49 protein-coding genes and 1 pseudogene (2 of these 50 only partly in view) are annotated in these 57,671 nt (G+C 54.2%); 24 read left to right on the top strand and 26 right to left on the bottom strand.

The window, feature by feature from the left end; all coding sequences use genetic code 11:
• The 3 genes from JMJ16_RS40615 to JMJ16_RS40605 all read left to right on the top strand — a co-directional run.
• On the top strand, window positions 1-147 hold the final stretch of the coding sequence (locus tag JMJ16_RS40615; protein ID WP_201390765.1) for an SCO family protein. 498 nt of this gene lie to the left of the window's left edge; only the last 147 of its 645 coding nucleotides appear in the window; the start codon falls outside the window, past its left edge; its stop codon occupies window positions 145-147.
• 167 nt (window positions 148-314) lie between these two features.
• The gene (locus JMJ16_RS40610) at window positions 315-1,328 is read left to right on the top strand and encodes a GAF domain-containing protein (RefSeq protein WP_201390763.1); all 1,014 of its coding nucleotides are present in this window, start codon (window positions 315-317) and stop codon (window positions 1,326-1,328) included.
• A gap of 164 nt (window positions 1,329-1,492) precedes the next feature.
• Window positions 1,493-2,290, top strand: a complete 798-nt coding sequence (locus JMJ16_RS40605) for a hypothetical protein (RefSeq protein ID WP_201390761.1) — start codon at window positions 1,493-1,495, stop codon at window positions 2,288-2,290.
• Window positions 2,291-2,377: 87 nt separating this feature from the next.
• On the opposite strand, the gene ftsZ is transcribed toward JMJ16_RS40605, so the two are convergent.
• From ftsZ to mraZ, 12 genes are all read right to left on the bottom strand, one after another.
• The gene (ftsZ, locus tag JMJ16_RS40600; protein WP_201390759.1) at window positions 2,378-3,850 is read right to left on the bottom strand and encodes a cell division protein FtsZ; all 1,473 of its coding nucleotides are present in this window, start codon (window positions 3,848-3,850) and stop codon (window positions 2,378-2,380) included.
• Window positions 3,851-4,011: 161 nt separating this feature from the next.
• Window positions 4,012-5,256 carry a cell division protein FtsA gene (gene ftsA, locus JMJ16_RS40595; RefSeq protein ID WP_201369818.1) on the bottom strand — a complete coding sequence of 415 codons (1,245 nt, stop codon included), beginning with the start codon at window positions 5,254-5,256 and terminating at the stop codon, window positions 4,012-4,014.
• A 167-nt stretch (window positions 5,257-5,423) separates the two neighbouring features.
• Entirely contained in the window at window positions 5,424-6,644 is a 1,221-nt protein-coding gene (locus JMJ16_RS40590; protein ID WP_201390758.1) for a cell division protein FtsQ/DivIB, read from the bottom strand.
• Window positions 6,641-7,663, bottom strand: coding sequence for a UDP-N-acetylmuramate dehydrogenase (murB, locus tag JMJ16_RS40585; protein ID WP_201390757.1), 1,023 nt, complete (start codon window positions 7,661-7,663; stop codon window positions 6,641-6,643). The genes JMJ16_RS40590 and murB overlap by 4 nt, the downstream gene beginning before the upstream one ends.
• 28 nt (window positions 7,664-7,691) lie before the next feature.
• Window positions 7,692-9,194 carry a UDP-N-acetylmuramate--L-alanine ligase gene (gene murC / locus JMJ16_RS40580; RefSeq protein ID WP_201390756.1) on the bottom strand — a complete coding sequence of 501 codons (1,503 nt, stop codon included), beginning with the start codon at window positions 9,192-9,194 and terminating at the stop codon, window positions 7,692-7,694.
• A complete protein-coding gene (gene murG / locus JMJ16_RS40575; protein WP_201390755.1) occupies window positions 9,191-10,351 on the bottom strand; it encodes an undecaprenyldiphospho-muramoylpentapeptide beta-N-acetylglucosaminyltransferase in 1,161 nt (386 codons plus the stop codon). The genes murC and murG overlap by 4 nt, the downstream gene beginning before the upstream one ends.
• A 58-nt stretch (window positions 10,352-10,409) precedes the next feature.
• On the bottom strand, window positions 10,410-12,086 hold the full coding sequence (ftsW, locus tag JMJ16_RS40570) for a putative lipid II flippase FtsW (protein WP_201390754.1): 1,677 nt from the start codon (window positions 12,084-12,086) through the stop codon (window positions 10,410-10,412).
• A gap of 193 nt (window positions 12,087-12,279) precedes the next feature.
• Window positions 12,280-12,633, bottom strand: a complete 354-nt coding sequence (locus JMJ16_RS40565) for a hypothetical protein (RefSeq protein ID WP_201390753.1) — start codon at window positions 12,631-12,633, stop codon at window positions 12,280-12,282.
• Window positions 12,634-12,685: 52 nt separating this feature from the next.
• Window positions 12,686-14,431 carry a penicillin-binding protein 2 gene (locus JMJ16_RS40560; RefSeq protein ID WP_201390752.1) on the bottom strand — a complete coding sequence of 582 codons (1,746 nt, stop codon included), beginning with the start codon at window positions 14,429-14,431 and terminating at the stop codon, window positions 12,686-12,688.
• 206 nt (window positions 14,432-14,637) lie between these two features.
• Window positions 14,638-15,030 (bottom strand): hypothetical protein, encoded by a 393-nt coding sequence (locus JMJ16_RS40555; protein ID WP_201390750.1) that lies wholly within the window; start codon window positions 15,028-15,030, stop codon window positions 14,638-14,640.
• Window positions 15,031-15,112: 82 nt separating this feature from the next.
• Window positions 15,113-16,075: a 16S rRNA (cytosine(1402)-N(4))-methyltransferase RsmH gene (rsmH, locus tag JMJ16_RS40550; RefSeq protein ID WP_201390748.1), complete on the bottom strand. Its 963-nt coding sequence runs from the start codon at window positions 16,073-16,075 to the stop codon at window positions 15,113-15,115.
• A gap of 280 nt (window positions 16,076-16,355) precedes the next feature.
• Window positions 16,356-16,763, bottom strand: a complete 408-nt coding sequence (gene mraZ, locus JMJ16_RS40545; RefSeq protein ID WP_201382385.1) for a division/cell wall cluster transcriptional repressor MraZ — start codon at window positions 16,761-16,763, stop codon at window positions 16,356-16,358.
• Between the two features lie 315 nt (window positions 16,764-17,078).
• On the opposite strand from mraZ, the gene JMJ16_RS40540 reads away from it, so the two are divergent.
• From JMJ16_RS40540 to JMJ16_RS40520, 5 genes are all read left to right on the top strand, one after another.
• The gene (locus JMJ16_RS40540; RefSeq protein WP_201390746.1) at window positions 17,079-18,113 is read left to right on the top strand and encodes an MBL fold metallo-hydrolase; all 1,035 of its coding nucleotides are present in this window, start codon (window positions 17,079-17,081) and stop codon (window positions 18,111-18,113) included.
• Window positions 18,114-18,304: 191 nt separating this feature from the next.
• Window positions 18,305-18,733 (top strand): HU family DNA-binding protein, encoded by a 429-nt coding sequence (locus JMJ16_RS56515; RefSeq protein WP_374229152.1) that lies wholly within the window; start codon window positions 18,305-18,307, stop codon window positions 18,731-18,733.
• A 340-nt stretch (window positions 18,734-19,073) separates the two neighbouring features.
• Window positions 19,074-19,616, top strand: coding sequence for an O-acetyl-ADP-ribose deacetylase (locus JMJ16_RS40530; RefSeq protein ID WP_201390744.1), 543 nt, complete (start codon window positions 19,074-19,076; stop codon window positions 19,614-19,616).
• A 327-nt stretch (window positions 19,617-19,943) separates the two neighbouring features.
• A complete protein-coding gene (gene map / locus JMJ16_RS40525; protein WP_201390742.1) occupies window positions 19,944-20,741 on the top strand; it encodes a type I methionyl aminopeptidase in 798 nt (265 codons plus the stop codon).
• A gap of 87 nt (window positions 20,742-20,828) precedes the next feature.
• A complete protein-coding gene (locus JMJ16_RS40520; protein WP_201390740.1) occupies window positions 20,829-22,130 on the top strand; it encodes an aminopeptidase P N-terminal domain-containing protein in 1,302 nt (433 codons plus the stop codon).
• A gap of 79 nt (window positions 22,131-22,209) precedes the next feature.
• On the opposite strand, the gene JMJ16_RS40515 is transcribed toward JMJ16_RS40520, so the two are convergent.
• The 3 genes from JMJ16_RS40515 to JMJ16_RS55015 form a co-directional block, all read right to left on the bottom strand.
• Window positions 22,210-22,548, bottom strand: coding sequence for a J domain-containing protein (locus JMJ16_RS40515; RefSeq protein ID WP_201369833.1), 339 nt, complete (start codon window positions 22,546-22,548; stop codon window positions 22,210-22,212).
• Window positions 22,549-22,645: 97 nt separating this feature from the next.
• Window positions 22,646-23,098: a dUTP diphosphatase gene (gene dut / locus JMJ16_RS40510; protein WP_201382373.1), complete on the bottom strand. Its 453-nt coding sequence runs from the start codon at window positions 23,096-23,098 to the stop codon at window positions 22,646-22,648.
• 10 nt (window positions 23,099-23,108) lie between these two features.
• A complete protein-coding gene (locus tag JMJ16_RS55015) occupies window positions 23,109-23,264 on the bottom strand; it encodes a hypothetical protein (RefSeq protein WP_236601908.1) in 156 nt (51 codons plus the stop codon).
• A gap of 276 nt (window positions 23,265-23,540) precedes the next feature.
• Here JMJ16_RS55015 and JMJ16_RS40505 point away from each other — a divergent pair, with 276 nt between their 5' ends.
• The 3 genes and pseudogenes from JMJ16_RS40505 to JMJ16_RS57540 all read left to right on the top strand — a co-directional run bounded on the left by JMJ16_RS40505 (window position 23,541) and on the right by JMJ16_RS57540 (window position 25,809).
• The gene (locus JMJ16_RS40505; RefSeq protein ID WP_201390738.1) at window positions 23,541-24,347 is read left to right on the top strand and encodes a DedA family protein; all 807 of its coding nucleotides are present in this window, start codon (window positions 23,541-23,543) and stop codon (window positions 24,345-24,347) included.
• Between the two features lie 209 nt (window positions 24,348-24,556).
• Window positions 24,557-25,567 (top strand): annotated as a pseudogene (locus JMJ16_RS40500) (sigma-70 family RNA polymerase sigma factor); the annotation flags it as partial.
• Entirely contained in the window at window positions 25,558-25,809 is a 252-nt protein-coding gene (locus JMJ16_RS57540; RefSeq protein ID WP_374229158.1) for a sigma factor-like helix-turn-helix DNA-binding protein, read from the top strand. The pseudogene JMJ16_RS40500 and the gene JMJ16_RS57540, both read left to right, overlap by 10 nt.
• A gap of 406 nt (window positions 25,810-26,215) precedes the next feature.
• Here JMJ16_RS57540 and JMJ16_RS40495 read toward each other — a convergent pair whose 3' ends face one another.
• The 3 genes from JMJ16_RS40495 to JMJ16_RS40485 form a co-directional block, all read right to left on the bottom strand.
• The gene (locus JMJ16_RS40495) at window positions 26,216-28,657 is read right to left on the bottom strand and encodes a bifunctional (p)ppGpp synthetase/guanosine-3',5'-bis(diphosphate) 3'-pyrophosphohydrolase (protein WP_201390734.1); all 2,442 of its coding nucleotides are present in this window, start codon (window positions 28,655-28,657) and stop codon (window positions 26,216-26,218) included.
• 580 nt (window positions 28,658-29,237) lie between these two features.
• Window positions 29,238-31,640 carry a bifunctional (p)ppGpp synthetase/guanosine-3',5'-bis(diphosphate) 3'-pyrophosphohydrolase gene (locus JMJ16_RS40490; protein ID WP_201390732.1) on the bottom strand — a complete coding sequence of 801 codons (2,403 nt, stop codon included), beginning with the start codon at window positions 31,638-31,640 and terminating at the stop codon, window positions 29,238-29,240.
• A gap of 822 nt (window positions 31,641-32,462) precedes the next feature.
• Window positions 32,463-32,771, bottom strand: coding sequence for a zinc-ribbon domain containing protein (locus JMJ16_RS40485; RefSeq protein ID WP_201369838.1), 309 nt, complete (start codon window positions 32,769-32,771; stop codon window positions 32,463-32,465).
• 659 nt (window positions 32,772-33,430) lie between these two features.
• Between JMJ16_RS40485 and tgt the strand changes: the two genes are divergently transcribed.
• The 8 genes from tgt to JMJ16_RS40445 all read left to right on the top strand — a co-directional run bounded on the left by tgt (window position 33,431) and on the right by JMJ16_RS40445 (window position 42,683).
• Entirely contained in the window at window positions 33,431-34,612 is a 1,182-nt protein-coding gene (gene tgt, locus JMJ16_RS40480; RefSeq protein WP_201390731.1) for a tRNA guanosine(34) transglycosylase Tgt, read from the top strand.
• A gap of 32 nt (window positions 34,613-34,644) precedes the next feature.
• Window positions 34,645-35,475 carry a biotin/lipoate A/B protein ligase family protein gene (locus tag JMJ16_RS40475; protein WP_201390729.1) on the top strand — a complete coding sequence of 277 codons (831 nt, stop codon included), beginning with the start codon at window positions 34,645-34,647 and terminating at the stop codon, window positions 35,473-35,475.
• A 544-nt stretch (window positions 35,476-36,019) separates the two neighbouring features.
• Complete coding sequence (locus JMJ16_RS40470; protein ID WP_201390727.1) at window positions 36,020-36,820, top strand: heme-binding protein; 801 nt, start codon at window positions 36,020-36,022, stop codon at window positions 36,818-36,820.
• Window positions 36,817-37,593, top strand: a complete 777-nt coding sequence (locus tag JMJ16_RS40465; RefSeq protein ID WP_201390725.1) for a hypothetical protein — start codon at window positions 36,817-36,819, stop codon at window positions 37,591-37,593. The genes JMJ16_RS40470 and JMJ16_RS40465 overlap by 4 nt, the downstream gene beginning before the upstream one ends.
• A gap of 403 nt (window positions 37,594-37,996) precedes the next feature.
• Window positions 37,997-39,067, top strand: coding sequence for a 3-deoxy-7-phosphoheptulonate synthase (gene aroF / locus JMJ16_RS40460; RefSeq protein WP_201390723.1), 1,071 nt, complete (start codon window positions 37,997-37,999; stop codon window positions 39,065-39,067).
• Between the two features lie 131 nt (window positions 39,068-39,198).
• A complete protein-coding gene (locus tag JMJ16_RS40455; RefSeq protein WP_201369844.1) occupies window positions 39,199-39,771 on the top strand; it encodes an ANTAR domain-containing response regulator in 573 nt (190 codons plus the stop codon).
• A gap of 218 nt (window positions 39,772-39,989) precedes the next feature.
• Complete coding sequence (locus JMJ16_RS40450) at window positions 39,990-41,024, top strand: stage 0 sporulation family protein (protein ID WP_201390721.1); 1,035 nt, start codon at window positions 39,990-39,992, stop codon at window positions 41,022-41,024.
• Between the two features lie 81 nt (window positions 41,025-41,105).
• Window positions 41,106-42,683: an SPFH domain-containing protein gene (locus JMJ16_RS40445; protein WP_201390719.1), complete on the top strand. Its 1,578-nt coding sequence runs from the start codon at window positions 41,106-41,108 to the stop codon at window positions 42,681-42,683.
• Between the two features lie 141 nt (window positions 42,684-42,824).
• Here the strand turns inward: JMJ16_RS40445 and JMJ16_RS40440 are convergent, their stop codons facing one another.
• Window positions 42,825-43,343: a DUF2975 domain-containing protein gene (locus tag JMJ16_RS40440; protein WP_201382348.1), complete on the bottom strand. Its 519-nt coding sequence runs from the start codon at window positions 43,341-43,343 to the stop codon at window positions 42,825-42,827.
• 473 nt (window positions 43,344-43,816) lie between these two features.
• Between JMJ16_RS40440 and mazG the strand changes: the two genes are divergently transcribed.
• Complete coding sequence (gene mazG / locus JMJ16_RS40435) at window positions 43,817-45,343, top strand: nucleoside triphosphate pyrophosphohydrolase (RefSeq protein WP_201390716.1); 1,527 nt, start codon at window positions 43,817-43,819, stop codon at window positions 45,341-45,343.
• A gap of 73 nt (window positions 45,344-45,416) precedes the next feature.
• Here mazG and JMJ16_RS40430 read toward each other — a convergent pair whose 3' ends face one another.
• Complete coding sequence (locus JMJ16_RS40430; RefSeq protein WP_201390714.1) at window positions 45,417-45,593, bottom strand: hypothetical protein; 177 nt, start codon at window positions 45,591-45,593, stop codon at window positions 45,417-45,419.
• A 226-nt stretch (window positions 45,594-45,819) separates the two neighbouring features.
• On the opposite strand from JMJ16_RS40430, the gene JMJ16_RS40425 reads away from it, so the two are divergent.
• Together JMJ16_RS40425 and lysS are read left to right on the top strand one after the other, a co-directional pair.
• On the top strand, window positions 45,820-46,980 hold the full coding sequence (locus JMJ16_RS40425) for an acyl-CoA dehydrogenase family protein (protein WP_201390712.1): 1,161 nt from the start codon (window positions 45,820-45,822) through the stop codon (window positions 46,978-46,980).
• 809 nt (window positions 46,981-47,789) lie between these two features.
• The gene (gene lysS / locus JMJ16_RS40420) at window positions 47,790-49,451 is read left to right on the top strand and encodes a lysine--tRNA ligase (RefSeq protein WP_201390710.1); all 1,662 of its coding nucleotides are present in this window, start codon (window positions 47,790-47,792) and stop codon (window positions 49,449-49,451) included.
• Window positions 49,452-49,501: 50 nt separating this feature from the next.
• On the opposite strand, the gene lysA is transcribed toward lysS, so the two are convergent.
• Window positions 49,502-50,752 (bottom strand): diaminopimelate decarboxylase, encoded by a 1,251-nt coding sequence (lysA, locus tag JMJ16_RS40415; RefSeq protein ID WP_201390708.1) that lies wholly within the window; start codon window positions 50,750-50,752, stop codon window positions 49,502-49,504.
• 62 nt (window positions 50,753-50,814) lie between these two features.
• Window positions 50,815-52,977: a WD40 repeat domain-containing serine/threonine protein kinase gene (locus JMJ16_RS40410; protein WP_201390706.1), complete on the bottom strand. Its 2,163-nt coding sequence runs from the start codon at window positions 52,975-52,977 to the stop codon at window positions 50,815-50,817.
• Between the two features lie 342 nt (window positions 52,978-53,319).
• On the opposite strand from JMJ16_RS40410, the gene JMJ16_RS40405 reads away from it, so the two are divergent.
• A complete protein-coding gene (locus JMJ16_RS40405; protein WP_201369856.1) occupies window positions 53,320-53,706 on the top strand; it encodes a response regulator transcription factor in 387 nt (128 codons plus the stop codon).
• 23 nt (window positions 53,707-53,729) lie between these two features.
• Window positions 53,730-54,755 (top strand): phosphate acyltransferase PlsX, encoded by a 1,026-nt coding sequence (gene plsX / locus JMJ16_RS40400; protein WP_374229157.1) that lies wholly within the window; start codon window positions 53,730-53,732, stop codon window positions 54,753-54,755.
• A 61-nt stretch (window positions 54,756-54,816) separates the two neighbouring features.
• Here plsX and JMJ16_RS40395 read toward each other — a convergent pair whose 3' ends face one another.
• The 4 genes from JMJ16_RS40395 to JMJ16_RS40380 form a co-directional block, all read right to left on the bottom strand.
• On the bottom strand, window positions 54,817-55,179 hold the full coding sequence (locus JMJ16_RS40395; RefSeq protein ID WP_201390702.1) for a hypothetical protein: 363 nt from the start codon (window positions 55,177-55,179) through the stop codon (window positions 54,817-54,819).
• Between the two features lie 102 nt (window positions 55,180-55,281).
• Window positions 55,282-56,310 carry an RRXRR domain-containing protein gene (locus JMJ16_RS40390; RefSeq protein ID WP_201390700.1) on the bottom strand — a complete coding sequence of 343 codons (1,029 nt, stop codon included), beginning with the start codon at window positions 56,308-56,310 and terminating at the stop codon, window positions 55,282-55,284.
• 600 nt (window positions 56,311-56,910) lie between these two features.
• A complete protein-coding gene (locus tag JMJ16_RS40385; protein ID WP_201390698.1) occupies window positions 56,911-57,345 on the bottom strand; it encodes a flavodoxin family protein in 435 nt (144 codons plus the stop codon).
• Window positions 57,346-57,619: 274 nt separating this feature from the next.
• On the bottom strand, window positions 57,620-57,671 hold the end of the coding sequence (locus JMJ16_RS40380; RefSeq protein ID WP_201390696.1) for a LysR family transcriptional regulator. Its footprint extends 836 nt past the window's final position; only the last 52 of its 888 coding nucleotides appear in the window; its start codon lies beyond the right edge, outside the window; the stop codon is at window positions 57,620-57,622.

Raw genomic sequence — 57,671 nt, 5'->3', positions numbered from 1 at the left:
GTCTATGCGAACAGCAATGGGAACACCGCCGATCACAGCCTTGGCATCTATGTCCTCGACAAGCAGGGCCACGAGCGCGTCTTCCAGGACACCAGCTTTACCCCCGATCAGCTAGCCAGCAACCTGAAAAAACTCCTCAGCGAATAAAGTAGAGAGTGTGAAAAGCGGCGGCCCCTCGACTGAGGGGCCGCCGCTTTTCACACTCTCTACTTATTGACGTGTATCAATCAATACGGTATGCTTTTACATGGCAAATCCATGGAGAAGAAAGAAGAAGGCGTAAGATACGCAGACGCGCAAGGGATAACAAAGTTATGACGCAAGAGACATCTACCTGGCGAGGCCTGCTAGGACAAATCATCAGCGATGCGCAGGAACGCCAGCGCATCGCCGACCTGTTGCGAGTAAATCCGATTACTCTCACGCGCTGGGCTAAAGCCAGGTCGAAACCACGCGCAGAAAGCTTGCGCCAGCTGATTGATGTGCTTCCCACGCAGCGCCAGCAACTGATTGAGCTAATTACCAGCGAATATCCTCACCTCTTCGCCGAGGAGGAGGCATGGCAAGAAGATATTGCGCCCCTTATTCCTTCGAACTTCTATACACGTGTGCTTAACATTCATACCACTAGCTCCTTATTCCTACGTTCATCGGCCATCTGTATCGCCATCCTGCAGCAAATTCTGGCCCATCTCGATCCCACACAAAATGGAATGGAGGTCTGTATCGCGCAATGTGTTCCCTCGCAATCACCAGTTATCCTATCTGATGTTCAGCAGCCTCGGATACACAGCCTGCGTACTACCTTTGGACGTGGCACACCTCCCTGGAATAATCATGAGAACCAGACCGTCTTTTTCGGTGCGGAATCGCTTATCGGACAGGCGGCGCTTCGTGGCCATTATATCGCGATCCAGACGCGCGACGAGAGACAGCGCCTCTTTCCAGCCCACGCTACCGCGCTGGAGGAGAGTATTATTGGCCTGCCTATCGTCCGAGCTGATCGCGTAGCGGGTGTACTCTCAATCGCCAGTACCCAACCTCATTTTTTCGCCTCGACCTGCCTGGACCTGGCCATTCACTACGCCGAACTCCTGACCCTGGCCTTTGAATCTCATGAGTTCTACCGGATTCAGGATCTCGACCTGGGCCTACTGCCTCCTATCCAGAGACAGCAAAGCTCTATCGCGAACTTCCAGCTCCAGGTAACACAGACTATGATTCAGGCTCAGCAGCAGGGCGAGCCACTTACACGCCCGGTGGCGGAGTTGCGTACCTGGCAGGAGATAGAGAGTCGCCTACTCCACCAGGCCTGGGAAGAGGCCTGATAGCTCACACCTTACACTCTCCTTACAAAGCGAGCTCCCAGGCCGTGCAATCCCCCATCTGCTTGCGCGAAATCGGCAGATTTGGTATGCTTACTTCTAGGACAATGATGGAAAATTATGTCCTCATGGTTCTTATTACTCTTGGAGGAAAGCGAGAAAAGCCTATGGATACTTCTCTTCAAGGCACCAAGCTTATCATCGATAACGAACAAGACCTTGGGGTGTCGCAAGAGGCAGAAGTGACCGAGGCCGAAAAGCATATCCATCTGCCAAGTCCCAGCCTGTGGCCGCTTGTCCTGAGCGCCGCTATCCTGGTGACCGTCGCGGGATTGCTCGGCCTACCGGATAGCCCCTTGCTTGCAATTATTGGCGCACCTTTCATCATCGTTGGCATTATGGGCTGGGCATTAGAAGACCCCATGGCGGGACATTCCCACCATGAAACGTCCACAACTCCCATGCAAATTACCAGCGAGGGCGCGCGGGACATTCTGACACGTGCACGTGAAATCGCAGAGCGCTCGGTAACAGTCAGCAGCACCGCCTATAGCACTCACCTGGCGAAGGTGGAGCTAGAGGGCGAGAATAGCGAGGGCGTGACCCTGGCACTCTATGGTAAGGTGGAAATGGAGTCTCAGCGCGATGAGCTCGTCAATGAGCTACGCCAAATTCCTGGTGTGCTGGAAGTGAAAAACTTCATGATCGCTGAAGACTCGATCCTGCGTACAGCCTATCAGCGCCTCGACGCCATGCGCGCCAAGGGCAAGCTTGAGGGTGCGCAAAACATCTCGATTCTGGTTGAGAACTACATCCTGCACCTTTACGGTGATGTACCTCAGAAAGAGATGAAATACGCTCTGGAGCGCGAGATGGTCGGCATTACCGGCGTCAAGGTTGTGGTCAATCACATTGGCCTGAACAAAGAGATTCCCGGTAACCTCGGAAAGACACGCAACGCTTAGTTCTATAAGAAGAAATAAAAATGAGATGTCCCTGGCAGCCTGTGGCTGCCAGGGACATCTCATTTTTATTTCTTCTATGTGACTGTCTTATGTACGGCGCTGGCGGAGGAAGGCGGGAATATCGATTACATCCCCAGAAGGGGCATTGCGACTTCCCCGATTTAGCTCCGGGTTGAGCCCGCGCACCTTGCGCTGAATCACCCTGGGCTGCACTGGCTGATCCTCCGGCTGAGGCACAGGCAATCGCCCCTGAGTGGGATTGACTGGCTCTTCATCGTAAGGATAGTCCTCTTCGTCCTCCTCATCCTCGGGCAACACGCCCGCTGGCTCACGCGTGGCAGGAACCACAGGTGGCAACGAGTTATACGCTGGACTCTCATTGCGCCTCACACTACGCTCGCCAGCCATAGGCCCGGCCACCTGGTTGGGCAGGTTTACCGAGATGGGCGGCGTTACAGGTGGCATATCGACCTCAGCGAAGCGCGAGGATTTCTCCTCCTTGTTCGCGGCCGACATGCCCGAGTTCGTGTAGTGTGGACGCGGCTCGTTGCGCACAGGCGGCTGCGCGACGGGGTAGCTGGTTGAAGCCCCACGCACCACTGTATTGCTATCGAAACCAGTAGCGATGACGGTGATCTTCATTTTGCCATCGAAGTGCTGATCCTGCACCGCGCCAAAGATAATATTCGCGTCAGGATGCGCAGCCTGGCTGATAATCTCAGCCGCCTCGTGGACCTCGAAGAGCGTCATATCCAGGCCGCCTGTGATGTTAAAGAGCACACCACGCGCACCGCTGATATCGATATCCAGTAAGGGGCTGGCAATCGCCATCTGCGCCGCCTCGACCGCGCGCGCGTCTCCCCCGGCCTCACCAATGGCCATGAGTGCCGAGCCAGCGGAAGACATAATCGTCTTGACGTCGGCGAAGTCCAGGTTGATCAAACCTGGAACGGTAATCAGGTCGCTGATACCTTGAATACCTTGACGCAGAACGTCGTCCGCAAGCTTAAATGCCTCGGAGAGCGGGGTGCGCTTATCCGCGATATGTAACAGGCGATCATTGGGCACGGTAATCAGGGTATCGACATGCTGCTTCAGGCTAGCGATGCCCTCCTCAGCCGAGAGTTGACGCTTCTTCCCCTCAAAGGAGAAGGGACGCGTCACCACGCCGACTGTGAGCGCGCCAAGTTCGCGCGCGATCTGTGCCACAACCGGACTGGCGCCCGTTCCGGTTCCACCACCCATTCCAGCCGTGATAAACACCATGTCGGAGCCTTTGAGTACCTCGTAGATCTCTTCCGCATTCTCTTCTGCGGCCTTGCACCCGACACCAGGGTTTCCACCAGCTCCGAGGCCACGCGTCAGTTTTTGACCAATGTGGATCTGCATGGGCGCATCCGTGCGTAGTAGTGCCTGAGCATCAGTATTAATAGCAATAAATTCGATGCCGGTCATGTTGGCTTGTATCATGCGATTGACCGCGTTACTGCCGCCTCCACCCACTCCAATAACGCGAATCTGAGCAAAGCCTTCGAGTTGTTCATTGTCCATAGGTAACATACGTTTCGTGGCCCCCTTTCGAGTCTCTACTAGGTAGAACGGACGAGAAACACTTTTCTCTTACACCATTCTCAAAGATCTTATTCCGAAACCCAACGTCACTGGCGTGCCTAGCGCTTCGCGCTCAGGGTTTTCGAATAAGAAGTATGTAAAAACTCAGTCTAAGGAAAAAATGCACGCACCAGGCGCCCAAGAAAACTAAAGCGCGACTTAATATCGGCTGATCCATCTCCATACCCATCATCCTCATCAATCATGAGTGAGGTATGACGTAACCCCCACAATAACAGGCCAACCGCCGTTGAATATGCCGGTCGGCTAATGGAATCAGCCAGTCCGTGCATCCCCAAAGGAGTCCCTATACGCGCTGGAATATCCAGTGTACGTGCCGCAACATCTAGAATACCGGGTAGTTCCGCGCACCCACCCGTAATGACAATGCCAGCCGTCAGCAAGCCATCATAACCCGATTTCTTGATCTCTTCATGCACCATGCCAAATAGCTCTTCAACACGTGCCTGAATGATCTGCGCCAGCAACTTCCGCGGGACCAGGTCGTTGCAATCGGGCATAAACTGTGACAGGTCGATCATGTCGTCTTCATCGATGCTATCAGGATCACAATGCCCATATGTAATCTTCAACTCTTCAGCAACCGCGGGCGGCAAACGCAGCCCAATCGCGATATCACTGGTAATGTGATTCCCGCCGACCCCCAGGACAACCGTCTGCCAGATAGCTCCATCCGCAAAGATAGCAATATCCGTGGTGCCGCCACCAATATCGACCAGGGCCACACCCAGGTCGGTCTCGCCTTCGGCAAGCACAGCCTCGCTTGAGGCCAGCGGCTCCAGAACCAGGTCTTCAATATCTACATGCGCGCGATGCACACATTTAATCAAATTATGGATCGAAGAGACGGCACCCGTGATAATATGGGTCTCAACTTCCAGGCGGAAACCTGACATACCAATCGGGTTCTTAATGCCCTCCTGGCCATCCACGACATAGCCCCTGGGTATCACATGGATTACTTCACGGTTGGCGGGGATCGCTATCGCTTGCGCGATCTCAATAGCCCGGCTGATGTCATCCTGCACAATATCACGATGATTTGGCGAGATGGCGACAAACCCCTTGCTGTTCTGTGAATCAATGTGGCTACCCGCTATACCAACATAGGCGGCGGAGATCTTCTTCCCCGACAAGCGCTCCGCACGGTCTAACGATGCCGCGATAGAGGTAACAGTCTCTTCTATGTTTACCACCACTCCGCGGCGCAAGCCCTGCGAAGGGCAGGTGCCAACGCCAACAATGTTCAGCTTCCCGTCACGATCAAGCTCGCCAACCAGGACACAGACTTTTGTTGTTCCAACGTCAATTCCGACGATCACCCGCTCTTGCACGATTTTACGCTCCTATTGGGCGGTACAACTGTGAGACGCACTACAACGATGATTTTCGCTCTGGCAGTAAACCACCACTTTCACTGCCACATGCACCACGCTCCGTTGCTTCCTCATAGCCTCGCTCTCAATCCATTTCAATTTACTGCCACGCGACTGGCTGGCATTTACTTAAGAGTATACACTGGACGCAGCCCATAACGAAGGTCAATACTGGCCAGTGACAGTTGTTGCTCCCTGGCCATATCCAAAATGGCCTTCAATGTCAAAAGCCGATTCTCCAACGAGTTGGTGTCATCCGCATCTCCTAGATAAGCCTTCCAACCATCCTGGCTCTCTACTACATACGAGCCTTTACTGCGTCCCTGCGTTCCCCGCCCATCAATAGTATTAGCATACATTGTACCATCGTAACGTAATTGAAAAGCATTGATACCAGTTATCTTTGGTAAACGCTCAAACACGTCTTTTGCAAAATGAATCTCATTGGCATTCACTCGCATGCCCACCTGTATTCCCTCACCACCCGTTACCTTGCCAGACTTCACATTCCCCTGAGCAATGACTGTCAGTGGCGCCGTGACAGTTGGGAGCGCATCGCTGCTGGGTGTATCACTGGCCCGAGCCATCAAGACACCGTCACTGTCGATGCTATAGGTCTCCCGACCCGTCCGCCACAGCAAGAGCGGAGTACGCTCTTGCACTGTGACGGTCAACTGGTTCGGCCATTGCTTATTGACCTGCGCTGAACGTACCAGAGGCAAGTTCTCGACCTGTGCCTCAAAGGCCGGGGTATTCAACAGAAAGATATTCTGCCCCTGTACCCCTTGCCTCTGAATGGCCTGAACCAGTGCGACATTATGCGTTCCTACGACCTGCACCTGTTCAACACGAAACGCGCTACTCGTGAATGTGAAGCTCAAAGCTATAATAAGGATAAGAAGACCCGCAATAATACTGACTAATCTCCAGAGAAAACCGCGCCGGCCACTACGGCGCCCGCTTCGTACGGGCACCGACCTGGATAGAGGGTCCGGGACGCGCCTTTGCATACTCTTCATGCGCCCACCTGTAGCCCAGGACCCCGTCTTGGCAAAGGTCCGGGGAGCAACCCGCTGTTGTACGCTCGACGACTGAGGCTGCTTTGCTCTCGTCCTTCTCAGCCGCTCCTGCCTCCTTGCAAAGGCATTCCATGCCGCCGAAGGATCGGACTCCGGTATTGTGACAACGCGCTGCAACACGACCGGCCTCTCTACAGGCTGTTCCGCGTTGCGTGCGCTTCTACCATCGCGTTCATACCTACCATAACTCCCTTCCATCCGTTTGACGGCTGCTCGCTTATAGATGTGTGTAGCCATCTGCTCTGGTAGTTGTCGTTTGTGTGTCATGATGTTGAAACCTTCCACTCACCACGCAGTTCGACCTCCATTTCCAGGTCGACGCCGAACTGCTCTAGCACGCGCTTATGAGCTTCTCGTATGAGCGCCGCTACATCCTCTGCCTTCGCTCCACCAAGATTGACAATAAAGTTGGCGTGGCGCTCTGATAGTTGCGCCTTGCCTATCGTGAAGCCTTTTAAGCCAGCTGCCTCAATCAGACGACCCGAGTGGTCTCCTTCTGGGTTCTTGAAGACCGAGCCCGCGCTCTGCTGAGGGGGCTGCGTCTGCTTGCGATGCTGCTTGTAGCTGTTGATCGTTTCACGCAGGGCCGCCGGGTCAGCACGGTGCAGACGCACACCCAGCTGCATGATGATCTCAGCAGGCTCAATAAAGCGCCGGTCGGCCGCCAGGGGCTGACCCTGCTCGTCGAACTGCACCCGGCGCTGAGCGCGGAAACGACTATGACGATAGCGCAGGTCCAACTCTGCGTGTTGGTAGCGCTCGATAGTGGCAGTAACAGACTGCTCCTCGCAGGCACGTGCGTCCAACACCTCAACCCATTCCAAAACCTCGCCAATATTGCTGTGATGCGCGCCCGCGTTACTAATGACGCCACCTCCCAGCGTTCCCGGGATACCCGGCCCAAACTCCAGTCCACCCCAGCCCAGGGTCGCCAGTTCATTGAGCAATTTCGGCCAGCTCACGCCAGCCCCCGCGGTCAATAGCGCCGTTCCGTCGCCACGCTCTTCAATGCGATAGTTATTTAAAGCGATACGCGCTACAATTCCACGCACTCCAGCATCGGCATACAAAACATTGGTGCCATTTCCCTGACAGAGAAGCGGCCAGCGCCTCTGCGCACACTCGTTTACCAGGTCGACCAGGTCTTCTTTTGTCTCCAGTGTGATCCAGATGTCCGCCGGTCCACCCACGCCAAAGGTGCAGTGACGCGATAGTAGTTCGTCGCGTCGCACACTCGCAAATCGCTCTTGCAACACACTGTAAGCTATCTCTTTATCGAACGCCATAGGTTTGGATTCCCTTTGTGATTACTTTTTATTTATGACCTGGTTGGTTGGTCTGTTTTAACATTTCGCTGACGGTGTAGATGTCGCCTGCGCCCATGATGAGCACAATATCGCCGGGGTGCAGGTTGTCCTGGATGCGCTGCGTCGTCTCTCGTACGCTTCCTCCATAGAGGATTTGTGCCCCTTCCTGGCTAAAACGTGGACGTTTGGCGATCTCTGCGACCAGTTGCCGCGTATGCACTAGGCCAGTATCCACCTCACGCGCGGGGAATATGTCGCTGATGATAGCGATATCCGCGGCGTCAAATGCCTGGAGAAACTGCTCAAAGAAGGTCTTTGTGCGGCTATACATATGCGGCTGATAGACAGCGATCAGGCGACGGCCTGGATAGCGCTTGCGTGCAGCCTCAAGCGTCAGGGCGATGGCCGTTGGATGGTGCGCGTAGTCATCCACCAGAATAACGTCGTCGCATGTGCGCTCGCCCACAACCAGCGCGCCCTGGTGGCGAATTTCAAAACGCCTTCTCGCTCCTGTAAAGCCCTCTAGCGTATGCGCAATTGACTCCAGCGGTGCACCAACTGTGTAGGCTGCCGCCAAGGCCGCCAGGGCATTCTGTACATAGTGAATACCGGGCAGTTGGAGTCGGTAGAGGACATCTGGCAACTTCACTCCCGCAGGAGCATTGTGCAACCTGACGCGGAAACTGGTCTCTCCCTCCAGCTTGACGTCATACGCCTCGAAGGTCAGGCGGTCACCAATATGCTCAGGGGTATCTCTGCTCAGATCTTGTATACTATAGTTCACGATTGAACCAGCCCAGCCGTTGAGATGGGCGCAGAGATCTCGGCATCCCGGGCTATCGATGTTGACGATGATAGTTGGTGGAAGCGGCCAGTTACTCTCCATATCCATGCCACGCACGAAATGCTCGAACGCGTACAGGAATTCCTCGTAGTTGTGAAAGAACTCGGGATGCTCGAACTCAATCGCGTTCACCACCGCCAGGCGGGGATGATAGTGCCAGAAATTGTGATTGAACTCATCGGCCTCGTTGACAAAATACTCACTCTGTCCCAGGCGATAATTTGCGCCAAAGCGCGGCACAACCGCACCAATCTCGCAGGTAGGGTCCATACCGGCATCAACCAGCATCAGCGAGAGCATGGAGGTCGTAGAGCTCTTACCATGCACGCCGCACACCGAGAGCAGGCACTTTCCTTCAGTGAGTGTCCCCAGCAACTCCTGCCAGGTCTTCACCGGGATGCCCCTGCGCTGTGCTTCAAGCAGTTCAGGATTCTGTGGATCGAGTGCGGGCACCGCCGGACTGATGATCAATGCATCCGCGCCCTGGAGATGTTCCGCGCTATGGCCAATCTGAATGGGTATCCCTACCTGCGTCAGTGCGCGTGTATTTGCCGATTCCTGCCGGTCACAACCAGTCACGATCTCACCCTGGTTATGCGCGATCTGCGCCACCGATGAGATACCATGACCGCCTATGCCCATGAAATGTAAGTGCGATTTCTTCAAATGTTTACCACCTCGCGCTTTGCTATTTTTCCACCCTTGGCGGTCGCCATCTCTACGATGGTCTCCGCGATGGCTTGCGTAGCCTCTGGGCGACCCAGAGCGCTGATATTTTTCGTCATTGTCTCTACATAGGTCGGTGTAGTTAGCGCATGCACCACGCGCTCGCTTAACTGCTCTGGCGTGAGGGCATCGTTGGCGATTACCTCCGCTGCCTGCAAGCGACCAAACATGGCCGCGTTAGCCTCCTGAGGTGAAGCCCCGATAGCCGGCGGCAGCGGCACCAGGATACCTGGCTTTCCTAGCAAGGCCAACTCGCTCAAGGTCGATGCACCGGAGCGGCAAACGACCATTTGCGCGGCCTGCATAGCCAGCGGCATCTCTTCCGACATATAGGCGACGAGCTTGTAACGTCGTTTTGTCTCCTCGTCAGCCTGGGCCAGGATACTCTCAGAGAGGTCGCGCGTCTCATCATAGAGTTTCTTGCCGCTAATTTGCAAGACCTGGCAATGCTGGAGCAGCGCCGGTAGGGCCTTGCAGACGACCTGATTGAGATGCCTGGCGCCCTGACTTCCGCCAGTTACCAACAGCAGGGGGAGGTTCGGCTGCATACCAAGCTGCTCTCGTGCCTGCTCTGGCGTCACTGTGCGAATGTCGAGCATCTCCTGGCGCGGCGGATTCCCCAGTTGCAACGTCTTCTCAGCAGGAAAATACTGCACAGAATCGGCGAAGGCCACCGAGATGCGCGAGGCCAGGGGCGCAATCAGCTTATTCGAGAGATTGGGCGGCACATCTTGCTGATGCATCAAGAGCGGAACGCCATTGATTTTCGCCGCCAGGCCCGTGGGCACAGCCACATAGCCACCGCTAGTAAAGGCCGCCTGAGGATGAAACTCACGCACAATAGAGATGGCCTGAACCATCCCCAGGGGGACGCGCGCCACCCCTTTGACCGTCTTCCAGGAAACAAAACGCTGAAGTTTGCCAGCCTTCACCGTAGCAAGCTTGAGGCCAGCCGCCGGAACGACCTCCGTCTCCAGACCGTCATCGCTCCCTAGAAAGAGAATTTCCGCGTCATATCTATCTCGTAAATGCGTCGCCACCGCCAGGGCAGGATAAATATGCCCCCCAGTGCCTCCGCCTGATACTAAAATTCGCATGATGCCCTTTCCTGGAGATGTCTACGTTCCCGGCACGGCCAGGCGTGCAGAACAACTCCTAGACTTTTCGTTTAAAGGTCCTTGTGATTGTTTGCCGCGAGAGCGCGGGATCTTCTGGCTGACGAATGTAGCGTGAAATGTTGAGCAAGATACCCACCGCCGCCAGCGAGATCACCAGCGAGGTACCGCCAAAGCTGATAAACGGCAATGGGACGCCGGTATATGGGATAAAGGCCGAGGTAGCGCCAATATTGACCGCCGCCTGCAAGATCAGCCAGGTTGTAATCCCCGTTGCCAGCAAGGCGCCATACATATCCTGTGTACGACGCGCCAGGCGAAAACCTCGAAAGGCCAGGCAGAGAAACAGGATAATAATCAAGGCCGCTCCCACAAAACCCAGTTCCTCACCGACAATGGCAAAGATAGAGTCAATGTGCGGGAAGGGTAGATACCCCGTCTTCTGGCGGCTCTCGCCCAACCCCAGGCCCAGGAAGCCTCCCGACCCAAGAGCCAGCAGCGATTGGTAGAGTTGCAGGTTAATACTGGTCACATTCTGAAATGGGTTGAGAAAGCCCAGCAAGCGATATAAGCGATATCCCTTAAAAGCCTGGGTCATAAAGATCAGAATGCCACCCACCATCGCCAGCAAGAACTGGATAATATTCGCGCCAGCTGTAAAGAACATAACCGTTGCCAGTCCAGCAATGACGATAGCGGTTCCCATATCGTTTTCCAGCAAGACCAGGCCTAGAATTAAGCCTACCAGAATCACAAAGGGGGTCAGGCCATAGAGAAATGAACTGACCTGGTTGCCTTTACGTGCCAACCAATCTGCAATATACAGCGCCAGGGCTAGTTTTGTCAGCTCACTTGGCTGAAAAGAGAAAGAATTACCAATGCGAAACCAGCGTGAGGCTCCATAGGCATTGGTGCCAAAGAATAATACCAGCACCAGTAGTGGTAGCGCGACCGCCAGGGCAACTAAGGAGAAACGACGCCAGTAGCGATAATCGATGCGCGCAGTGACAAGCATCGCAATGATGCCAAAGAAGCCTGAGATCACCTGGCGTTGAAAGTAGGTTGAAGGATCTCCTGTAGCCGATTCATGTGCTGAGATAAACGAGCTTGCGCTATAGACCATGATCAGGCCAATACATACCAGTCCGAGTACGACCACCAGCAGCACCGAATCGACCTTACCAGGCGTACGTGAGAGGCTCATCTCAAGCTCGCGCAGCTTTTGCTGTTCTTCCTTGCTCATGACCTGCACTGGCTCAAAGTCAGGCTCTTGCACCCGCTGTCGTCCGCGCTGGCGCTCTACCTGTAAGCGCTCGGCAATATTCTCGGCAAAGGACGGCCCATTCTTACGCCAACTCCTGGCACCACCACCGCGGGATACAGGTTCACGCGCAGGCGTCGCCTCGACTCCTCGCTTGAGCGGAGGGAGTTTACGGCGCACAGGGATCTGAGGCGCAACTTTCCCTTCGACGGCATAGCTGACCTTTTCATTACGCTCCCGGCGCTTCTTTGACTCTGCTGGCTCTGCGAGAAGCTCTTGCCAGAAGCTCCTTTTTACAGGTGGTTCAGGCGGCTTTTTCTGGCGCCGCTCGGCGGATTGCAGCGCAGGCGAGCGTACAGTGAGCGGAGAGTGCTTCCCTTTATGCTCCTGGCCTCTGCCGCTCTTCGCCGACCGTGCCGCCGCATAACGTCCCTGCTTATATGTATCCCGTTCCATAAAGCTGCTCGTCTTTCTCTAGCGAGATCCTAGATAAATGGCTACACTTATCAGATTGCTTTCTTCAGTTCCTCCGCCGCCTGTTTCCTCTTCTCCGTATTTCTACACACTCTTTGGGATCTCATTTGCTATACTTCCACACCAGTTCGCCACCAAAACCCTTGACATAGAACGTATTTTCTAGTATCCTATTTCAGGAGGAAGATTCTTCTCCCTCTTCCAAATCGGATACTTGCGCATCCGCAGAAGGGAATGCGCCTTTCTGCGCTTTCTTGCCATCCTCCTGCATCAATTGCAGGGCGCGCTCGAGATCCTGCGCACTCATATCCAGGTGTATTTGCTGTAAGTCGAGCTCTTCGTTCCCTCTAGTTTGTAACAGTTCACTCCAGGGATCGCTTGAAAGCACAGGAACCTCAAAGGGTTCTTTGCCCTGCTCTCCATCTGTACCATCGCCCCTCTTCCCCAATAATTCCTGCCATGTTGCACTCAGCTCGCCACCTGGCTCCTGTTGCCCCTCATACAGTGGTTCATCCTTGTGCTCCTGCATAGTTCTCCTCTCTCGCTATCACACAATACTGCTGATCGTTTTCCAATGCTTCCTACTTTACTGGTCGGTCAGAGGGCACATGATAGTGCCACATGACTTGTTCCGCGATTTTGTTCCATAATGGGGCCGCGGCGGTTCCGCCGTAGATGGTGCTACGGGGATGATCCAACGTTACCAGGATGGCGTAACGCGGATTTGACGCTGGTAAGAAGCCCGCGATAGAGGCTTCCGTCAGGTCATCTGAGACCCCCTGAGTCGTTGCCGTACCGCTCTTGGCCGCGACGCTATAGCCCGGCACCACAACCTGCTTATTATAGTCAGCCGCTGAAGTAAGCATCTGGATCAATTGCTGTGCAGCCTTCTGACTAATGACCTGGCGTAGCACCTGGGGCGACGTTTTGGTCACCTTGCCGTTATTATCGACCTGCTGCACCAGGTAGGGGCGCATCATCGTTCCCTGATTGGCAATAGAGGCATAGGCCAGCACGACCTGTAGGGGAGTCGCGGTAATGCTCTGGCCAAAGGCCTGGCGCGTCAGGTCGCTAGGCGTCCACCCTTGCGAGGTAGGGGTACGATACCCACCAGAGGCCTCGATTCCACCTACATTTGTGCGTTGCCCAAAGCCAAAGCGCTCAAGGTAGGGATAATACCGCTTGGCCGTCAGAAAATCGTGCGCGACTTTGGCGGCGCCTACATTAGCCGAGTAATCCAGGATTTGCGTCATACTCTCGGTACCATGAGCCTGGTACTCCCAATTGGCGACCGCAACAGCATCCGGAAACGAGATGACCCCCGGATCATCAATGGTCGTATTCGGCGTCACCACGCCCTGGTCAAGAGCCGCCGCCAGGGTGATGCCCTTCATGGTTGAGCCAGGCTCATATGTACACATGAGCACCGGGTTAAAGTACACACTCAAGGAATCCAGGCAACCCCGCTTATCATAGTATTTGCTATAGACGTTGGGATCAAAGGATGGAGCACCTACCATGGCAACGATGGCACCCGTGCGCACATCTATGACTGTCGCGGTTCCTCCCAAGGCCTCCGTCTGCTGTACCCGCTCCTCAAGCGCCTGCTGTGCAAGATACTGAATAGTACTGTCAATAGAAAGGGTCACATTTGCGCCATCGATTACTGGTTGTGTAGAGCTGGCACCCACTGTGAGTGGATTACCATTGAGATCGGTCTCCGCGGTAAAACTTCCGGCTGTCCCTGCCAGCAACTTATCGTAGGAACCCTCGATACCATAGAGTCCACCTTTATCCGGTTGAACATATCCCAGGATCTGGGCAGCTAGGGTACCACTGGGATACACGCGTATCGTTCGAGGCTCCAGGAAGGTATACGGGATGCGCGATGCACGCAACTGCTGGCTCTGCTCAGGCGAGATCAACGATGCGATACGCACAGTGGCACGGCCTGACGAGAAGAATTTTGTTAACTGCTCCGCTGTCAGGTCAGGCAGGGCTTTATGTAATTTCGTGACGATATTTTGTAGCTCCACCGACGCCTTTTCGGCATCGGTGTAATCACTGGTAAACTGGATCGGCTCTACATAGACATCATCGCGCACAACGTTGGTGGCGAGCACAACTCCCAGGCTATCATAGATCACGCCTCGCGGCGCATCGACCACCTGATTCTGGATGTGCTCATCATTGGCCCATTTTGCCAGTTGCGGGCCACGCATAACCTGCCAGTAATAGAGCCGACCTAACAGCGCAAACATCAGGACGCAGATCAGCAGGAAGATGATCATCTGCCGACTGCGCGCACGCTGTAGCTCTGGACTCATGATTTTTATTCCTCCTGGTAGGCTTTGCCCTGCTTCTCTTCTCCTCAAAAATTGAGAAAGGTAAGGAGACACCCCTTATACCCTGGGGCTCGCGCCCACCTGGCAAGATTTTTTTGCTGCTCTACTTTTCTTCATACGCATTTCAGCGGAAAAAGCGGAAACGAGTTCGGGTATTGTGCTATAAGTCATTGGTACAAACCTGTTTCTCAGGGTTGGGCAGGGACCGTTTCCAGGCCACGCACGGTAATAACCTGGATGGTGCCTGGATCAGCAGGTTGCAGGCCACGCTTGCGCGCCTCACTATCAATATAGGCTGGAGAACGCTCGTGAGCTAATTGCTCTAAGAGATCCTGGTTCTGGCGCGTGAGCTGGCTTTGCGTTGTGCGAATCTCCTGCAACTGGTTGTTTGTCTCTACGGCCTGGCCTAACTGACTCAGGTAGAGCACCGACATCAAGCTGATCAATAGAACGCTGGTAATACACAGCGCGACCGGTCCCATACGAAAGAGAAAGGGGCGCAATTGCCTGCGAAGCCTCACCACGTCCACTTGCGACGCAGCCTCTTCCGCCTTCGCGGTTCTCACTCTCTGGTTCGACATACGCCTTCTCCCTTTCCTGCATCGAGCACAGGCACGGTCTCGCGCCATGAGGGGGCGGCTCGCCACCTCGTGGACTTACACATCACGCTTTTGGCAGGACTTCAGCGGCCCGTACACGCGCACTTCGCGCGCGTGGGTTGGCTGCTACTTCTTGCTCGCCTGGTACGATTGGCTTATTCGTCAAGATACGCAGGCTGGCCTTGTGGCCACAAATACACATTGGTATGCGCGGGGGACAGAGACAATCCCTCGCCTCGCGCCGTAGAAATTCCTTGACGATGCGATCTTCCAACGAATGGAAAGCGATAATGACCATTCTTCCCTGTTTGCCACCAGCCTGTAGCAAGGAGAGCATCTGGGGCAATGCCGTCTCCAGGCTCTCTAGCTCCTGGTTGACCGCGATCCGCAAAGCCTGGAACACGCGTGTCGCCGGGTGAATCGCCCCGTATTTGTAGGGCACACCCGCCGCGGCGATCTCGGCCAGCTGGCTCGTACGGGTTATGGCTCGCTTCTGGCGCTCGCGCCCTATGCGACGCGCGATCTGGCGCGAGCGTCGCTCCTCGCCATACCGCCAGAAGATATCGGCCAGTTCTTCCTCGCCTGTGTTATTGACAAGATCTGCCGCCGTCAGCGAGAGATCCTGGCTCAGGCGCATATCCAACGGTCCATCCGCGCTGAAGGAGAAGCCTCGCTGCGGATCATCCATCTGATCCGAGGAGAATCCCAGGTCCAGCAAGACGCCATCAACGCTGGTAAACTGTGCCTCTTGCGCCAGGCGCTCCATGTCAGAAAAGTTGCCGTGGCTTAAAATTAAACGGCCCTCGGCAACCTCCTTGCTCAGCCTTGCTTGCACCCGTGCCTGGGCCTTACTATCTGTATCGATACCAAGCACCTTGCCATCTGGAGCCGAACGCTCCAGCAGCACGCTTGTATGTCCACCACCTCCCAATGTCCCATCAATATAGTGTCCTCCCGGTTGGGGTCGCAGATACTCCATTACCTCTTCCAACATCACGGACACATGTCGTGTTTGCTCGTTCTCCATGCCACACACATCATTCTTTTAACTTTTTGCTATTTTTTCTTCTTTTCTGCCGCCTGCGGCGGCAAGAAGAAAAAGAATGTGGGGACACCCCAAACCCCGCCAGGGGCGCTGCCCCTGGACCCCGTTCCCGCAAGGCGGCAAAGGGGTAAATAGTTGGGAATGTCCAAGCTCAGCTCTGGACCCCGTTCCCAAGGCTTGCGTACAGGGACTAGTTGCCAACCCGTCAGGGGCGCTGCCCCTGGACCCCGTTCTCCAAAAACTACTGCATAGGGGCTAGCTGTCAAAAGGGAATACCACTGCCTTCGGCGTCGAGGCGCTCTTGGTAGGCCTGCCAGGTGCCACGGTCCCAGATCTCGATATGGTCGCGTACCCCAACGACAGTGACCTCGGTCTCCAGCCTGGCATAGGCGCGCAATTTCGCGGGAAGCACGATACGCCCCTGCCCATCCAGTTCTACTTCGCTCGCACTGGGATAGATACGGCGCTCAAAATCGCGCAATTCCTCGCTTGATTTCCCCGCTGTCAGTTCATTTGACTTCTCTTCCCAGCGAGCCATAGTGTAGATAGAGAGACAGGCGCCCATCCCTTTGCCAATAACGGCCCCACGGTCCAACTGCACGCGAAAACGCGCCGGAACCGCCATACGGCCTTTATTGTCAATAGTATGCTCATACTCGCCCAAAAACATGCTCGCACCGCTTGATGACTTGCCTTGACGACTATTTTGCCAGACGCTTACCCGGAAATCCATTCCCCACTTGAACACCGCGCTATTCTATTACACGAATCACTTCCCCACTTTGACCCACTTTTCCCCACTACATTGTAGCACTTCGGGGCCTTGTCGGAAAAGAGTCTTCTCGATCAAATTTCGGCGTTAGTAGGAAGAACTTGTGGAAAAACAGATTTGACACACGCACAACACGCGGCCTACAATCAAGGATGACTATCTGTACTTTCACACACTGTAAACAGCTTTTCGCTCTTGAGGTTTAGAAAACGTATGCAACAGCAATCGCCAGAGCATTCACGCCAGACCAACCAGCCCGCGCCTGTTCGTCAGGTGGCGCCCGGCATCTGGAAGTTTGTTCTCCCCATCCCTTTTCCACTGCGCACAGTGAATGTCTATGCCCTGGTTGGTCCCGATGGCTGGGTTCTGGTCGATACGGCTCTGGGAACCCCAGACGCACGCTCAGCCTTTCATGCGGCACTCATAGAGGCGGGACTGCATCTCGATCAACTCCAAGCTATTGTCCTTACACACCACCATCCCGATCATGTAGGTCTCTCGGGCGAGCTCCAAGCTCGTACTGGCGTGCCTGTTTATATGCATTCCATCGATGAAGCCGCCGTGCAAATTATCTGGACCAATACCATGGGGAAGCGCTTTGAGCGCGTCTCAAGCTTCTTTGCCCAGCATGGCCTGCCAGAGACAGACCTCTGGTATAATCAGATGGAGACACCAGATAGGCAACGTATTATTGATGTTCCCCCTCACGAAGCCTTTACGCTCGTTGAAGATAGCACCTCTCTGACCCTGGCTGGAGAGAGCTATCGCGTGATCTGGGTGCCTGGCCATTCGGATGGCCAGATCTGCCTCTGGCGTGAACGTGATGGCATTTTCCTCTCCGCCGATCATGTACTTCCTCGCATTACCCCCAATATCGGCCTCTATTCCACGCGCGATCGTCCCAATCCCCTGGGAGATTTTCTGGCCTCGCTACACAAAGTAGCGTCTCTGCCTGCCAGCCTGGTTCTACCAGGACATGGCGAACCTTTCACAAACCTTGCACAACGCATTGCAGAAATTGTTGAGCATCATGACATGCGCCTGCAAACCATTCTCGCCCTGCTTGCTACGCGCCCGCAGCACGCGGCCGCGCTTACGGCTCAATTGTTTCAGGATCGCTTAAAAAGTGATGAGGCCCGGCGTATGGCGGTGGCTGAGGTTCTCGCCCACCTGGAGTATCTGCGGTACAAAAATCAAGTCATACAACAACTGGCAAACGACGGGACTATTCGATACTCAGTGGTATAGCGTACTGTAAAAAATCGTCTCTAAAATGAAGTGCAGGCAATCGGCTTTTCAAGCCAGTTTTCGCGGCTTCGTATTGGCCTCATACGGCCTGCGAAGCCCTTTTACTATATATGTTTAATTCTTTACCCATAGTGACACGCTTGTATTTCTTAATTTCTCATGTTATACTGCCTATCGGCAGTGAGGTTGTGATGCCGCTTCAGAAGCTTCACAATCTTGTGCGCGCGATTGCGCCAGAGTATAAAGGTTGTTTGAAACTCAATTGGCAAGCGGCACGTGTTGATAGTTGCAAGGAGGATTTAGTACCTATGGCCAAAGAAAAAACTGCTACAGCGCAAACAATCGGTCGTCAAGAGCTTTCGCGGCGGATCGCCAAGCAAGCTAAGCTTTCTCAAAAACAGGCTTCTGAAGTACTCGAGGCAACACTCGATTCAATCCGCGAGGCGCTTCAGAATGGTGATGAAGTACGCCTGGTTGGCTTCGGCTCTTTCAAGGTACGTACCAGTGCCGAGCGCAAGGGCGTCAACCCACGCGATGGTAAGGAAATTGTTGTTCCTGCCAAAGAGCGTGTACGCTTCTCCCCCGGTAAAGAACTCTCTGAGGCTGTCGAAAAGAAATAGTCAATCGGTCTTGATGTACTCTCACTGCCAATTTCGTAGCTCCTGATCAAGGATTGAAGGCTTCCGAGTAGCTAACAGCCATGCTCTCCCCTCATCCAAATACTTGTCAGGAGCTACGAAACGCCTACTTTCGCAATCCCAAAAGCACTATGTAAGTTATCAGGCGTCTCGATCCTCTAAAGATCAAGGTTTAATAGAGATTACTCTATACTATGATCGCAGGTCGGACGCCTTTCTGCATGCTCCAGTTTTGTAGACGCAGTCATACTATTGATTGAGACGTGATAGGTAACTCAACCAGAGCTATAAACGGTTCAGTGCTACCAGGTGGAAGCAGACGATGATTACTCAGGCCATTCAGAACGTAACCCTTACGCTGATGCGGGGCAATATTGTTGATATCTCGGCTGACGTGATAGTCAACGCCGCCAATTCCGCGCTGGCTGGTGGCGGGGGAGTAGATGGTGCCATTCATCGCGCGGCTGGTCCCAGTGTCATGCAGGAGTGCCGCAAGTTCGAGCGCTGCCCAACGGGAAGCGCAGTCGTTACCAGTGCAGGCCAGCTCAAAGCACAATATATTTTCCATGCCGTTGGTCCCATCTATGGACACCATGCCGACGCCGCGCAACTGCTCGCCAGCGCCTATGACACCTGCCTTGACCTCGCTGAGAAGTACCGTGCGCAAAGTATCGCCTTCCCCTCCCTCAGTACTGGCGCCTACGGCTACCCCCTGACCGAGGCTGCTCCCATCGCTCTGCAAACCGTTATCGAGCATCTCACCCAGGAAGCTACCACTCTGCGCCAGGTGACCTTTGTGCTCTTCGATGAGCGCACATTTCAAGCCTATGCACGCGCCCTTGAGCGCCTCCTGCCCTCCTCATAGAATATACCAATTACTACCAATTACGGATTCTCTCAAACGCTCTTTTTGTGCGCCTGCGGCGCTTCAGAGGTAAGGTATGCCTGGTGGTGGGCTGGCTCCGCCAGCCCACCACCAGGCATACCTTACCCAAGAGCAAGCTTACGAGTTGAGGAGAAAATTTGCAACTTCGCTAGTGTTGGTTTATGATACGAGCTATGCGCCCTTGCGACGCGATCCAAGCCACGTTGGGCCAGAAACAAGCCAGTTTCTCCATACTCATCATTCGGGAAGAGCGATCCCTTGTCGAGAGACACCAGATATTGTTGTAATGATTGTAGGGAGCATTTGATGCAATATTCTCTGAAGAGCGATAAAGAGATCGCCGCGATGCGCCAGGCAGGCCTGGTGGTCTGGCAGGCGCATCAAGTCGCCGCGCCACTGATGAAGCCTGGTATTTCTACCGCTGAAATTGATGCCGCCATCGAGCAGTGTATCCTTGAGCACCAGGCCACTGCCCTCTTTAAGGGCGTGCCGGGTAAGGTTCCCTTTCCCGCCTCTAGCTGCATCTCTGTCAATGAACAGATTGTGCATGGCATTCCAGGTGCGCGCCGCCTACAAGAGGGGGATGTTGTCAGCGTCGATATTGGCGCCAAACTCAATGGCTGGTGCGGAGATGCCGCGACGACTTATGCCATAGGCGCGGTCGATCCACGTGCCCAGCATCTACTAGAGGTTACCGAGGGCGCCCTGCACCTGGCAATTGAGCAGTTGACGAAGTGCCGTACCTGGAGCCAGGTAGCGCGCAAGATGCAGGAGTATGTAGAGCACGCAAACTTCACCATCATCGAGGGCCTGGTCGGTCATGGCATTGGCCAGGAGATGTGGGAGCCACCTCAGGTGCCAAACTACTATACGCGCCAGTTCCAGATCAAGCACGACTTCGTGCTCCAGCCCGGCCTGGTCATCGCGATTGAGCCTATGGTCTCCTATGTTAGCAATACCTTCCGCCAGCTTCCCGATCACTGGACGCTGGTCACCAATGATGGCTCACCTAGCGCCCACTTCGAACATACTATCGCGCTCACAAAAAAGGGGCCTCAGGTCCTCACCGCTGGCCCCAATGGCAAGGCCTGGGGCGTCTCCTAATGACTATTCACCTCGATACATATATACTTACCGTAGATACAACCCCTTTGAGGGTTGCGCTTATTTCACCAGGATGGAGGTTCTCTCATGTCATACGCTAGCAGACGCCAGGCATTTATGGACAAAATGCAGGGTGGAGTCGCTATCTTTCATAGCGCACCCGAATTTCTCCGTAGCGGCGGACACAATATCGAGATCAGCTACCGCCAGGATAGTGATTTCTACTACCTCACGGGCTTTACCGAGCCTGAAACGATCTGTGTGCTCGCGCCAGAGCATCCCGAGCACCATTTCATTCTCTTTGTCCGCCCACGCGATCCACAGATGGAGGTCTGGACGGGGAAGCGCGCAGGAGTAGAAGGCGCACAGGGAACCTATGGCGCGGATGCGGCCTACACCCTCGACCAGCTCGCCGAGAAATTGCCTGAGTATCTGAAGGGCTGCCAGACGCTCTACTACAACAGCGGCACAGAGCATGCCTTCGATGAGCAGATGATCACGTTTATCAATCGCTTCCGTCGGGTGATGAGTGGTGGTCCACGCCAGGTCGTCGATCCAGGTTCCATTCTCAATGAGATGCGTGTCATCAAAGATGCCGAGGAACTAGAAGTTATGCGCAAAGCCGCCCAGATCAGCGGCGCCGCCTATCGCGATGTCCTCAAGACCCTCAAACCCGGCATGTATGAGTATGAGATCCAGGCCGTCCTCGACCATGGCTATCTCAAGCAGGGCGCGGCCCGTCATGGGTACTCCCCTATCGTCGGCTCTGGTCCCAACGCGACCATTCTGCATTACGACCAGAATAACCGGCATATGCAGGATGGGGAGCTGCTCCTGATCGATTCGGCAGCTGAATACCAGTATTATAGTGCCGATATTACGCGTACCTATCCCATCAATGGACGCTTCACACCTGAGCAGCGCGCCATTTATGAGATCGTGCTGGAGGCCGAGGAGGCCTGTATCGCCGCCACCAAACCGGGAGCGGACCTGGTCGACATTCATAATACGGCGATAGAGATCCTGACCTCCGGGCTGGTCGCGCTTGGCATCCTCAAGGGAGATGTGCAGCAGAATATCGAGGAGAAAACCTATCGCCAATTCTACATGCATGGAACCTGCCACTGGCTGGGCCTGGATGTGCATGATCGCGGTCCCTATCGGGTGACTGAGAAAGGGCGCGGCGCCGAGCTGGCTCCCGGCATGGTCTTTACGATTGAGCCAGGCATTTACATCGCCGAAGATGCGGAGAACGTCGACCCACGCTATCGCGGCATCGGCGTACGCATTGAGGATAATGTCGTCGTCACCCAGGAGGGCTGCGAGGTCACAACGGGGAGCGCGCCCAAGAGCGTTGAGGAGATCGAAGCCCTCATGAGCGGGCACTAATCCAATATGTACAAAGAGGACCGGATGGTCGAGGGCAAATCCTCGACCATCCGGTCCTCTTTGTACATATTGGTCTATACTACGAGCGGCGCATCTCTTTCTTCAGCTCGCGCATAAAGCCTACGACACCCTGCGACCAGGTCATCTTTTGCGTGCGCTTCATATAATGCTCATGCACAGCTTCCAGTATGCGCAGGTTCCGTATCTCTTCCAGCAATTGGATGTCATAGAGTGCACGCTGTTGGGGATCGCTCAAAATACTATACGCTTCATTGAGTACCTTGATACGTGCATCGGAAATGCCCTTATTGATATCGGGATGATGCTGTCGCACCAATCTGCGATAGACTTTTTTAATCTGTTCCGGTGTGGCATCACGCGGAAGGCCCAGAATGGCGTAATAGTTTTGCAGTGGCATAGCTTACTGTGCCTCGATCCAAACTCAAACTAGAGAGCGCCTGTCAACATATGTGGATATCGTAGCATAGTTGAGTCATAATTACCAGGCATACAGCCTAATGCCCGGTACTCCCGAAGCCGCCGCGCGTCTCTCCCATTTCAGCGACTTCGTTCCAGGCGACCTGGGCCACAGGTACAAAAATGCCCTGGGCGATCCGTTCGCCACGCTCTACCGTGACTGCTTCATCCCGAAAATTATAGACCGAGATCAGCAGTTCATCGCCCTCGCCAGAGTAATCCTGGTCGATAACGCCCACGCCGTTGGGCATGAGTAACCCCTTACGCTTGGCGGTACTGCTACGCATCGTGAGCATCAGCATATACCCAGGAGGGGTCTGCACGATAACATTTCCCGGCACACGCCCCAGTTCACGCGGACCAATGGTCACCGTCTCGCGACAAACCAGGTCAAAACCGACTGATCCCGCCGTGGCGTAGCCTGGCAGGGGCAAAGTAGTATCTACACGCTTGATAGCGACTGCCATCAATTGGTTAGTGGTTATATTCATAGGCAATATTCTAGAGAATAGCTCTTTGCTCGTCAAGAGAGTATTCGCGCCTGCGGCGCTCAGGGGAAAGATGTGTCTGGTGGTGGGCTGGCAGAGCCAGCCCACCACCAGACACATCTTTCTCGAAAGTGGGTTGGCGAGCCAGGGCAAATAATACCTTTTCCATTTAGCAGCAATGCTTTACAATTAGGTATGTGGTAGAAGTGTGAGACGCATGTTGAAAGTGACGTATTGTTAGATATACACAAACGCACATTGATGTCTATGGAAGAGATTGCCCCGGGCGCCTGCGGTGTCTCGATGTTGGCAATCTCTCCGTTATATATAACATCATCGTCTATACGCTGACTCGCATGTGCCATAGCGGCAAGCACAGCCCAGAGTTGGATTGGATACATCATGAGCTGGCTCATCCAGTTTCAAAGCAGAAGGGATACTCACTTTGCAAACGCTCCTTCCCCCGCTTCTACTCTTGCTGCAACAGTTCGGGTATCCCGCTCTGTGGTTTTTTATCTTTCTGGCAGCGTCAGGTCTTCCACTCCCCGTTGGCTTAGTCGTCACGTCGGCTGGCGCCTTCGCGGCCCTGGGACGCTTCAACGTTTTCGCTCTCATCTTCATTGTTATCAGCGCCGCTACCTGTGGTGATGCGGTGAGCTATTGGCTGGGCCGGCGAGGTGGAGTCTACCTCTCAGGCTGGATCAAACGCCATCCACACAATCGCATTCTTCCACAACAGACCTTTGAGCGTTCGCATCGCTATTTCCAGCGCCATGGTGGATGGGCAATCTTTATTACCCGCTTCCTGCTCTCTGGACTGGGTGGCTCGATCAACCTGCTTGCCGGGCTAGAGCTTTATCCCTACGCACGCTTCTTCTGGCCCGACCTGCTCGGCAATATCATCAGTGCGCTGATAGCCATCCCTCTGGGCTTTTTCTTCGGCTCTAACTGGCAATACGTGGCGGGTCTACTCAGCGCCTTCTCCCTGCTCGTTACCGTGCTTCTCTGCGGCGCGCTGGGCATCTATATCGCCTTTAAATTATTACGTCGCTATGATCTCCTGCCAGCGTTCTCCCTTGTTCGTCGCGAACAACCGCAAGCCTTTCTCACGCTAGAAGCAGGTGGGCCAGATGGCGGCGGATTGGCACCTTCTGTATGTGTCAAACGTATACATAAAAAAGACAAATTTTATACGAGTTTGTACATTTTTGCCAGCCTTTGGCGAAAAAATGAGTCAGAAGGACTAGAATGAAAGGGGGCCATAGGTTATAATTGGATTAGGAATAATTTCCGACCTGGCTTTGTTGCTATCTAGTAGATAGGGTACACATCATTGAATTCCTCCCACTCGGCGCACGGACTCCTTGGTCCGATGAAGGCTCGCTTTCCTGAGTGTAGGACCAGACCGATGAAATATATCTTGCTGCTTAGGATATACCATTTTTTCATGGAGGGCGCACAATGATAGACGTAAAGCGTGCCATGACGGGAAATACGCTTGGTAATACAACTCGTAAGAAACCTGATTCGGATAAGCAGCCGTACGGCATGATAGTCGAGCAGTTGCTTGCAAAGAATCTCCCATATACAACTGTGGAAGTTGGCAGAGAGGACGCACACGACGAGACAGAGTTAGATGATGATCAGCTTGATCTGGATCACGACCTCTCCGACACCGCTTCTCTCGAATTAGAAGATGAACCGACCCTCACAGAGGATCTTCACGACACTGAAAGTGACGAAGAAGACCATCATGAGGACGTCGACGATTCGCTTCTCACGCTTCCTCCTATGACACCAGCAGCTTCTCAGCCCGCTGTACGCCGTGGTGCAACTCCACGCCGTCGCCGCTCTGAGGATCAGGAAGAGAATGCGGTTAATGGCGCAGACGCAGGCGAGTCCGATGCCGTCATGACATATCTGCGTGAAATTGGTCGCGTTCCTATGATTACGCACGAGCGTGAGATTGAGCTGGCTCAGCGTATCGAGAGCGGCGACCGCGATGCCATGAAGCAGTTTATCCTGGCCAACCTGCGCCTCGTGGTGAGCATCGCTAAACGCTATGTTGGTCGTGGTCTCACCCTGCTAGACCTGATTCAGGAAGGCAATATTGGTCTGATTCGTGCAGTACAGCGCTATGATTGGCGCCGTGGGCACCGCTTCTCCACTCATGCAACATGGTGGATTCGCCAGGCCATCAGCCGCGCCGTTGCCGATAAAGGGCGCACGATTCGCCTCCCGGTTTATGTCAATACCGCGCTTAACCGCATTCGCCGCGAACGCCAGCGCCTGCTTCAGGAACTGGGTCGTGAGCCAAGTGAGCAAGAGCTGGCCGAGGCTACCGGGCTGGATCCGGTACGCATGATTGAGCTGCAAGCCGCTCCCGGTGCACCAGTCTCTCTTGAGCTTCCCGTGGGCGAAGATGACGACCAGGAGCTAGGCGATGTCCTTCCAGATACAGAATCAGCCTCTCCCGAGGATTTAGCCACCACCCAGACCCTGAAGGACGAGGTGCAGCGCGTGCTCGAATCCGTGCTGACCCCCGCGAACAGCTGGTACTCCAGCTCCGCTTTGGCCTGGGCAATGGGCAGGCACATCCTCTTGAGCAGGTCGGCCGCGAGTTGGGTATTACCCGCGAGCGCGTACGCCAGATTGAGGCGGGAGCACTTGCTAAACTTCGCCAGCCACCTGTCCTGGAGCGCTTACGCGGTTAGTACCGCCGCTTGAGCAAAGTGATACAGATACAAGAAAATCCCCACAAGAGGGGAGTGTGAGTCTTACCTGGCCTCTCCTCCTGTGGGGACTTCCTGTGTTTTCTACACATCCATACGCATTTTTACCGCTCTTGCCGAGAGCACATGCCTTTTCTGCCTCTAATTACTGAGTTCACACCAAAGGTCAAAAGATAGTCATATCTAACAATATCTCTAATTTATTGAGTTCGCGCACAAGGCCAAAAGATAGTCATATCTAACAATATACAGATTCGGGTCTTTTGCATATAATACATGCAGGTTCCTGGTGTACCCTCCATACATTCCTTCTACCAAAACCAAGCTTCATTGTTCAATCCAGAGGTAACTAACACCAGGGACCTGCTTTTTCTCTTCTCTTGCTTGATTACGCCTGGGCGTCCGTGACTCTTCTACGCCCCATATCACGCTCCACCTGGAGAATATCCTTGACCTTTTCCAGACGCTTAAAGAGACGTGGCATGATTTCCAGGTCATTAATCTCCAGGGTTGCTGTAATCACGATACGCTCACGATTGTTGGCGTTTGTGCCAATTGAGAGCAAGTTCAGACCATACTCGGAGATAATCGTCGCTATATCCCGAATAAGTCCGGCACGGTCGCGCGCAAAAATGATAATGGGAACGTGATAGCGCGGCTGGCTCATCCCCTGCCAGGTCACCGTAATAAAACGCTCACCGCTCCGCTCATGCAAACGCATAGCGTTTGGGCAATCCGAGCGATGCACAATGACGCCCTTGCCCCGACTGATAAATCCAACGATCTCGTCCCCAGGCAGAGGACAACAGCAGTTAGCAAGTCGCGTCAGCAGGCCATCCACGCCCGCGACTTGTAGGTTCACCGCTGGCTGACGACTGGTGGTTGGCAGCGCCAGTTCGCCTGTTTCACCACGCTCGTCCCGACTCTCTTTCCCCTCGCGTTGCTGAAAGTACTCATGCGCCTTGACCGCGACCCCATGTGGCCGCATATCGTCAGCGCCAATCGCCGAGAGGATATCCTCAAACGTGTCCATATGGAGCTCTTGACAGAGCCAGTTCTCTACTTCTTCAGTAATGGCCTCCATGCCTCTCAGGCCAGCAATGGACTTGAGAACCCGGTCCAGGCGTTCGCTGCCAATCTGAATGTTGATGTCGCGTTCGTGGATCTTGAGGTAGCGGCGAATCTTGTTGCGTGCAGCCGCCGTTCGCGCGATGTTCAGCCAGTCGCGTGTGGGGTGCGCGGACCGGTTGGTCACGATATCGACGATCTCGCCACTTTTGAGTTCATAATCAAGCGGAACCATGCGTGTGACCAGGCGATCTCCGTCGTGTCCTTCAACATGAGAAATAACCCTTGCGCCCGCGCAGCTATCGCCAATCTTGGTGTGAATTCGGTAGGCAAAGTCCAGTGGGGTCGAGCCAACCGGCAGATCCTTGACCTCACCCCTGGGCGTGAATATAAAAATCTGTTCCTCGAACAGGTCATCCTTGACCGCCTCGACAAACTCGGAATCGGTGGCGTTGGCGGCTTTGATCTCGTGCTGCCACTCCGCCAGCTGGTGAATCCAGGTCAAGAGCTCCTTAGCAGTTGAGGAGGCATTATCGCCAATGTCTTTATAGTGCCAGTGCATGGCAACACCATACTCGGCCATCTCATGCATGGCATGGGTACGGATCTGGATCTCCACCAGTTGATCATCCAGGCAGAAGACGGTGGTATGCAGGGCGCGATAGCCGTTGGGCTTGGGATTGGCGATAAAGTCTTTGATACGCCCCTCTTTGGGCTTCCACAGGCTGTGTACATGGCCCAAGGCGATATAACACTCATTGTCTGTGTCGACCAGGATACGAAAGGCGATCAGGTCATGAATCTGCGTGACATCGGCGGCTGCCTTTAACATTTCAAAGTCGCCCCCGGCCTCGCCTGTGCTACGCTCAAGTTTGCGATAGAAACTGTAGTAGCGCTTCACCCGCCCTGAGACCACCGCGTTGACGCCAATGGACGCCATTTCCTGACGCAGCATCTCGCAGACGCTCTCTACATAGGAGCGCCACTGCTTACGCTCGGACTCAACGATTCCCTTCACCCACTGAAACTTATCAGGCTCCAGAATCTGGAAGGCCAGGTCTTCTAGCTCGCCCTCCACGCGCGACATCCCCAGGCGACCTGCCAGCGGCGCGTAAATCTCGCGCGTCTCCTCGGCTGTCGCCAGCATCTCCTGCCGATCACCTTGATACTCTGGGTGGCACATATGGCGCATCACAAAGAGCCTGTATGCTAGCTTTAGCGAGACGACGCGGGGATCTTCCGCCATAGCGACAAACATTTTACGGACCGTTTCAGCCTGCTGGCGGCGCATGGCTTCGCGGACGCGCGGCTTCTTCCCATCACCTGAGGTGCTGCTACCTTCTTCGCGCTCGTCATGACTTTTTTTTGCGGCTGAGGTCTGGAGGTTCTGCGCGCTGAGAGCTGCGCTCACTGCCGTCACGCTCTGTTTCTTACGCTCGAGGATGTTGAAGCGCTCCATGCTGCCAACCACGCGGGCCGTTGTGCTGCCTACTCTGTCCTCAACCTCTTCCAGAGTCACAAGATCTGCATCAATAGCCTCAAAGACCAGGCCAGCGGCTACGCCAGCGGCATCCATATGCATGTTAGCAAGAATGGAGGCCACGCCCAACGCATATTCTAGCGGAGGCACCAGGCGCTCGCCAGCCACTACATCACTACAGACCTCTAGCACCAGTTGGAGCGCTTTCTCCACCATATCTACCTCATCGGCAGACATATAGGAGCGTATCTGCTGGCGCAGATCTGCTACTGGTGAGGTCAAGTTCTCTTGAGGTGATACGTGTTTCTCTATGTGAATCATTGCCTTCTATCGTTTTACCAGACTACTACCATTCACCCCTTAGAACACTCGACATGGGCGTTATATTTCGCTACACATATCTTTTTTACAAAGGGGACATCAGAGAGCAGCCTGATGAAAACCATCCCTGGTAATATATGTACTCTGCTTACTATACGTTTTGTATACCGGGTTGTTGGACGCTGCCACCTACAATATAGGCCATCTACTCCACAAACATCCTACTTCTGTCAACGCATCAACACTTCCATCTGTTCCTACCATAACACAAAACGAGCTAACCTTGGCCAACATGAGACATAACTATGACTTGTGGGCTGGTACCAGGCCCATCTTTATACAGCAGAGAGAGAAAGTGCCGGCAATAAGGAACAGCGTCGTTTGTTCGCAAGGAGCAGCAAGTGCGCATCTCTTCCTGGCCCCAGGAAAGAGAATTACTTCTTCTCCGAAACCCTGAGCGTTTATCACCGAATGGGGGCGAAGCGCTAGTCACGCGAGTGACACGTGCCCCCGAATGGGGGTTGGGTTTCGGAATAAGATCTTAGTGGGCGTTAAGCGCACGCTCCACACTGACGACATTCTTTACCTGTCGCAGGCGACGCAAGATGCGCTCAATCTGATCCAACACGCCTTCAGTGGCCATGACTTCTAATGTCGCTGTAATCACTGCTTTGTGGACAGAGGGGTTCGTAGTGGATGTGACCGTGGTCATATTGACGCCCGCGTCGGCGACAACAGCCGCAACGTCACGTAAGAGGCCTGAGCGATCATGCGCTACGATGGTAATAGGCGAGAGATAGGTCTCTGGTTCAATCTGCAACCAGTTGAGCTCAATGACGGCCTTCGCGCTTTCTCGATGGCGTCTGACGCGCGTACAATCACTGCGATGGACATACATTCCCTTATTGGGGTTGAGCATCCCGACAATTTCATCGCCGGGCAGAGGACAACAACATTGGGCGAGTTTGACGACCGCGCTCCCTTCGCTCTCCTTGCTCGTATGCTGGTTCGCGCCCTCGCCATGCGTTAGCTCATTTACCTGGCGCACCAGGGGGAGCAGATGCAACATGACATCTTCCACCTGGAGATCCTCACGCCCAATCGCAATATAAATATCATCGCGATTGGCGTACTTGCGCAGGTCGCCCGTTTTATCCTCGTTGCGGGCCTGGTTGAGCAATTCCTCAACGGGGGCATTCAGCCCAACGGCACCAGCAGTCTTTAAGGCCAGGTCGAGCCGCTCTTTGCCGAGTTGGAGATTGATCTCGCGCTCATAGGTCTTCAGGTAGCGGCGAATCTTGTTGCGCGCCGCGGCTGTCCGCGCAAAACTGAGCCAGTCGCGTGTGGGGTGGACGGTGCGGTTGACCATGATGTCCACGATCTCGCCACCCTTAAGCTCATAGTCCAGGGGCACCAGGCGCGTCACCAGGCGTCCGCTGTCATCTGTATTGGTAATGATGCGCGCGCCCGCACAGTGGTCGCCAATATCGGTATGGATACGATACGCCATATCCAAAGGAGTCGAACCACGAGGCAAGTCTTTGACCTCACCTTTAGGCGTAAAGACAAAGATCTGCTCCTGGAAGATATCGCCCTTGACGGCCTCCACGAATTCGTCCGCACTCTGGGGAAGTTCGCGTTGCCATTGCCGCAACTGCTCAATCCAGGCCACCATCTCTTTGTAGGAGAGCTTCCAGCTATGAGGCGAGGGATCCTCCTTCACCATCCGGTCTTTGAGGTACCAGTAATTGGCGATGCCATACTCGGCGGTACGCTGCATATCGTGTGTGCGGATCTGAATCTCCGCCAGGCGGTTATCAAAGCAGAAAACAGTGGTATGTAGCGATTGATAGCCATTGAGCTTGGGCGTGGCGATAAAGTCTTTAATGCGTCCATCCTTGGGTCGCCAGAGGGCATGAATATGGCCGAGCGCCAGGTAACACTCGTTATCGGTATGCACCAGGATGCGGAAGGAGACCAGGTCGTGTAGCTGACTGAGATCCGCGCCAGAGGGCTGTCCAGAGACATATCCGAGCTTGCGATTGATGCTCGCCAGGTGCTTCTGCCAGGCCTGTACCTCAGCCTGAATGCCCGCGCGCTGCATTTCCTCGCGCAAGATGCGGCCAACCTCGTCGATAAAGGGCATTCGCCGCTGTACCTCTTCCTCCACCTCGTGTTTGAGCCAGGCATAGCGCTCCGGGTCCTGGTAACTTAGAACCAGGTCCTCTAGCTCAGCCTGCACCTGCATCATGCCCAACCGGCGCGCTAGAGGCGCGTAGATCTCGCTGGTCTCGCGCGTCTTACTCTGCTGTTGCACGGTCGACATTGCGGCCAGGGTCCGCATATTATGGATACGGTCGGCAAGTTTGAGCACAACGACACGAGGATCTTCCGCCATGGCTAAGAGCATCTTCCGCACCGTCTCGGTCTTCTCACGACGCTTATCTACAACCGAGAGCGTCTGCTGCACAGGCTCTGCTGGCTCCTGGTCTGGCGCGTTGTCGAGCGATTGAGCAGCCTTATTCGGCTTGCCCGCCAGGGCATCAAACTTTGTCACTCCATCAACGATATTCGCCACTTGCTGGCCAAACTGCTCAGTCAGGTCATCCAGTGAGTAGTCGGTATCCTCCACAACATCGTGTAGCAGGGCCGCCATAATACCTTCAGCATCGATACGCATACCTGCCAGCAGGAGCGCCACCTCAAGAGGGTGCTGAATATAGGGTTCGCCCGACTTCCTTACTACACCCTTGTGTGCATGTTTCGCCAGTTCATAGGCATGACGTATTCGCTCTAGATCCGCATCCGCCAGGTACTGGTGAGCTTCATCTAGCAGATCTTCAATTGTCATCTGTGACGGTGCAAGATTCGTCTGCGGCTCCCCTGTTTTCAGGATGGTCGTCTGATGCGAATCTTCGATGCTTCTCTCAAAGTTGGTAGCCATGTAATCTTACGTCATACCTTTCAATTGAGCACAGTTGTCAGTCCCTCTACCGCGGACTGTTTCAGGCTAGCTTCGGCATAGATCCCGACTGTCTTTGACTCAATCCGTTGGCGTCCCCATGTTACACTATTCGGGATAGCGTCACCTTTCTCTCCCCTTGCATCCTGGGTATTGGAATGTCCTACGCAACGGCATAAAATACTAGTAAAAAGAGGGAGAGAAGGCATCTCCCGAGGTGCTTCGTGGTTTATTGTTCTATTTCACCGGCAAAGCCACATAGTCTGGCTTTGCCTCCACATAAGACACCCCTAAGCGATGCCTCCTCTTCCAGGTAGGACATTTCTGCCTATGAGTTAAACAGGTTATTACTTTATTATAAGGTGCTATATTCCCCTGTCAAGCGAGGACTCCGTTTGCACTTCATAATTAAAAACGCACACATCGATTTTGCCAGGGCATAGGAGAGGAGAGGAAAAGCCTCATTGTATTACATTGTATTACGTTTAAACACGCCTGGACGTCACCATATTCCGCCAATTCTACGACTACTTATTTCCATTGTACCAACCTGGTAGTCAGTTTCTTTCATAGAAAAAACCAGAGGCTAAGCAAAGAACACATCTTTGCTTAGCCTCTGATTACTTGTGAGCGAAAAACGAGAGTTCCGGTCAGATAAGATTTCTATGTCTGGCCTTAGTTCCAGGGCTTGAGCAACCTGGCGGGCGTCGTCGAAACGACGTATACCAGGCCGACAAGCTTCTTTCCTAAGAGCGATAGTGGCTCTTCTCTTGCAAACGCTCGCTTCTTCATTGTGCGCTGCTTTTAGCTGTGGGCTGCGCCACGAACTTTGTCAAAGCAGGAGCTACAATAGACGGGGCGATCCTTGGTAGGAAGGAAGGGCACCTGGGTCTCCGCACCACACTCGGCACAAATAACAGGATGCATTTCTCGCGGGGCGCGCTCAGAACGACCGGTTGAACCCACAGAGTTGCGACGCGCCTCACGGCAGGGACGACAGCGACTCGGCTGATTCATCAGGCCTTTTTGCTGGTAAAACTCTTGCTCTCCGGCGGTGAACAGGAAATCATTTCCGCAATCACGGCACTTCAGGGTTTTGTCATCGAAGCTCAACTAGGACCTCCTTAGTGAATAGAAGAATGGTAAACCTCCAGGTCCTTCTCCTAGCGGATGTCACCAGCCATTCTTTCCCCTTACCAGCGAGGGAAGTATGTAACTCTGGACGAGCACCGTACGCGAGACCGAGATGGATACCGGAAAACAGCATACACTATCTTTTGTTGATTTTCAAGAGTTTTACGCCGATTCTGTACATATCTCTTCATATTTTTATGTATATTTTATATCTTGCCATTTTTCATACATTTTTATCTCTCTTTTTTGCTTGCTATGTGGCTTTTTATCAGCTCCTCCACTTCTCGCCACTACGTGGCTCGCGGGGTAATAAGTTGTGTGGTCCTGCCGGGGTTGCCGAAGGCAACCCCGGCAGGACCACACAACTTATTTGGATGTAAGTCAGCAGTTCCATAACTTATTTGGATGTATGTCGTAAGTCAGCAGTTCCATAACTTATTTAGATGTAAGTCAGCAGTTCCATAACTTATTTGGATGTAATCAGGCAGTACATGGGGGTTGCTCTTGACCTTTATGAGACAATAGACAGCGAACTTTTAAGCGCTGTGTGCATAGATTCAGGTTCTTCTTTGCGCATTGCATATCATGGTATTCCGCCTTTAATTATATAATAGTATTTCTCTTTGGGTTTAAAGCTGATGTCACAATTTACGTTTACTATTGATGCCGAGTGCTCTGAGAGCTGGGCGCGTGCTGGCACGATTCAGACTCCTCATGGCACGATCCAGACGCCGATCTTTATGCCTGTTGGCACACAGGCGACCGTCAAGAGCGTCTCTCCAGAAGAATTACGCGAGGTCGGCGCTCAGATTATTCTCTCCAATACCTATCACCTGATGCTGCGGCCCGGCTCTGAACTCATCGATTCTTTTGGCGGACTGCATGCATTTATGCGCTGGGATGGCCCGATTCTGACGGATAGCGGTGGCTTTCAGGTTTGGAGCCTGGGACACCTGCGTAAGCTGAGCGAGGAGGGAGTCCTTTTCAAGTCGCACCTGGATGGCTCACCGCAGTTTCTCACACCTGAGAGCGTGATGCGCATCGAGGCGGAGTTGGGGTCCGATATCATTCTCCCTCTGGATATCTGTGCACCCTTTCCCTGCACACCCAAAGAGGCCCAAGAGGCCATGGAGCGTACGCATCGCTGGGAGGAGCGTGCCCTGGTCGCGAAAGAGCGCTATCGCCCGGAACAAACGCTCTTTGGTATCGTTCAGGGAGCCTTTGAGCCCGAGCTACGCCAGGAGAGCGCACGTGTAATTGGCTCAATGCCCTTCCCCGGTCTCTCGATTGGCGGCCTCTCGGTGGGCGAACCCAAAACCAAGATGTGGGAGATGCTGCGCGCAACTACGCCAGCGCTTCCACGCGAGAAGCCACGTCACCTGCTGGGCGTCGGCTCGCCTGAAGACCTGGTTGAGTGCGTCGGTCTGGGCATGGATATGTTCGACTGCGTTCTGCCCACGCGCGTTGCTCGCCACGGCGGTCTCTTTACTCGCGATGGGCGCGTGAATATCAAGTCCGCCCGCTTTAAGCGAGCAACTGGCCCGATTGAGGAGGGCTGCGACTGCTACACCTGTCGCAACTATAGCGCGGCCTATGTACATCATCTTATCCGTGCCGAGGAGCAGCTCTACTACCGTCTGGGAACCATCCATAACCTGCGCTTCATGCTGCGCCTGGCCGCTGACCTGCGCGCCTCCATTCTCGATGGCAGCTATCCCGTCTTCCGCGAGACCTTCCTGGCACGCTATCAGCCAGCCTCAGAGACGGTACGTGAGCAGCAGCGCGAAAAATGGAAGGCGGCCCGCGAGCGCCAGTCCTGAGCCTGAAAACCCTGGAGGAGATGTCGAGTCTTATGTCAGCAACCGCTTATCGCTTTATTCATACAGGTGTGCAGGATGCAGCTTTGAACATGGCCATTGATGAGGCCATCCTCCTGCATCACATTGATGAGAAGGTCCCGCCCACGCTGCGCGTCTTCCAATGGAAGCAGCCAGCCATTAGCCTGGGACGCTTCCAGAATGTTGAGCGCGAAATTGAGCAGGAGGTCTGCGCGCGAGAGAATGTGGCCCTGGTTCGCCGTCCTACAGGCGGGAGAGCTGTCTATCATCGCGATGAGTTTACTTATAGTATCACCATAGGGAAGCGCGAGGGCGTGCCATCTGGAGTCGTGGCGGCCTATGCCTACCTCCTGCAAGGGCTTATTCAAGCGCTACAACATCTCGGCCTCAACGCAATCATCAGCGATGAGCGGGTCAGTAAAACGCCCTCGGCGGCCTGCTTTGCCTCTTCTACGCAGGCCGATTTGACAGTCGATGGCTTTAAACTGATTGGCAGCGCCCAGGTGTGGAAAGAGGCTTCGCTCCTCCAACAGGGCTCACTCCCGCTGGGTGACCGCGCGGCCGAGTTTTTCTCGCTCCTGCGCTTCCCTTCTGAAGAAGCTCGATCCCAGGCCCTGGCCCAGTACAATACGAAAACAGCTCCCCTCCATGCCTTCGCCCCACAGGCAACCTGGGACGAGGTCGCGCAGGCTTTTCGCCTGGGCTTCAGCTCCTTCCTGGAGCATGAGTTTGTACCTGGCGAGCTCTTATCCTCTGAGTGGGACATGGCCCGGCAGCTCGTGGCCGAGAAATATAATCACCTCACCTGGCGCAAAGAGAAAGTCACGCTCATCGAGCATCTATAAGACCTCTCGCACCTGCGGCGCTCGCCTCGGTTAGTGATATGTGCATGTGAATTGGCAGCCTGTGGCTGCCAATTCACATGCACATATCACTAACCAGAAATAAACTTGCACACGGGTTAAACCAACTCTTTATGACTTCTGACCTATTGCTTCTCAACTTCTCAAGGTAAAGAGCCGAAAAAGAAAGTCAGAGGGTATCACTGCCTGCCGCCTTGCCTGTTGTACACATTGCATGGATACACGTGGTGCGGTACAATAGTCCAGATACGGACTGACTGGAACTTTTCCGGGTCAAAGCATACACCGGGCCAGAAAAAAAGCGCCAGCCTACATGCTTGCATTGCTTGCATCAACGCCAGCCAGATACAGGGCTACAAGAGTAGCGACATGGTACGAGAGCGCCAACACGAAACCTGGCAAGCCTGGACTTGTATCAGCATATGAAACATTATCAACATTAGATGCCATCCACGCCTGGGGCGCGGCACACCAGCACCAGTCCTGCACATATTTGTTTCATCTAATAGTAAGGAGTTTCTTGGCTGTGAGCATCTCTATCGACATCGCACGGAAAATTTTGGAAGCGAGCAAGCAACGCGCACGCGAGTTACGCAGTCCTGTCAGCATCGCCATTGTGGATGCTGGTGGTCACCTGGTACTCTTTGAGCGTATGATGTCGCCTTATGGCTGGGCTACTGGGAATATCAGTATCGCCAAGGCGAGTACCGCCGTGATGTTCAACCAATCAACCGACTCTGTCGCGCAGTGGGGGTCTTCTATTCCAGGTTTTGCCTCTAGCCTGGCCGAGATGACACACGGGAATTTCATCATGGCCGCAGGTGGCTGGCCAATCCGCGTAAACGGCGCGACCGTTGGCGGCATCGGTGTAAGCGGTGGCAATGCTCCTGGTCGCGATGATGAGATCGCTCGCGCAGGTCTCGTGGTTGTCGAAGCCCCACGCCAGGCTCCGCCGCAGCCATATGTGCCACCACAGCCACAACAGCAGCCTTCATTCTCAGGCCTGGCTCCACAGTCCCCGGCTTCATCATTCTACGCTCGCGGTGCAGCGCCTCAACAGCCACAGCAGACGCCTTCCTATACGGCGCCTTCCGCAAGCTATCCAGTCCAGCCAGCTCCTGAGTCCGCTCCCCGAGAGCCAAACTACAGCGAAAACGTCAATTATGCTGAACGACCTGCTGTAAGCGAGCAAAAGTCCTTCCCACAGGAACAAGTAGGACAGGAACAATACCGAAACGAAGAGACAGCTAAGGCTGAACCCTTCTCAATTCAAGACACCACGCGTGAGGAACAACCTCAGGCAGAACAACCAGGAGACCAATCATGAGTCAGGATTACCAGGATTACAAAGTGAGCACCAGCCGGCGCAGGAGGAACCGCGTACCACGCAATCGTCCCGTCCTCGTCACCAATGATGAGCAGCTAAACCCTGTGGGAGAAGAAACTCTCGCCGAGGAAGGTAACACGCCAGTTGAGAGTTCCGTGGCCCTCGCGGAGAACGAGGCGTCAGGCAGCGAGGTCAAGCCTCGACGCAGCTTCTTCTCACGCGTTGGCAAACGCGAAGAGGAGGCCACGTCGAAAGAGGATGTGTCTCGTGCACGCCTGGCGCGTGCGACACGTGGCAAGGCCGGCGAGGAGGCTACAGGCGATGAGAAGCCAAAGGCCGCCAAACCCACGGCGCGTCCACGCTCGACACCACCCGCTGGCGGCTTTAAGACTCGCTGGATTATTGGTATGGCCATCTACCTGCTGGCAGCGAACTTTGTAGGCTTGTTTGAGCAACAGGCCGTACATAGCCTGGGCATTGAGCGCCAGTGGGCGAAGTTTAATCTCTTTGGTCTGCCGATGAATATCACGACGTCAACGGCGCTCTACCTGGCTACCCTGGTCATCCTCCTGGTCGTACTGGCGCGCTACGACTTCATTCCACGTAGCCTGGGCGGTTCCTCGGCTGCTAATAACAAATCTGCCGCCAACAAGCCTGCCCGGCCCGCGGAACCCAGGGCGCCCCAGCCAACTATTCGCCAGGGCGTCAGTGGCGAGGCTGATGATCTCTACCACGCCTATCGCTCCGGTCAGCGCCGAGCTAAAAAGCGCTAACAATACTTCACTTTCACGTTAAACAAAAGAAGTGTTCTCCTGCTTGCGAACAGGAGAACACTTCTTTTTGCCACTAAGATCACAGGACCCTTGACTTTTTGTGTGCATCCCCCTTATAATGCTTAATAAGCCACTTTGAGAATACTCAGCGGCCCAGAGAAAACAACACAACCACATCTAAACGGTGAGAAGAAAAATGCTCAGTGCAACGTGTAAATGCGCACAACTGAATAACAGCTATTTTTATTACTGGTTTAGCCCTCCAGCATGATGGTGGGCCACTTTGGCTGAGCAAAAAAACCACCAGCATGCTGGACGAGCAGAGGAAAAATCCTCTGCTTTTTTGTTTCCTAAAAAAGCTCATCAAGTCAAGCACAAATAGTTACAGAAAGGTTTACGAATCATGATCATCACCATTAGTAACCAGGCTTCAAGTGAAGAACGCGCCCAGCTGATGTCACTTTTATGTCGCATCACAGCAAGTCGCATGCCCCTGGCGACCACCCACATCTCCGGACGTGAAGTGATCGCCCTTGATAACACTGTTCTCGATGTTCAGTCCCAGCAACTCCTCCTCCAACAGCCCGCAGTCACCGAACTCCTCCCCATGAAAACCTCCTACCAACTCGTTAGCCGCTCCTTTCAACCAGCCGACACCCGCATCCTCATAGGCACAGGTCATGCCTGCACCCCGATTACAGTTGGTGGCCCATCCGCATCTCCGGTCATCATAGCGGGACCCTGCGCGGTAGAGAGCCGCGAGCAGCTTCTCACCACCGCGCATGCCGTGAAGGCCGCTGGTGCTAATATCCTCCGTGGCGGAGCCTTCAAACCACGCACCTCCCCCTACCAGTTTCAGGGACTGGGTGTGGAAGGCTTGAAACTGCTGGCTGAGGCTCGCGAGCAGACTGGCCTCCCCATCGTCACAGAGGTCATGGAGACCGAGATGGTGGATACCGTGGCTGAATACTCAGATATCCTTCAGATTGGCGCCCGCAACGTGCAAAACTACGCTCTCCTGCGTGCGGCTGGTAAGCATTCGGCTAAGCGTCCAGTTTTGCTCAAACGTGGCCTGGCCTCCACCGTGGAAGAATGGTTGCTGGCCGCCGAGTACATTGTCGCCGCGGGCAATCCTAACGTGATTCTTTGCGAGCGAGGCATTCGTAGCTACGATCCACAGACGCGTAATGTGCTGGACCTGACCTGCGTGCCGCTGATACAGGAGTTGACACACCTGCCTATCCTGGTTGATCCCAGTCATGCCACTGGGCGACGCGAGCTGGTACCCGCCATGTCGCGCGCAAGCATTGCCGCGGGCGCCCAGGGATTGATCATCGAGACCCATTGCGATCCCAGCACGGCACTCTGCGATGGTCGCCAGTCGATCACGCCCGAACAACTGGCACGCATCGTCGCTGAGACCCGAGCGCTTTCGCATCTCATGCAGGGGAGCGAACTCGTGCAGGTCGCCTAAAAAGCACTCGTCAATGCCTGCTGATTTGCCTATCGACTCACCAAAACAGGTATGCTATACTTTCCAATGTACGTAGAAAGTGGTTTTTGTACTTCTATGGTGGAAGAGACCAAGGCTTTGAGGTGACACGTATGCCAACACGCATTATTATTGCAGATGATGAAGCTATCCAGCGTATGGACCTGAAAGATGTCCTTACGAAACAGGGTTATCTCGTAATTGGCGAAGCGGGAGACGGATTGAGTGCCGTCAATCTCGCGCGCGAACTACGCCCTGACCTGGTAATTATGGACATTCGCATGCCCGACATGGACGGCATTGCCGCCGCCGAAACGCTTACCCAAGAGAAACTCGCACCAGTGTTGCTGCTCACTGCCTTCGGTGACCAACCGCTCGTTGAACGCGCGAAGGAAGCCGGGGTGGTTAATTATATTGTGAAGCCACTCCGCGAAAGCGAAGTTACTCCTGCGATTGAGGTCGCCCTGGCTCGCTATAACGAGTTTCGCGCGATGGAAGAGAAGGCTCGCTCCCTGAGCGAGACGCTCGAAACGCGCAAGATCGTTGAACGCGCCAAAGGCCTCTTGATGGAGAAGCAGGGTCTAAGCGAGCAGGAAGCCTTCCGTAAAATTCAGAAGGCGAGCATGAATAATCGCAAATCCATGCGCGAGGTTGCAGAGGCGATTCTCCTTACCAATGAAATGTAATTTTTCTTTCAAAATCCTCTCACTAGAAACGATCTAGTAACACTTGGTGAATGGTAAGCCGGATGCATCAACGGGGCTGCATCCCTCACACTAGTGTTTCTCCCGTCCGGTATGTTATGGAGGCAGGGTATTCTCGACCGCGCATACTCTCTACTCCCTCACCCCTAATAACATACATTCGATTGGCGTCCACACTAGTCTAGCAAAGATGAGAGCAGATGGATCTAGCAGGCAATACGGCGACAGATATAGCTAAAATCATTGTTGTCGTTGGCGTTCGCTTTCGACCAGCTGGGCGTATTTACTATTTCGACCCCCAGGGTCAAACCTTCTCCAATGGGCAGTATGTGATTGTCGAGACCACCCGAGGCGTAGAGGCCGGGCGTGTCGTCCTGGCATCAAAGAAGCTTGCCGAGGAGGACCTCTCCGAACCTCTGAAACCCATCTTGCGCCTGGCGACCGAGGATGAGTTGCGCATGCTCCTCTCTTTTAAACAAAAAGAGAAGGATGCCATGGTGCGCTGTGCCGAGCGGATCACCCAGCACAGGCTTCCCATGAAGCTGGTTGAGAGCGAGTATACCTTCGACGGCAGTCGACTGACCTTCTATTTTACCGCTGATGAGCGCGTCGATTTTCGCGGCCTTGTGCGCGACCTGGCGGCAACCTTCCGCACGCGCATCGAACTGCGCCAGATTGGGGCACGCGACCAGGCCAAGCTTCAGGGCGGCATCGGTCCCTGCGGTAAAACCCTCTGTTGTAGCTCCTGGATTACCGACTTCGGGATTGTCTCCATCAAAATGGCCAAAGAACAGGGCCTCCCTTTAAATCCCTCAAAAATCTCTGGCGTTTGTGGGCGCCTGATGTGCTGCCTGGCCTATGAGAATGAAAACTATATCCAGGCCAAGCAACAGATGCCTCAGATTGGGGCATTCCTGAACACACCCAGTGGTTCAGGCAAGGTAGTCTCCATCAACGTTCCCAAAAATTCGGTCGAGGTTATGCTCGAAAGCGGGGTGACAATTCAGGTTCCCGTCGATGAAGAACCCGCGCCCAAGGGTGGAAGCTGCTGCTCCAGCGGTTCATGCGGTGTGAAAACCGCCAGTGCCAGTACAAAAGAGCCCGGCGGAGCAAGTGGCTCATGCAGTTGTGGCAAGGGCGGCCCTTGTACCTGCGGTAGTGGAGGAGGTGGAGGATGTGGAACTGGAGGAGGCGGCGGATGTGGCTCATGTGGTATAAAAAAGAAAAAGTTTTAAAGAAAATTTTAAAGTCACTTATTGCAATAAAAACTTTTCCAGATAAACCACTGATGATGTCACGAGAGAAAGGTGCAATGTATGTCTTCTGACTGGAAAGACTCTGGGGCGACCTGGCAGAGTCCCCAGCATGATCCCCAAGCGGCCTATACTCACCAGCAGGCACACGATGATGATGATGACGTGACCCAGGACGCGCCTGAGCAGGACCAATATGATGTTGATGCTCATGCCTATAGGGCCCACGATGGTCAACGCTATCAGGCAGGCTACCAGGGGCACCAGGACTATCAGAGCGCTCCAGCAGCCGATTTTGAGGAGCCTCCACCCACCCCTATAACACAGCGCGGCGATCTCCTACATACTGTAATCCACTATGCAACCCTCGTTGGAGCACCGATTCTCTTTGGGGGCCTGACAGCTCTCTGGGTACTTCCCCTGGTCGCCAATGGGCGTGCCGCGACCCCGGCCGCGGCATTCTGGCCGCTCGCAGTCCTCATTATCCTTATCGCTATCGCGCAGGGAACCACTGTTTACTATCTCGGTTCCATCAACGAGCTCTGGTTTGTCTTTACCCTGCTTGGCTTCTTGCTCTTCCTCCTGGTCGGCTGCTTTTCGACCTTTGGCGCCATTTCCGGCTTCCTGCTGCTGGCTATTATTGTCGTGCTCGGCGTGTTCCTGGTGCGTCGCTATCTCCATGCAGTGCCAGAGGGATATGTCGCGCTGGCCTTTGCCTTCGGCAAATACCGGCGGACGCTCCTACCCGGACCCCATCTCCTCCTCCCCTGGGAGCAGATAGCGTATGAACTCAACACGGGTGAGATCCAGTGGATCTGCCCCACACAGCGCGTTCAGCTCGCTCCCGATACCGACGTTATCCTGCGCGCGTCAATCTCTTACCAGGTTTTGCCCGACTATGCCTATCTCGCCATGTCGCGGGTAAATGGCTGGGAGGAAACCTTGCGCGAACTCTTTTTGGCTGCGCTTCAGACTATTGCGACCACGTTCTCGCCTGGAGATTTTCTCGCCTGGCCCGATGGCCCCCAGGGTCAGCCCGTCATAAATCCCTCGCTTGACGATTTCTCCAACGGGGCACGCTGGGAACAGGTCAATAACTATCTTTTTCAGTATATGCGCAATCGCGTCGCCGCCTGGGGCGTCCAGGTCAATGGGATACAGATCCGCGATGTCTCTCTGAGCTCTCACGGGGCACATCTCGTCGATGCGCCCCCCCTGGACCACGCGGCTTATGCATATGAGCAACCCACGCCCGCATCTTATGCTCAGCAGCAAGTACCTCAATTCAAGAACACTTACACGCAACAGGAGTTGGCGTCGCCACCCGCGGGTAATCGGCCACCGGTCTTCAAAGAAGAGGTACTGGTCAACGCCTATAAACAGGTACAAGAGGGCAAGATCACCGATCCAGAGACAATTCGCAACCTGGCACGGACCTTTGAAGCTATCGCGCACGATCCAGAGGCAAATGGTTCCGTCAGCTTCGATCCCATGCGCGCAGCGGAGAATTTGTATGCCGAGGCTGACCACAATGAACAGTTGGCCAGCGCCTCACCTGCATCCAATTCGGCCCACTCCTCGCGCGTCTCCTTTGAGGACGACACCAATCCCGATTGGTACAACCCACGCCATCCCACCTAAACCTAAAATATTACCCTAATAAAATGGCCCACAAAAGCCCTGGCTCAAGCCAGGGCTTTTGTGGGCCATTTTATTAATGCATTAAAATACGTCTGCGACGGCCTTTTTCTTTGCATGTGCTTTGATACGCACCTGCATGTATTAATGCTGGGCGACGGCCTCCAGCTTCGCCTGGCGCTGATCATCAAAGTTGCGCAGGCTGGCCAGTTTCTCGGCACTCACAGTTTTCTCCGTGCGAGGATCAAACACTACATTATCGCGTGAGCAGAAATAGTAGTGCTTCCACTCCTCCATGGCATGTTCCCAGGCGGGAAGAAGCAAATTCGCTTCATTGTCGCCTTTCACAATGCGCTGGAAGGCCTGGAACGACAGGACCAGGGCTAGCACGATCACACAGAAAGTGACTGCCACCAGACCTATCATAAACGTAGAATCCAGTTGCGCTTCCATTCCGCCGATCAAGACGATGACGAGAAAGATACAAACTCCCACCAGCACAATACAGGAGATAATGGTCCTGATCATGGAAATGTTTTTGGTTGGTACGGCCGGTGGAGCGCACTGCTCTACCCCGGCATCATACGCCGCTTGCATTGTTTTAACTTTATCTGTCTGGTTGCACACCGGACAAGCTGGTTTCTGGCTCTGCACGGACGCCATAAGATTAGTCCCTCCTTACGTTGCCCCACATGGCTATTCCGGGCAACCGTATGATAGTGTAGTAAAGCATAACATGGTAGGCAATAATCTGGTACATTCGGTGTAAGAAAAAATCTTGCCTTACTTCTGATCCGAAAACCCTGAGCGCGAAGCGCTAGTCACGCCAGTGACGTTGGGTTTCGGAATAAGATCTCAAGGCTAACACGTTCAATCGATGGAGACTGGTTCGATTTTATGTTAGCTGTTGATATAGCCTCTCTATGATTTTATCAGCATAGGGCATATATTTACAACATCTTAACCAACACACTCTGCCATACCTTTCCTCAGAGAGAAAAAAGTCAGATTTGACACTCCCTAATACACCCGCTACACTTGTTCTGTCAGGTTGAAGATCGGGGCTGGCAATCGCATTCTCTCTTATCCTTTTTGCCCCTACCTGCTTTTCTCAATAGGAGCATGCATCTCAAAACATGATGAATATAATACCTTCCATTACCATTCTTGGGTTGGGTCCCGGCGACGCGCAGGATCTTACCGTGCAGGCCCATGATCTGCTGGCCCAGGCCACCCAACGCGGGGAGGCGGTCTACTTTCGCACCATCATCCACCCCACGGTGGAGCAGTTGCGCGAGGAACTACCCGCGCTCAATATCATCTCATTTGATAGCTTTTATGAAGAATCAACCGCCTGGCGTTCACTCTACCAGCGAATCGCGGAAGAAGTCTGCACGCTAGCAACGCAAAGTCCCATCATCTACGCCGTCCCCGGCCATCCACTCATAGGCGAGACCTCGGTCCAGATTCTGCTTCAGTTCGCACGCGAACGAGGCCTCTCTACCTCGATTGTGGCTGGCCTCTCCTTCCTGGAGCCGGTATGTAGTCTGCTGGGACTTGATCCCTTTGATACCGGCCTGCACATCGTAGACGCAACCATTCTGGCGGGACTGGACCAGGACGAAATCGCCAGCAAGATTCTGCCCACGACACCTCTACTGATCACCCAGGTCTATAATCGCCGTCTCGCCAGCCAGGTCAAGCTGGCCCTGGGCGAGTGCTATCCCGATGAGTGGCCCGTCAAACTGGTACGAGCGGCAGGCGTCTCCGCAGACGAGGTCGCGCTAGAGATGCCTCTCTACGAGCTGGACCACAATAATCAGGCCAATCACCTTAGCACCCTGTATGTACCGCCCCTGGACGCGCTCACACCCCTACGCCTGCCCGATACCTTGCGCTACATCACCAAACGCCTACGCCGCGACCCCGATGGCTGTCCCTGGGACCGCCAGCAGACGCACCAGACGCTGACGCGCTATGTCATTGAAGAGACCTATGAAGTGGTTGAGGCCATCGAAGAGAGCGATATGGAGAAGCTCGCCGACGAGTTGGGTGACCTCCTACTCCAAGTCTACCTGCATGCCGAGATCGCGCGCCAGGAGGGACACTTCGCCCTTGGCGATATCTACGAGAATATCAACGCCAAGATGCTGCGCCGCCATCCCCATGTCTTCGGCAACGCCGAGGCCAGCACCGCTGGGCAGGTGGCGCTAAACTGGGAAGAGATCAAGCGCCAGGAGCGGCTCAACGCGGGCATCGCCGCGCCCGAGATAGAGACCGTCTTCAAAAATATTCCCCAGGCCACACCCGCGCTCATGGTCGCCCAGGAGTACCAGAAACGTGTCGCCCAAACTGGCTTTGAGTTTGATAATCTCGAAGAGGTCCTGGCCAAGCTAGAGGAAGAGCTTCAAGAGCTGCGCCAGGCCACCTCCAAAGAAGAACAGCAAGAGGAGATGGGCGACCTTCTCTTCCTCGTCGCCAAGCTGGCACGCTGGTATAAAGTTGATGCCGAAGAGGCCCTGCGCGCGGCAAACCGTAAGTTCCGCCATCGCTTCCAGGCCATGGAGAGCTTCGCCCGCCAGGAGCAGCGCGAGCTTACCACCTACACTACACCAGAGTGGATCGCCCTCTGGAACCGTGCCAAGCAACAGGTAGGGAAATAAGTGATGAATGTTGCTAGATGTTGCCGGCTGCGCCGGCAACATCTAGCAACATTCATCACTTATTTGGCTGAATTTATGATGCCAGCAGAACTGTTGAGTGTCTGGATATCTCTTCCTCTTCCCAAGTCCAGCCGGACTTTGCTTCAACCGGCTCTGGTTGTTTTGCCTCTTGATGGGCCTCTTCTTCAATTGCAGATTCTACATAGGCATAAAAAGCTTCGTATAAAGTATCTATTCCATCGAATATCATAGCCGTTATCCTCTCATCTCTGTCCACAGCAGAGTTTTGTCTCAAATGCACTTCGCTTCTCTGGTATAGATACTACCTCTGCTATGTCGCAGCACCATCATAAAGTTGTCGCGTAATTGTCGCAATTTCATGTCCCTTAACCAGAAGGCATGATATGATAAGAAGAGGCACACAGAAGACGGCAGCATTGGCAAATTGCTGCCACACAAGACAAAGGAGAAGTCCTGTGATCTTTGACCTCAATGAAGAGCAATCAGATATCCGCGACATGGTACGTCGCTTTACGCAGAACGAGATAACTCCTCATGCTGAGTCATGGGATGAGCATAATCACTTTCCCCGCGAGATCTTTACCAAAATGGCGGAACTGGGATTGATGGGCATGACCACCCCGGAAGAGCTGGGCGGGAGCATGCTTTCACGCCTGGCAGCGGCCCTTGTATATGAAGAACTGGCCCAGGGCGATATGGCGACGGCAGTTGGCCTCTCCGTCCATAACATGGTCACCGGGTCTATTGCGCGCTTCGGCGATGAGGAGCAGCGCGAGCGCTGGGTGGGCAAGCTCGCGTCCGGCGAGGCCCTGGGGGCCTTCTCGCTGAGCGAGGCTGCCGCTGGCTCCGATGCCGCCAGCCTGCAATGCCGGGCCGAGCGCTCAGGCGATAGCTACATTTTGAATGGGAATAAACTCTGGGTGACCAATGCGGGCGAGGCCGATATCTACCTGCTTATGGCACGCACTGCTCCTGGTAACGACGCCTCAGGCATCTCCTGCTTTGTCATCGAGAAGGATACGCCTGGCTTTGCCTTTGGCAAGACCGAGCGCAAGATGGGCCTGCACTCCTCGCCCACGCGTGAGTTGATCTTTGAGAACTGCCAGATTCCCGTCTCGCAGCGCCTGGGAGAAGAGGGGCAGGGCTTCAAAATCGCGCTCTCCTCACTCGATGGTGGGCGCATCAATATTGGCGCGGTCGCAGTCGGTGTCGCCCAGGCCGCCTTTGAAACCGCCCGCCAGTACGCCCAGGAGCGCCAGCAGTTTGGCAAACCCATCGGTACCTTTCAGGCCATTGAGTTTATGCTCGCCGATATGGCTATGAAGGTTGAGGCCTCGCGCCTGCTGGTCTATGAGGCCGCCTATAAGCTCGACCAGTCCAGGCAACCATCCAAGCAGGTCTCGATGTATGCCTCGATGGCCAAATGCTTCGCGACGGATTCGGCGATGGAGGTTACCACCAATGCGGTCCAGGTCCTGGGCGGCGCGGGCTATGTTCGCGATTACCCGGTCGAGCGCTATATGCGCGATGTAAAGGTGGCACAGATCTTTGAGGGGACCAATCAAATTCAACGTATCGTCATTGGCCGCGCCCTCCTCGACCAGATCCGCGCATGAATTTCTATGCGGCTGGAAAAATGCGCATAGCCCCTGAGCATACCAACCGCTTATTGTAGACTTGCCAGAATCGTCTTTTTTCGATATGCTAAAAATGCAAATTTTCTGAACGACCGGGACGTGTATTGCCATCTTGACAGGAATGGGGGTATGCGTCCTAGTTTTTTACCCCCTCCTTGCCATTACCCTTATAATATCCTAAAGTTCTTATCTTTCTTTTTCGATATATCTACCAGGATGTTTTCCAGGCATTTGCTTCTGACTTACTTTTCGCGCCTACGGCGCTCACAGGGGTAAGGATGTGCTGGTGCGGGGCCTTCGGCCCCGCACCAGCACATCCTTACCCCTGTGACAAGGGAGCCAGGGAACACGATCCTGTCTTACCTCGATGTGAACTACCCCTGAGCTAAAGACTTAGGGGCTTCGTACGAAGCCTAAGTTCACCAGACTCGTCTCCAGAAATGGGAACACCGTTCGATTGGTCATGACACCTGCAGTTGACGCATCAGACCGCTGCTCTGTCGCCTGGGTTTAAGTAGGACTGAGGGAAGGTCCGGTGATCCAGGTGCAAAAAGCCTTTTGAACCTTGTCGAGATGAGGTCGGATTCTCTTTGTGGTCACAGCAAAGAGATACGCATCACCTGCCTTCGGGCAGAGTTTTTTGAGTCAAGGGATCGTCTCTTGCTCGCAAGAACAAGGGGCGGTCCGGCGATTCATCCACGAGACTGAAGACCTCGTGGTTTTCTCGCCGCACCATATAAATACAAGGGTGAAATCCTGGTCTAACTTATCCTCTAGGAGTTTTGACGATGAAAGCTGATTGGGTCGCGAAGATTAGCGACCGAGTAGAGCGGCATGTGCGCCAGGTCAAGGGCGAGCATGCGACTATCATTTGTGCCTCTGGACTCAGTCCCTCGGGGACGGTTCACCTGGGCAATATGCGCGAGATTATGACGGTTCACCTGGTCGCCGAAGAGCTACGCGCTCGCGGCTGGCAGGTAGAGCATATACAGTTTTGGGATGACTATGACCGCCTGCGCAAGGTGCCTGCGGGTATTCCAGAGTCTTTCGCGAGCTATATTGGGCAGCCTCTCTGTGAGATACCTGATCCCTTTGGGGTCTATGCCTCGTATGCCGACCGCTATATTACTGAATTTAGCGAGAGCATCGCGCCCCTCAATCTTCCTATGACCCAGGTACGCCAGTCAGTCGCCTATCGCGAGGGGCGCTATACCCACAAGGTCAAACAGGCCCTGGCCCAGCGGGGAGAGATCTTTGATATCCTGGCCGAGTATCAAACGCGCCAGGAACAGCAGGAGACGGTCTCTGAGAGGCGGGCCGCCTATTACCCTTACAAGGTCTATTGCGAGGCCTGTGGCAAGGATACGACGCAAATACAGCACTATGAAGAGGCGACTGCCAGTATCGATTATAGCTGCCAGCACTGTCAGCATAGTGGAGCCTTTAGTCTGAACGAGAAAAATTCCGGCAAACTGGTCTGGAAGGTAGACTGGCCCATGCGCTGGAGCGAGGCGCAGGTAGACTTTGAGCCTGCGGGCGCCGACCACTCGACGCCAGGAAGTAGCTTCACCGTTGGTCAGCGCATCGTGCAGGAGATCTTCCATTCTCCCGCACCCCAATACGCGGCTTATGCCTTTGTGGGCATGGAGGGCCGTGTGAAGATCTCCAGTTCCGTGGGAACTGATGCTTCGCCAGCCAATGCGCTCTCCATACTGGAGCCCGCGATTCTACGCTGGCTCTATATCCGCCGCGCCAACAACCAGCCCTTTAATATCGACTTTGGCCAGGGTCTTTTGCGGCTCTATGATGAATGGGATTCCCTCGTGCGCCAGGTCGCGGCTGGCAAGGCTAACGAGGCCAACCTGGTCGCCTACCAACGCGCCATCCAGACCTCGCTGGGTGCTGTGAAGCGAGCCGAGCGCACGGTGCCATTCTCGCTACTCACCTCGACCCTGGATGTCACACAGGGCAACCTTGAGCAGGTCTTGCGCATCGCCACACAGAGCCTGAAGGAAGAGGAACCCCTCGCCCCGGCACAACTAGAGCCGCGCCTGGCCTGCGCCGCTAACTGGATCAACAACTACCTGCCCGAAGACGAGCGCACCTTTATCCGCGCCAGCTTTGATGCTGAGACCTATGCGCAACTTGGGGAAAGCGAGCAAGAGGCGCTCCGTCTCTTGGTCGCGGAGCTTGAGGGCGCCTGGAATCTGGATGCCCTGACCGACCTGATGTACCGCATTCCCAAGCAGGTGCGCGGACTGCCCGCAGACGCGCCCGCCACGCCCGAGTTGAAGCAGGCCCAGCGTGCCTTCTTCGCCGCAATCTACACGTTGATCTGTGGCTCGGACACCGGACCGCGTATCCCAACCCTCATGCTCTCCCTGGGTAAAGAGAAGGTCAAGAGCCTGCTCGATCCCAGTGGAGCTTCTGTAACCACTGAACCAGTATAACACGAAGCAAGAGGTTCTTTCGGTATGGCTATACCGAAAGAACCTCTGATCTACAAACCCGCAAAATCGAGGGTGCCGAAGTAGTCGTCGAGCGTCTCGGCACGCCGAATGAGTTGGATATCACCGCTCTCGCGCAAGAGCAGTTCCGCCGAGCGCAACTTGCCGTTATAGTTAAAGCCCATGGCGTGGCCGTGCGCTCCCGTATCGTGGATGATCAGGATATCTCCTGGAGAGATATCAGGCAGGCTTCGATCAATGGCGAATTTATCGAAGTTTTCGCAGAGCGATCCCACGACATCATACGTCTCGTTCGCGGGCTGATCCTCTTTCCCCAAAACAGTAATGTGGTGATAGGCGCCATATAGCGCGGGCCGCATCAGGTTTGTCATGCAAGCATTCAGGCCAATATAGCGCTTATACGTCTCTTTCTGGTGGAGCACGGTGGTCACCAGGTAGCCATGCGGTCCCGTGATCACCCGGCCGCATTCCATGACTATACGCAGAGGGTGCAGGTTATTGGCAACAATTTTCTGCGCGTACAGGGCCTGCAACTCCTGGCCAAAGGTCTCCATGTCAAAGGCGCTCTGCTCCGGGCGATAAGGGATGCCAATACCGCCACCCATATTGATAAAGGAGAAGGTGATGCCAACCTCGCGTGAAAGGGCCGCGACCAGGTCAAAGAGCATACGTGCTGTCTCAAGAAAATATGCGACGTTGAGTTCGTTCGAGGCCAGCATGGCATGTAGCCCAAAGCGCCTGACACCCTTCTCTTTCGCAATGGCATATGCTTGAAAGAGCTGGTCATAGGTCAGGCCATACTTGGCCTCCTTGGGATCGCCAATAATGGCGTTCCCGGCGCGCAATGGCCCTGGATTGTAGCGAAAACTGATCAGGTCGGGAAGGCCTGCCTGCTCTTCGAGATAGGCGATATGGCTGATGTCATCCAGGTTGATGATTGCCCCCAACTCCCTGGCCTTGCGATACTCGCTCGCGGGCGTCTGGTTGGAGGTAAACATAATCTCTTCACCAGCAAAACCCACGCGCTCCGCCAGCACAAGCTCGGGCAGAGAGCTACAGTCTACGCCCAGGCCCTCCTCCTTGAGGATACGTAAAATATGGGGATTGGGCAGGGCCTTGACCGCGAAATAATTGGTGAAGCCATCCGACCAGGCAAAGGCCTGCTTCATGCGACGCACAGCGGCGCGGATCCCCTGCTCATCATAGAGGTGAAATGGCGTGGGATGGGTTGCGATAAGCGCTTCAAGGCGCTCAGGAGAGAGAGGAAAACGCTTCTCGGACATATTTTGACTGTATCCTTCCTTGACTACACCGCCTCCACTAGCCGTATGGGAGAAAGACAACTTTAGACGACCTGCCAGATCTGCACGGAGCGGTCGACCCCGGCAGAGGCCAGGCGTTCGCCGTTTGGCGACCAGGCTACGGCGGCGACATAGCCCTGGTGCCCCTGGTAAGTATAGGTACAGCGCTCTTTGGCTACATTCCAGACTTGCACTGTCTTATCATTGCTGGCAATAGCCAGATGCTTGCCATCGGGCGCCCAGGTCACGGCGTTCTTGGCGCTGTTGCCACCCGCGGTCCGCAGCAATTTCGTATGCTGCTTATAGGCGATGCTGACATCCCAGATGCAGGCATAGGAGTCGCTAGAGACCGAGGCCAGCAGATACTCTTTCGGGTGCCAGGCCAGGGCATTCACCCGCTCATTATGCACCTTCAGAACGCTGGGTTCCAGGTCCGCGGAGAAAATGGATGAGACGCGCTGCCAGAAGGTGCGCGGCTTTTTCTGCTCGGCAAAGGGATTCCAGAAGCGAATGCTCTTCTCTTTCCCAGCGGAGGCCAGGTATTTCCCATCCGGCGACCAGGCCACGGCATATACCTGGTCCTTGTGTTCTTCATAGCGGTACAGTTCACTATGCTCCTGGGCATGCCAGACCAGCACCAGCTTATCGTTGCCAGCCGAGGCAATATACTCGCCACCTGGCGACCAGGCCACAGCGTTCACAGGCTGGCTGTGCGCAGTATAGGTATAGACCAGGTGCCCGTTCGCAGGCTCCCAAATCTGCACCGTGGTGTCATCACCCGCCGAAGCAATATATTTGCTATCGGAAGACCAGGCCAGGGCATTCACCCGCGCGGAGTGTCCCTTATACGTCCAGACACGATCACCAGAAGCCACATCCCATATGATCACGGTGCGGTCATAGCTGGCCGAGGCCAGCCATTTGCCATCGGGCGACCAGGCCACAGCAGCCACGCGTCCCGTATGTCCAGTACAAATAAAGAGCGTATTAGGCTGCTTGACGATCTGGTATTGGGTTGGGCCTTTCGCCTTGCCAGTCTTCCCTGTAGTTGTAGCTTGAGCAGGGATGGGCGGCATCGTCGCAGGTGCCTGGTACATGGGAGGGACACGCGTCGAGATGGTGGGCGGCGAGGTCAGCGCGGCCCCCGTTGTATATAGCGTCTGGATACGCTGAAGCGAGGCGCGCACAACAGCCACTGATTCCGGGCGCTCATTCACGGGTACGCTTACCATATGCATGACTAGGTCAGCCAATCCAGCGAGGGCCGGATGCGCCGGGAGGTGAATAGGCGCGAAGTGGAAGGGCGTTTCCGAAGGATCATGTCCGGTCAGGAGTTGATGAAGGGTCGCGCCCAGGCTATAGATATCGGCGCGCACCGTAGTTTGCGAGCGACCATACTGTTCCGGCGCGGCATATCCGGAGGAGCCAAGCGCGGTCGTATCCTTGGCCTTGCCGGGCTTGAAGTGGCGCGCGATGCCAAAGTCGATCAGGAAGATATGCCCACCAGGTGTAAGCATCACATTGGCAGGCTTGAGATCGCGGAAAATAATCGGGGGCGTGCGCGAGTGCAGATACTCCAATACGTCACAGAGCTGGATCGCAATATCAAGCGTCTGCTCAATAGGGAGCGTGGTCCCCTTCAGGGGACTCAAGCGGTCCTCGAGGGTCTCGCCCTCGATATAGTCCATCACCAGGTAGGAACGCCCCTGGTCGGCAAACTGCTCATAAATACGCGGTAGATTTGGATGCGTCAAACCAGCCAGGAGCATCGCCTCATGCTGGAAGGCATCAGCGGCGGCCTGCCGATCCTTCTCATCCAGGCTATTCTGGCTCATCTCCTTGACCGCCACCAGGCGATTACCAAACTGCGAATCGAGGGCCTTATAGACAGCTCCGAAGCCACCCTTTCCTACATTTGCCAGGATGATATACCGCTGCTTGAGCATATGTTGAGGCTGCAACAGTCCCGTAATCGTCGAACTGCCTATGGGCAACTGGAAGGTGGTATTCACGTTTGTGTTCAGCGTATTGGCTGAGGTTCCATGTACGGCGTGCGCGCTCGATATACCACGTGCCCCAAGACCTACAATGGTATCGGTCGTCGTGTCCAACCCACCAAGCGCCTGGCCACAGGCACGACAAAAACGCGCCTCTGGTCGATTGGCAGCACCACATCGATCGCAGAAAAATGTTGAATTGGATGACATGAAATCCTTTTTCTCAATAGATGTTTTACTTCAGCAGCGATGAGAAAGGATAGAATGGGCATGCCAGGTTGGCATACATCGACTGTACAGTAGTACATGAGTACAAAAATGTCAAGTAACCAGTTCATACCACGTATACAAAGTACGGCGTGATGTTATAATACTCTTATCTGTACGGAGTAAAATGCAGCGACTCTATGAAAGGCTGCGCGACCAGGAGCGACGAATACCGACAACCAGAGCTGTAAAGAAACAGATCAAGAGTGACCTCTGTTAAAAAACTGTTGTGAGATTGAGATCCGTACGGCCTGGCCGTTTTGGAATGAGGGGAATGCTGGTACTATGGCAAAGAAAATTCTGGTCATGGATGACGATCCGACAATTGCTGACCTGCTCACAGAAGCGCTAGCAGACGAGGGTTATGAGACGTTCATGACCACGCAGAGCCTGCGTTTCTATGACTCTATTCAGGAGCACAAGCCCGACCTGGTGCTACTGGACCTGATGATGCCTTATCTTGATGGCCGTGATGAGTTAAAACTCATGACCATGGGCATCGATAAGCAGATTCCAGTCATCGTGGTCACGGCCTTCCTGGGCGCGGCCAACGAAGAGCAGGAGTTCCGCGAAGCCGGAGTCGTCCACATCGTCTACAAACCGTTTGACCTCGACAAACTGGTTGCGCTGGTCAAACAGACCATCGGGGAGCCTGAGGAGAAAAGCGCATGAGCGTCTCCACAACTAATACGCCCGTGCGTCTAGCTCTAGACGCGATGGGCGGTGATAATGCTCCTGGCGAGATTGTGCTGGGAGCAATTCAGGCTGCCCGCGCCTATGGCATCGGCGTGTACCTCGTGGGACGAGAGGAGGTTATCCAGGCCGAACTGGCCAAACACGACACCAGCGGACTGGATCTCCCCATCGTCCACACCGATGAAGTGATTGAGATGGACGACCATCCCGCGACAGCCGTCAGAAGCAAGAAGAATGCCTCAATGACCGTCGCGCTGCAACTGGTTCGCGATGGCAAAGCCATTGGCGCGGTTTCAGCGGGCAATAGTGGTGCGATGATGGCGGCGGCCCTCTTTACCCTCAAACGTATTCCCGGTGTGGAGCGCCCGGCCCTGGGTGGCGTCTTCCCAACCAAAAATAAGCCATGTCTGATCATTGATATGGGTGCCAATACCGATTGCAAACCCGAATATTTGCAGCAGTTTGCCTTGATGGGCTCGGTCTATATGGAGCGTATCTTCCACGTCAACCGGCCTCGCGTGAGCCTGCTGGCCAACGGGGAAGAGGAGACCAAGGGCAACCAGCAGGTTGTGCAGACGCACCAGTTGCTCAAGCAGAACGCGGAGCGCCTGAAACTGAACTTTATTGGCAATATCGAAGGGCGCGACATCATGACCAATGTGGCGGATGTGGTGGTCTGTGATGGCTTCGTCGGCAACGTCGTTCTCAAGCTCAGCGAGGGCGTGGGTGAAGCCCTCTTCTCCCTGATTAAAGACGAACTGACCTCGTCGTTTGTAAGCAAGCTGGCGGCGGCAGTCCTCAGACCAGGGTTGAAGAGGATTTATAAACGCCTTGACTATGCCGAATATGGCGGGGTTCCCCTACTAGGCGTCAATGGTGCGGCCATTATCTCGCATGGCCGCTCTAACGCCCGCGCCATCCAGAACGCGCTTCGCGTGGCCAAAGAGACAGCCGAGACCGGCGTTACGCAAGCAATTACCGAAGGCGTGGCACGCCTCGCCACAGCTAAAGCCAAAGCCGAATAACTGCGCTAACAAAAAATGGAGTACAGGTCATTGGCCTGTACTCCATTTTTTATTAGCGCAGTTATTCAGTAGAAGTTTTTTTCTGGCGCTTGGCTGCTCCACCGAGGCGGCCAATGCGGCTGTAGAAATCAGGCCCCTGGCTCTCCTTCGTGGCGTTGCCGCCCTTCTTGCCCATGGCCGAGAAATGCTCTGGGCCATACTTGACAACATTTGCGCGCCCGCCCTTCTGGGCAATGGTACGATAATATTCTGTGCCACGCTTCTCCTTCAGCACAGTGCCGCCCTTTTTCCCGATGCGCTGATAATAATCCTCACCATACTTGGCGCGTACGGTACTGCCGCCCTTGCGACCAGACTTCTCAGCGGGGGACGACGCGGCACCTATTGATGATGTAAACTGCGTGGACTGCTCTTCCTCAACCATAATCTCTAGCTTCCTCTACATCTTCTCGCAACATATTTTTTCATAGAACCTCCGCTTCTGGAAACCCCTATGATGTATCCAGGGGAGGAAAGAAGCGCTCCTTTATTTGGAGGGAACCAACCAACTGCGCCATGCCACCCATGTTTTGACTTTGCAGGTAGCAGGCTTCGCTCCCTGGGTGAGACGTTTGTTCGTTCGATAGGTATGTAGGCTCACGGTTTGCTTTTTGCGATCAAAGCCACCCACAGTACACAGGCCATATTTGGAATGGCTCACCAACGTTCCTCGTTTGAACCCAAGGGAACGAGTACCCCCATAGGGTTTGCGCTCACCTCCCTTTGAGGCTTGCAACCGATGCAGTTGGCGACGGTGCAACACCGCTCCAACGATATACCAGAGCCGTTGGCAGGTTGGCTTTTCTGCTCCACTGACCGAAGCCGCTAATACCCAACTATCCACCGCATGGGAATCAAAGCTTTGTTTGGCCTTCTGTTTCGTTTTCTTGAGGTCGTACTGCTCACGCAATTGTTTCGTTTCCCATCCTTGTTTCAAATGCACTTGTAACCCCATGCCAGTAAGCAACCGATACAAATGTTCTTTGCCAACCTGCACCGGACTAAAAGTAAGGTTCCATTTCCCCCCTTTCCCATTTCTGGTGGCTGCTTGCACATCCTCCACTACAGCATCGGTAAGTGGAAGGATACTTTTCAGATGAGCCACAATGCGAGCTTTGGCTTCCCATCGGCTCCGTGTCGATGGTGGTATGCGCTTTTTTCGATTCAGGCAATTGTTGAATCGTTTGGGACGACGCCACTTGCGATGCCGACGTGCCCGACGCATGGTTCTGCGTGTTTCCATGGCATCCTTGATATGGGTAGGTGCTTCCACCATCAGATGAAGCACGGTATCTTGGGTGCCAACCACACTAAAACCTTCAAATTTGCTGCCAGGATCAACCCCAACCACAAGAGGCTGATTATCCGGCTCTTGCGCGTAGCACAATTGCACAAAAAAGAGGCCAAGCCGATTGCGCTTCGGGCGAGCCTTGCCACGCTTGAACAACTGTCGTGCTGTGGCAGGTGTGCATGGCATCAATGCTACTCCACAGCTATCGACAACTGGTATGCGCATAGATGAAGGATTCCCTTCCTCCTGGTCAAAGCCAGGGTAATATTCCCCTTCGTGAGAGCGAGGACAGGCTTAACCCCGTAGGGTGCCAGCTTGGGCGCGGCTAGAAGCGGTTCAAGCGAGGGGGGTACTCGAACGTTCTTGAAAATTAGCCCATCCCGCGACTGCTACCGAAGTAGCCCACTAGACATGACTCTCGTTGCCTTAGCCCTTCGGCAAGCCCCTGTCTTCAGACAGGGGTTCATGACAATAACTCTCACCAATCATCAGTCTAACAAAATATGTGATGAACGTCAATAAACTATATTGATGCACAAGAACAAAATAGTTATTTATTACTATATAAAATCATATTTTACGTAACACAAGAACATTATCGCCGAAGGTGTATTGACGAAGACAAGCTACCAAGGCATCAAAGGAACCCTGACACGTACGAATAGCCTGCCAGGTCTGAGATTGAGGCTCATATAAATGGACTCCTGCTTTTCCGTCTAGAGCGGAAAGCAGGAGTCCATTATGCTGAAGGAGAAAAGAACACCCTTCAGGCTTAATTTCTCCGCTACGTGACTTTGCCTTGAACCAATTTAATAAAAATCGAGATCACAACCTGATTATGGACTCAGATTCCAGAAGCTTTTCCCTCCAGGTAGCCGCGTTTTCGAGCGTATTGAGATCTTTTTGAATATCTCCAGGTTTTCTTCCATTCCCAATCAGGTAGCCCACCAGTGGCATATGCATAAAGTCAAAGATATACTGAAATTGTTGGACTAAAGGCAAAGCCTTCTTCTCTGGCTCGTCATCCCCAACAATAACGACAAATGCCCGCTTCGTCGCCATCTCCATTTTAAAGTTTATGGATGTATCTCGAAAGCTCTGGGACCAGCGATCAATGAAATTCTTCATAAGGCCAGACATCCCATACCAGTACAGAGGTGTGGCAAATACAAGAAGCTCATGCGCGCGAACCTGCTGAAGAACTTGAGCATAGTCATCATCAACGGCATCAAAACCATTAGGGTCATGCCGTTGATCCACAATAGGCTTAATATGATAGTCACACTCAAATGAATTGAGGAGTATGAGGTTCCTTTTAAAAGTTCTTTGGTGAGCTGTTCAGAGTTTCCATCTTTTCTCGATCCACCATAGATCACTAAGGTTTTCATCGTTCTTTCCTTAAAAAGTAGTCGCGACACCAGGTTTCCCACCCGGTGAATCAGGTACGGGTCGCGCTGTTCTCTGCCCCAAGTATAGTAAGAGCCATCTATCACGTCAAGCAATTGATTTTAATCATATTGATCACTAAAAATGATCAAACTTCCTTGAGTACCTCGCGTGCGGTTGAGATAAATGCCTGGAAGGCT

This window comes from Ktedonobacter sp. SOSP1-52 (genome assembly GCF_016587395.1).
The sequence above is the reverse complement of the archived record's forward strand: the minus strand, read 5'-3'. Positions and strand labels throughout refer to the sequence as shown.

Bases quoted from the DNA above. Each gene is read 5' to 3' on its own strand.
- lysS (WP_201390710.1), top strand. From the start codon at position 47,790: ATGAAAGCTGATTGGGTCGCGAAGATTAGCGACCGAGTAGAGCGGCAT.
- JMJ16_RS40475 (WP_201390729.1), top strand. From the start codon at position 34,645: ATGTCAGCAACCGCTTATCGCTTTATTCATACAGGTGTGCAGGATGCA.
- aroF (WP_201390723.1), top strand. From the start codon at position 37,997: ATGATCATCACCATTAGTAACCAGGCTTCAAGTGAAGAACGCGCCCAG.
- JMJ16_RS40465 (WP_201390725.1), top strand. From the start codon at position 36,817: ATGAGTCAGGATTACCAGGATTACAAAGTGAGCACCAGCCGGCGCAGG.
- JMJ16_RS40605 (WP_201390761.1), top strand. From the start codon at position 1,493: ATGGATACTTCTCTTCAAGGCACCAAGCTTATCATCGATAACGAACAA.
- JMJ16_RS40560 (WP_201390752.1), bottom strand. From the start codon at position 14,431: ATGAGTCCAGAGCTACAGCGTGCGCGCAGTCGGCAGATGATCATCTTC.
- ftsZ (WP_201390759.1), bottom strand. From the start codon at position 3,850: ATGTTACCTATGGACAATGAACAACTCGAAGGCTTTGCTCAGATTCGC.
- JMJ16_RS40455 (WP_201369844.1), top strand. From the start codon at position 39,199: ATGCCAACACGCATTATTATTGCAGATGATGAAGCTATCCAGCGTATG.
- JMJ16_RS40610 (WP_201390763.1), top strand. From the start codon at position 315: ATGACGCAAGAGACATCTACCTGGCGAGGCCTGCTAGGACAAATCATC.
- JMJ16_RS40410 (WP_201390706.1), bottom strand. From the start codon at position 52,977: ATGTCATCCAATTCAACATTTTTCTGCGATCGATGTGGTGCTGCCAAT.
- dut (WP_201382373.1), bottom strand. From the start codon at position 23,098: ATGAATATAACCACTAACCAATTGATGGCAGTCGCTATCAAGCGTGTA.
- JMJ16_RS40440 (WP_201382348.1), bottom strand. From the start codon at position 43,343: ATGGCGTCCGTGCAGAGCCAGAAACCAGCTTGTCCGGTGTGCAACCAG.
- JMJ16_RS40450 (WP_201390721.1), top strand. From the start codon at position 39,990: ATGGATCTAGCAGGCAATACGGCGACAGATATAGCTAAAATCATTGTT.
- JMJ16_RS40490 (WP_201390732.1), bottom strand. From the start codon at position 31,640: ATGGCTACCAACTTTGAGAGAAGCATCGAAGATTCGCATCAGACGACC.
- tgt (WP_201390731.1), top strand. From the start codon at position 33,431: ATGTCACAATTTACGTTTACTATTGATGCCGAGTGCTCTGAGAGCTGG.
- JMJ16_RS40540 (WP_201390746.1), top strand. From the start codon at position 17,079: ATGCAACAGCAATCGCCAGAGCATTCACGCCAGACCAACCAGCCCGCG.
- rsmH (WP_201390748.1), bottom strand. From the start codon at position 16,075: ATGGAGAACGAGCAAACACGACATGTGTCCGTGATGTTGGAAGAGGTA.
- JMJ16_RS40555 (WP_201390750.1), bottom strand. From the start codon at position 15,030: ATGTCGAACCAGAGAGTGAGAACCGCGAAGGCGGAAGAGGCTGCGTCG.
- JMJ16_RS56515 (WP_374229152.1), top strand. From the start codon at position 18,305: ATGCCGCTTCAGAAGCTTCACAATCTTGTGCGCGCGATTGCGCCAGAG.
- JMJ16_RS40430 (WP_201390714.1), bottom strand. From the start codon at position 45,593: ATGATATTCGATGGAATAGATACTTTATACGAAGCTTTTTATGCCTAT.
- JMJ16_RS40520 (WP_201390740.1), top strand. From the start codon at position 20,829: ATGTCATACGCTAGCAGACGCCAGGCATTTATGGACAAAATGCAGGGT.
- map (WP_201390742.1), top strand. From the start codon at position 19,944: ATGCAATATTCTCTGAAGAGCGATAAAGAGATCGCCGCGATGCGCCAG.
- JMJ16_RS55015 (WP_236601908.1), bottom strand. From the start codon at position 23,264: ATGGAAAAGGTATTATTTGCCCTGGCTCGCCAACCCACTTTCGAGAAA.
- JMJ16_RS40445 (WP_201390719.1), top strand. From the start codon at position 41,106: ATGTCTTCTGACTGGAAAGACTCTGGGGCGACCTGGCAGAGTCCCCAG.
- JMJ16_RS40590 (WP_201390758.1), bottom strand. From the start codon at position 6,644: ATGACACACAAACGACAACTACCAGAGCAGATGGCTACACACATCTAT.
- mraZ (WP_201382385.1), bottom strand. From the start codon at position 16,763: ATGTTTTTGGGCGAGTATGAGCATACTATTGACAATAAAGGCCGTATG.
- murG (WP_201390755.1), bottom strand. From the start codon at position 10,351: ATGCGAATTTTAGTATCAGGCGGAGGCACTGGGGGGCATATTTATCCT.
- murB (WP_201390757.1), bottom strand. From the start codon at position 7,663: ATGGCGTTCGATAAAGAGATAGCTTACAGTGTGTTGCAAGAGCGATTT.
- JMJ16_RS40405 (WP_201369856.1), top strand. From the start codon at position 53,320: ATGGCAAAGAAAATTCTGGTCATGGATGACGATCCGACAATTGCTGAC.
- mazG (WP_201390716.1), top strand. From the start codon at position 43,817: ATGATGAATATAATACCTTCCATTACCATTCTTGGGTTGGGTCCCGGC.
- lysA (WP_201390708.1), bottom strand. From the start codon at position 50,752: ATGTCCGAGAAGCGTTTTCCTCTCTCTCCTGAGCGCCTTGAAGCGCTT.
- ftsW (WP_201390754.1), bottom strand. From the start codon at position 12,086: ATGGAACGGGATACATATAAGCAGGGACGTTATGCGGCGGCACGGTCG.
- JMJ16_RS40565 (WP_201390753.1), bottom strand. From the start codon at position 12,633: ATGCAGGAGCACAAGGATGAACCACTGTATGAGGGGCAACAGGAGCCA.
- JMJ16_RS40515 (WP_201369833.1), bottom strand. From the start codon at position 22,548: ATGCCACTGCAAAACTATTACGCCATTCTGGGCCTTCCGCGTGATGCC.
- JMJ16_RS40530 (WP_201390744.1), top strand. From the start codon at position 19,074: ATGATTACTCAGGCCATTCAGAACGTAACCCTTACGCTGATGCGGGGC.
- JMJ16_RS40395 (WP_201390702.1), bottom strand. From the start codon at position 55,179: ATGGTTGAGGAAGAGCAGTCCACGCAGTTTACATCATCAATAGGTGCC.
- JMJ16_RS40390 (WP_201390700.1), bottom strand. From the start codon at position 56,310: ATGCGCATACCAGTTGTCGATAGCTGTGGAGTAGCATTGATGCCATGC.